The sequence below is a fragment of the Lewinella sp. genome (genome assembly GCF_050633125.1).
Lineage (GTDB): Bacteria > Bacteroidota > Bacteroidia > Chitinophagales > Saprospiraceae > Lewinella.
Genome location: NZ_JBOEFX010000082.1, coordinates 1 through 57,612 on the forward strand (window position 1 = coordinate 1; position 57,612 = coordinate 57,612).

40 protein-coding genes are annotated in these 57,612 nt (G+C 45.3%); 18 read left to right on the top strand and 22 right to left on the bottom strand.

What is annotated here, in order from left to right; translation table 11 throughout:
* The first annotated feature begins 654 nt into the window (after positions 1 to 654).
* Both ACRBG0_RS18115 and ACRBG0_RS18120 read left to right on the top strand, forming a co-directional pair.
* On the top strand, positions 655 to 1,749 hold the full coding sequence (locus tag ACRBG0_RS18115) for a DUF695 domain-containing protein (RefSeq protein WP_431488276.1): 1,095 nt from the start codon (positions 655 to 657) through the stop codon (positions 1,747 to 1,749).
* 15 nt (positions 1,750 to 1,764) lie between these two features.
* Positions 1,765 to 2,112: a hypothetical protein gene (locus ACRBG0_RS18120; RefSeq protein WP_431488277.1), complete on the top strand. Its 348-nt coding sequence runs from the start codon at positions 1,765 to 1,767 to the stop codon at positions 2,110 to 2,112.
* 65 nt (positions 2,113 to 2,177) lie between these two features.
* Here ACRBG0_RS18120 and ACRBG0_RS18125 read toward each other — a convergent pair whose 3' ends face one another.
* From ACRBG0_RS18125 to ACRBG0_RS18155, 7 genes are all read right to left on the bottom strand, one after another.
* Positions 2,178 to 3,230, bottom strand: a complete 1,053-nt coding sequence (locus ACRBG0_RS18125; RefSeq protein WP_431488278.1) for an SO2930 family diheme c-type cytochrome — start codon at positions 3,228 to 3,230, stop codon at positions 2,178 to 2,180.
* Between the two features lie 100 nt (positions 3,231 to 3,330).
* Positions 3,331 to 4,566 carry a parallel beta-helix domain-containing protein gene (locus ACRBG0_RS18130; RefSeq protein ID WP_431488279.1) on the bottom strand — a complete coding sequence of 412 codons (1,236 nt, stop codon included), beginning with the start codon at positions 4,564 to 4,566 and terminating at the stop codon, positions 3,331 to 3,333.
* Between the two features lie 218 nt (positions 4,567 to 4,784).
* Positions 4,785 to 5,651, bottom strand: coding sequence for a LytR/AlgR family response regulator transcription factor (locus ACRBG0_RS18135; protein ID WP_431488280.1), 867 nt, complete (start codon positions 5,649 to 5,651; stop codon positions 4,785 to 4,787).
* 338 nt (positions 5,652 to 5,989) lie between these two features.
* The gene (locus ACRBG0_RS18140) at positions 5,990 to 7,045 is read right to left on the bottom strand and encodes a sugar phosphate isomerase/epimerase family protein (RefSeq protein WP_431488281.1); all 1,056 of its coding nucleotides are present in this window, start codon (positions 7,043 to 7,045) and stop codon (positions 5,990 to 5,992) included.
* Positions 7,046 to 7,184: 139 nt separating this feature from the next.
* Positions 7,185 to 9,659, bottom strand: a complete 2,475-nt coding sequence (locus ACRBG0_RS18145; RefSeq protein WP_431488282.1) for a T9SS type A sorting domain-containing protein — start codon at positions 9,657 to 9,659, stop codon at positions 7,185 to 7,187.
* A 150-nt stretch (positions 9,660 to 9,809) separates the two neighbouring features.
* On the bottom strand, positions 9,810 to 10,967 hold the full coding sequence (locus tag ACRBG0_RS18150) for a Gfo/Idh/MocA family protein (protein ID WP_431488283.1): 1,158 nt from the start codon (positions 10,965 to 10,967) through the stop codon (positions 9,810 to 9,812).
* A gap of 63 nt (positions 10,968 to 11,030) precedes the next feature.
* Complete coding sequence (locus ACRBG0_RS18155; protein ID WP_431488284.1) at positions 11,031 to 12,419, bottom strand: Gfo/Idh/MocA family protein; 1,389 nt, start codon at positions 12,417 to 12,419, stop codon at positions 11,031 to 11,033.
* A gap of 164 nt (positions 12,420 to 12,583) precedes the next feature.
* On the opposite strand from ACRBG0_RS18155, the gene ACRBG0_RS18160 reads away from it, so the two are divergent.
* The 3 genes from ACRBG0_RS18160 to ACRBG0_RS18170 all read left to right on the top strand — a co-directional run bounded on the left by ACRBG0_RS18160 (position 12,584) and on the right by ACRBG0_RS18170 (position 17,016).
* Complete coding sequence (locus ACRBG0_RS18160; RefSeq protein ID WP_431488285.1) at positions 12,584 to 14,578, top strand: alpha-ketoacid dehydrogenase subunit alpha/beta; 1,995 nt, start codon at positions 12,584 to 12,586, stop codon at positions 14,576 to 14,578.
* A 221-nt stretch (positions 14,579 to 14,799) separates the two neighbouring features.
* A complete protein-coding gene (locus tag ACRBG0_RS18165; RefSeq protein ID WP_020535982.1) occupies positions 14,800 to 15,204 on the top strand; it encodes a DUF5606 family protein in 405 nt (134 codons plus the stop codon).
* A gap of 129 nt (positions 15,205 to 15,333) precedes the next feature.
* Complete coding sequence (locus tag ACRBG0_RS18170; protein ID WP_431488286.1) at positions 15,334 to 17,016, top strand: M3 family oligoendopeptidase; 1,683 nt, start codon at positions 15,334 to 15,336, stop codon at positions 17,014 to 17,016.
* A gap of 21 nt (positions 17,017 to 17,037) precedes the next feature.
* Here ACRBG0_RS18170 and ACRBG0_RS18175 read toward each other — a convergent pair whose 3' ends face one another.
* Both ACRBG0_RS18175 and ACRBG0_RS18180 read right to left on the bottom strand, forming a co-directional pair.
* Entirely contained in the window at positions 17,038 to 17,778 is a 741-nt protein-coding gene (locus ACRBG0_RS18175; RefSeq protein WP_431488287.1) for a hypothetical protein, read from the bottom strand.
* Positions 17,779 to 18,383: 605 nt separating this feature from the next.
* Positions 18,384 to 19,805 (bottom strand): hypothetical protein, encoded by a 1,422-nt coding sequence (locus tag ACRBG0_RS18180; RefSeq protein WP_431488288.1) that lies wholly within the window; start codon positions 19,803 to 19,805, stop codon positions 18,384 to 18,386.
* A gap of 176 nt (positions 19,806 to 19,981) precedes the next feature.
* Here ACRBG0_RS18180 and trmB point away from each other — a divergent pair, with 176 nt between their 5' ends.
* A complete protein-coding gene (gene trmB, locus ACRBG0_RS18185; RefSeq protein ID WP_431488289.1) occupies positions 19,982 to 20,674 on the top strand; it encodes a tRNA (guanosine(46)-N7)-methyltransferase TrmB in 693 nt (230 codons plus the stop codon).
* Positions 20,675 to 20,742: 68 nt separating this feature from the next.
* Here the strand turns inward: trmB and ACRBG0_RS18190 are convergent, their stop codons facing one another.
* The 9 genes from ACRBG0_RS18190 to ACRBG0_RS18230 all read right to left on the bottom strand — a co-directional run bounded on the left by ACRBG0_RS18190 (position 20,743) and on the right by ACRBG0_RS18230 (position 29,582).
* Complete coding sequence (locus ACRBG0_RS18190) at positions 20,743 to 21,417, bottom strand: T9SS type A sorting domain-containing protein (RefSeq protein ID WP_431488290.1); 675 nt, start codon at positions 21,415 to 21,417, stop codon at positions 20,743 to 20,745.
* Positions 21,418 to 21,555: 138 nt separating this feature from the next.
* Positions 21,556 to 23,577, bottom strand: a complete 2,022-nt coding sequence (locus ACRBG0_RS18195; RefSeq protein ID WP_431488291.1) for a T9SS type A sorting domain-containing protein — start codon at positions 23,575 to 23,577, stop codon at positions 21,556 to 21,558.
* 220 nt (positions 23,578 to 23,797) lie between these two features.
* Positions 23,798 to 24,274: a gliding motility lipoprotein GldH gene (locus ACRBG0_RS18200; RefSeq protein WP_431488292.1), complete on the bottom strand. Its 477-nt coding sequence runs from the start codon at positions 24,272 to 24,274 to the stop codon at positions 23,798 to 23,800.
* Positions 24,275 to 24,359: 85 nt separating this feature from the next.
* The gene (gene dnaJ, locus ACRBG0_RS18205) at positions 24,360 to 25,523 is read right to left on the bottom strand and encodes a molecular chaperone DnaJ (RefSeq protein ID WP_431488293.1); all 1,164 of its coding nucleotides are present in this window, start codon (positions 25,521 to 25,523) and stop codon (positions 24,360 to 24,362) included.
* Positions 25,524 to 25,531: 8 nt separating this feature from the next.
* Positions 25,532 to 26,098, bottom strand: a complete 567-nt coding sequence (locus ACRBG0_RS18210; RefSeq protein WP_431488294.1) for a nucleotide exchange factor GrpE — start codon at positions 26,096 to 26,098, stop codon at positions 25,532 to 25,534.
* A gap of 67 nt (positions 26,099 to 26,165) precedes the next feature.
* Complete coding sequence (locus ACRBG0_RS18215) at positions 26,166 to 26,705, bottom strand: TlpA family protein disulfide reductase (protein ID WP_431488295.1); 540 nt, start codon at positions 26,703 to 26,705, stop codon at positions 26,166 to 26,168.
* A 23-nt stretch (positions 26,706 to 26,728) separates the two neighbouring features.
* Positions 26,729 to 27,646: a site-specific tyrosine recombinase XerD gene (gene xerD / locus ACRBG0_RS18220; protein ID WP_431488296.1), complete on the bottom strand. Its 918-nt coding sequence runs from the start codon at positions 27,644 to 27,646 to the stop codon at positions 26,729 to 26,731.
* An 8-nt stretch (positions 27,647 to 27,654) separates the two neighbouring features.
* The gene (locus ACRBG0_RS18225) at positions 27,655 to 28,857 is read right to left on the bottom strand and encodes an ATP-grasp domain-containing protein (protein ID WP_431488297.1); all 1,203 of its coding nucleotides are present in this window, start codon (positions 28,855 to 28,857) and stop codon (positions 27,655 to 27,657) included.
* An 89-nt stretch (positions 28,858 to 28,946) separates the two neighbouring features.
* Positions 28,947 to 29,582 carry an O-methyltransferase gene (locus ACRBG0_RS18230; RefSeq protein WP_431488298.1) on the bottom strand — a complete coding sequence of 212 codons (636 nt, stop codon included), beginning with the start codon at positions 29,580 to 29,582 and terminating at the stop codon, positions 28,947 to 28,949.
* Between the two features lie 503 nt (positions 29,583 to 30,085).
* Between ACRBG0_RS18230 and ACRBG0_RS18235 the strand changes: the two genes are divergently transcribed.
* Both ACRBG0_RS18235 and odhB read left to right on the top strand, forming a co-directional pair.
* Positions 30,086 to 31,009, top strand: coding sequence for an SdiA-regulated domain-containing protein (locus tag ACRBG0_RS18235; RefSeq protein ID WP_431488299.1), 924 nt, complete (start codon positions 30,086 to 30,088; stop codon positions 31,007 to 31,009).
* Positions 31,010 to 31,116: 107 nt separating this feature from the next.
* Positions 31,117 to 32,343 (top strand): 2-oxoglutarate dehydrogenase complex dihydrolipoyllysine-residue succinyltransferase, encoded by a 1,227-nt coding sequence (gene odhB / locus ACRBG0_RS18240; RefSeq protein WP_431488300.1) that lies wholly within the window; start codon positions 31,117 to 31,119, stop codon positions 32,341 to 32,343.
* A 93-nt stretch (positions 32,344 to 32,436) separates the two neighbouring features.
* Here odhB and ACRBG0_RS18245 read toward each other — a convergent pair whose 3' ends face one another.
* Positions 32,437 to 32,862 carry a lysozyme inhibitor LprI family protein gene (locus tag ACRBG0_RS18245; RefSeq protein ID WP_431488301.1) on the bottom strand — a complete coding sequence of 142 codons (426 nt, stop codon included), beginning with the start codon at positions 32,860 to 32,862 and terminating at the stop codon, positions 32,437 to 32,439.
* A 136-nt stretch (positions 32,863 to 32,998) separates the two neighbouring features.
* The gene (locus ACRBG0_RS18250; protein ID WP_431488302.1) at positions 32,999 to 34,747 is read right to left on the bottom strand and encodes an alpha/beta hydrolase-fold protein; all 1,749 of its coding nucleotides are present in this window, start codon (positions 34,745 to 34,747) and stop codon (positions 32,999 to 33,001) included.
* A 475-nt stretch (positions 34,748 to 35,222) separates the two neighbouring features.
* On the opposite strand from ACRBG0_RS18250, the gene ACRBG0_RS18255 reads away from it, so the two are divergent.
* The 6 genes from ACRBG0_RS18255 (at position 35,223) to ACRBG0_RS18280 (ending at position 42,233) form a co-directional block, all read left to right on the top strand.
* Positions 35,223 to 35,870: a hypothetical protein gene (locus ACRBG0_RS18255; RefSeq protein ID WP_431488303.1), complete on the top strand. Its 648-nt coding sequence runs from the start codon at positions 35,223 to 35,225 to the stop codon at positions 35,868 to 35,870.
* Positions 35,871 to 36,011: 141 nt separating this feature from the next.
* Complete coding sequence (locus tag ACRBG0_RS18260) at positions 36,012 to 36,767, top strand: hypothetical protein (protein ID WP_431488304.1); 756 nt, start codon at positions 36,012 to 36,014, stop codon at positions 36,765 to 36,767.
* A 95-nt stretch (positions 36,768 to 36,862) separates the two neighbouring features.
* A complete protein-coding gene (locus ACRBG0_RS18265; protein ID WP_431488305.1) occupies positions 36,863 to 37,573 on the top strand; it encodes a hypothetical protein in 711 nt (236 codons plus the stop codon).
* Between the two features lie 321 nt (positions 37,574 to 37,894).
* Positions 37,895 to 40,561 carry a DNA gyrase/topoisomerase IV subunit A gene (locus ACRBG0_RS18270; RefSeq protein WP_431488306.1) on the top strand — a complete coding sequence of 889 codons (2,667 nt, stop codon included), beginning with the start codon at positions 37,895 to 37,897 and terminating at the stop codon, positions 40,559 to 40,561.
* Between the two features lies 1 nt (position 40,562).
* Positions 40,563 to 41,114, top strand: coding sequence for an N-acetyltransferase family protein (locus ACRBG0_RS18275; RefSeq protein ID WP_431488307.1), 552 nt, complete (start codon positions 40,563 to 40,565; stop codon positions 41,112 to 41,114).
* 117 nt (positions 41,115 to 41,231) lie between these two features.
* A complete protein-coding gene (locus tag ACRBG0_RS18280; RefSeq protein ID WP_431488308.1) occupies positions 41,232 to 42,233 on the top strand; it encodes a sugar phosphate nucleotidyltransferase in 1,002 nt (333 codons plus the stop codon).
* A gap of 201 nt (positions 42,234 to 42,434) precedes the next feature.
* Here ACRBG0_RS18280 and ACRBG0_RS18285 read toward each other — a convergent pair whose 3' ends face one another.
* On the bottom strand, positions 42,435 to 47,528 hold the full coding sequence (locus ACRBG0_RS18285) for a T9SS type A sorting domain-containing protein (RefSeq protein ID WP_431488309.1): 5,094 nt from the start codon (positions 47,526 to 47,528) through the stop codon (positions 42,435 to 42,437).
* 357 nt (positions 47,529 to 47,885) lie between these two features.
* Between ACRBG0_RS18285 and ACRBG0_RS18290 the strand changes: the two genes are divergently transcribed.
* Positions 47,886 to 48,131 carry a hypothetical protein gene (locus tag ACRBG0_RS18290; protein ID WP_431488310.1) on the top strand — a complete coding sequence of 82 codons (246 nt, stop codon included), beginning with the start codon at positions 47,886 to 47,888 and terminating at the stop codon, positions 48,129 to 48,131.
* A 63-nt stretch (positions 48,132 to 48,194) separates the two neighbouring features.
* On the opposite strand, the gene ACRBG0_RS18295 is transcribed toward ACRBG0_RS18290, so the two are convergent.
* Positions 48,195 to 49,718: a hypothetical protein gene (locus ACRBG0_RS18295; protein ID WP_431488311.1), complete on the bottom strand. Its 1,524-nt coding sequence runs from the start codon at positions 49,716 to 49,718 to the stop codon at positions 48,195 to 48,197.
* A gap of 175 nt (positions 49,719 to 49,893) precedes the next feature.
* Between ACRBG0_RS18295 and ACRBG0_RS18300 the strand changes: the two genes are divergently transcribed.
* The 3 genes from ACRBG0_RS18300 (at position 49,894) to ACRBG0_RS18310 (ending at position 57,597) form a co-directional block, all read left to right on the top strand.
* Positions 49,894 to 50,298 carry a LytR/AlgR family response regulator transcription factor gene (locus ACRBG0_RS18300; RefSeq protein WP_431488312.1) on the top strand — a complete coding sequence of 135 codons (405 nt, stop codon included), beginning with the start codon at positions 49,894 to 49,896 and terminating at the stop codon, positions 50,296 to 50,298.
* A 47-nt stretch (positions 50,299 to 50,345) separates the two neighbouring features.
* Complete coding sequence (locus tag ACRBG0_RS18305; RefSeq protein WP_431488313.1) at positions 50,346 to 51,461, top strand: glycosyltransferase family 4 protein; 1,116 nt, start codon at positions 50,346 to 50,348, stop codon at positions 51,459 to 51,461.
* Between the two features lie 259 nt (positions 51,462 to 51,720).
* The gene (locus ACRBG0_RS18310; RefSeq protein WP_431488314.1) at positions 51,721 to 57,597 is read left to right on the top strand and encodes a hypothetical protein; all 5,877 of its coding nucleotides are present in this window, start codon (positions 51,721 to 51,723) and stop codon (positions 57,595 to 57,597) included.
* Positions 57,598 to 57,612: the final 15 nt, after the last annotated feature.

The following is a 57,612-nucleotide window of genomic DNA, read 5'->3' on the forward strand; positions in this document are numbered from 1 at the left end:
AAGACTGGTCTTTATAACAAGTTTACCAATGCTTTGGGCAGCTGGCATCGCCTGCTGGCTCGCCATCGCGCTATCCGCTCTCATGCAGTGCTGCGCATTGCATACCGCTGCTATCGCTGCTGCTGCTCGTCCCTGCGCAGTGCTTCGCTATTCGCTACGCACCTTCAGAACGGGCCAATCGTACCAGTGCGATTATACGGTTGGGCATATCTTCAAAGAAAATCAATCGCGGGGCCGAAATAATGCTGTTTCTTCCCCAAAACACCTCGGACGAGGTCAAATATTGGGTGTGCCCCAACTGTAGGGCCAAAGCCCGAGCTCCGTTTTCAAGACGAATATCTAGTGCATAATCACCACGCGCTGGAGAAAAGAGTTTCGCCTTTTTATAGCCTTTTTAGTCAGAATTTGAGCATCTCCGAAGCCAGGGCTTACTTTCGTCTATGGTTTTTCTATCTCTATAAAACAACAAAGCCGAGGGATAGATAGGCGCTTATTACTTATCTTGAGCTTTGGCGAGGCACTGGCCTAGCGATGTGGAGCAGTGGCCCGGCCAAAGGCAAGGGCCAGACACCGCCTGAGCGGTGGCCGACTGAATAAGGAGCTGCGCAACGTAGCGCCCGTAGGGAGGCCCACAATACTAAAAAAGAGGAATAGATGAGTTTTTGGAAAAAGCTGTTTTCTGGAGGAGAACAAAAGATGAGTTCTTACGAAGATTTCTGGAACTGGTTTGTGCAACATGAGCCCACGTTTTATCAGCTGGTGAAGAGTAATGGTAATATCGCTGGCGAGTTTTTGGGCAAAGCACTGCCGCGCCTGCGAGATTTGCGGGAAGGGTTTCATCTGCTGACGGGCATGCCGGATGAAGAGGTCGTAGAACTGATTTTTTCGGCAAATGGCGATTTGAAAAATATGGTGTTTATAGACGAAATCATCGCTGCTGCTCCCGAATTGGACAGGTGGAAGTTTATAGCGCTGCGCCAAACCATGGATTTGGAGACCAAGGGGATCAGCCTGGGGGAGCATACGTTTACGAAGGAAAATATCTCTTTTTATGAAGCCGAAGACGCGGAATACCCGGATGAGGTGAACATTGTGTTGGTACACGAGGCACTGACGGAGGAAATCCGGGAGGTAATCACACATGGTACCTACCTATTTTTGGATCATCTGCTGGGCGAGTGGAATTTTGCTACCCAGATCGACCAAGTGGTGGTAAAAAGTACGGAGGATGCCGAAAAAGAATTGGTGCCGATCACAGAAATTGTAGCGTTTTTGGCTTGGCGGGAAAAGGAGTTTGTAGAGAAATACGATGCCGTAAAGAAGAATGTAGAGGAGGGTAAAGGTGCCATCTTAAAAGCGGAACTAGAGGATGGGAGTCCTCTGATTATAGCTGCCGATATGGACTTGATGGAATGGGATGGCCGTGCCTCGCACCCCTGGATGCTGGTGGTAGAGTTGCCCTATGATGGCTATGCAAACAATGGCTTGCCAGACGAGGAGACTGGGGACCTACTAGAGGAAATCGAAGACCGCCTCATGGCCGAGTTGAAAGACCAAGACGGCTACCTGAACCTGGGCCGACAGACGGGCGCCGATACCCGAGGCATTTATTTTGCCTGCAAAGAATTCAAAAAATCTTCGAAGATAGTGGACGCGATATGCCAGGAATATGCCGATAAGATAGACATGGAATACGATATCTATAAAGACAAGTATTGGCGCTCGTGGGGTCGGTTTTTGCCACAGTAATTTGAAGTGAAATTTATGAATGATATTCTCGACAATAATCTAAATAACCCGCCACCAGATACGGGAAAGAAAGACCGCAAGACTTTCATCTATTCCCTGATCATGCTGATTGGCGGTGTAGCCGTATTCAGGTACCTGATGCCAGGTATGATCGACAAAGATTTGTGGAACCTGGTGGTGGAGTCTTTTATTTTCCAGGTAATGTGTATTGGATTAGGTGTTGTGATCAAGCTGATCCGCCGCCTCTTTAAATCTACCGATGAAGTGTTGTTTTCCAAACATTTTTGGTTGGATGCTGTAGAAGAAGGCTTCTCGGTATGGGTGTTGCTGGTGTTGTTGTACGCGGTGCGGATGTTTATTTAGGGGTTCATCTTTGCTTAGGGCAAAGCTTGTTTTGTGCGACGCTTTTTGAGGTCGGTTAATTGGAATTAAAGACTATTGATCCACTCACGGATGAGGGCTATACCTTCTTCGTGGACCAATTCGCGACCAATTTCCGGCATTCTTTCGTCTACCTCATCCGAGATCATACGGTATAGCAAGATAGACTGATCGGCTTCGCCAGGATGAATAACATAGGTTAAACCTCCTGATCCGTTCCCTGCTGCAACGGGTGTCTTCCAAATGCCCCTACTCAGCTCTTCATCGTTCCAATACTCTAGGTACAAGCCGGAATTGGCAGCAGAGCCTTCGAGTCGGTGGCAAGAGGCACAGTTGACTGCCAGATAAGCCCGTGCCCTTTCGTCAAGACTAGCAGAACTTTGGTCGAGTGTTGGCCATTGTGGAATACTAGCCAGGCTGGTATTAGCCAGAATACTCCGATCTACCCAAGTGTCAATTTGATTGGCGGTGCCAAAATTGTACTCGTAGTCTTTATTGAGGTTCTGTACCTGTGGACCAATAGGGTGGAGTTTTCCTTCGTAAGCATGACAATTTTTACATTGATTTTGATTGGGAATCAGGTAATTGAAGTTTTGAATTGTACCATTGATAGACTGTGAAAGGTTTTTTGTGCCACCAACCAGGGTTCGTTGGGCATCCGTCTGGCTTTCATTCCAGGCATAGGTTTCTGCTTGCCAACCATCTGGCTGTCGAATCAGTAGTCGGGTTTCGATGTGATTGTCGGTGCCGTCGGCATTTTCGTAATAGAAATGTTTGATCAATGCTGAACCCAGGGGTAAATCTAAAACGCTGGCCGTATCAAAAGGAATGACACTGCCTTCTGGCACGTAAACGAAGCGTTTTTTTAAGGCATAGTCACTGAATAAAGCTGTGTTTAAATCATAAGGCAATACCCGAGCTTCCGTATTGGCATTCAATTCGGTAAGGTCACCCGTGAAGAAGTTGTACTGAGACAGGAGCTCAAAACCATTTTCCCCAGGGATATTCACAGCATTAAAATCGGGGTTTTCTGGTTTGTCACAGTGAGCAAACAGAAGTACCAGCAGACTCAAGCCCCCTAGTGTTTTTAGAAAATGCATAAGAATCATTTTGGGTGGAACGTATTTTAGGAGTCATCCCGAGTTTTAACGATTATTAAAACTCGGGATGACTATAAAAAGGCAGCATCAACCAAGATATTTAAAATGGATCAAAGGTGATGGCCGGTAAGGGATCTTTGCTACAAGCGTGCACCGTTGCGTCCGTTGAAATCGACGAAAAAGTTTGATCTGCAGCATTCATATTGATAAACGAAGCACTGCTTTCCTCAATACACACTGCACTTGGGGCTGCTATTAGACCATCCATAAGAATATTAGGCTGGTCGTGACCGTAGAGCGCCAATACATTGATGATGGACTGCATCAGTGGCGGTTGGTTAGCAACATCTACTGTACCAGTCATGGAGTGCTCGTTGTTGTAGATGTAAATACCAGCTGGGTAGGGGTCGTACAGCGGGTCATTGGGGGAGTCATTCACGATCAAATAGTTGGCAATAATGACTCCAGCAAACTGATTTTCACTAAAGGTATTGTCAAAAATTTCGACATTCTTCGTACTCAAAACCATACAACCAGTACCCGCAGGTACATTTGCAACAATATTGCCGGCAGGAGCAAAGTTGGTGCGATTGTTGTCGTGGCTGTTGTTGTTGTAAACCCTGGTATTGCTGCCTGACTTGGTCAACCCCGGCAGGTCGAAGACCAGGATTCCTCCGGTATTGTCAAAGGCCTCGTTATTGAATACATCCGCATTGGTTGTGTTTTCAATCTCGATACCGGCAACGTTACCCTCGGCTAAGCTGTTTTTTACAATCACCTGATCCGATTGCCCTACGTAAATGCCCGCATCAGAGGCACCGTAAGCGTAGCAGTTGTCGATGTAAACTTCGGAGCACAAAACAGGGTACAGACCGTAAGCACCATTGTTTTCATTAGGTTCTCCAGACCAGATGGTAGCGACATTTACAAAGCTGATTTTATCACAATCACGAGCTTTTAGGGCATCCCCCTTAGCATCGCGGATGGTAAGGTTTTCAAAACGAATGCTGTTGGAGTTGGTCACTAGAACACCATCGCCACCGGAGGTCTGCCCACTGAAATCAAGGATGGTTTCACCACGGCCAGCACCTCTGATGATGATTTCCATCTGACCATCCATTGATAAGGTGTTGGTGAAGTTAAATGTACCAGCTTCAAAAATGATAACATTGCCTGATTTTGCCTCGATAAATGCGAGTTGTGCATCGTCAGCAGCTGTAGGGCTGGGGCTAATTACAATTTCGTTGGAGGGAGTGTCATCATCTTCACAAGCACTAAAAAAGAGTGTTGTGCAAGCCAGACCAATCCAGAATAAGTGGAGGAGGGAGTTTTTCATAATTTAGATTCGGTTAGTTTAGACAAAAATAGCCACTGTCATTCGTAGCTTTTGGGACACAAGTGGTGGTGTCTCTTGAAACTGTTTGTGACAATGTCTGTGGTACATGTTTACTTTGTACGTTTCACCGAATCTACAGGTTATTGCAGTTTTGACTTGATTTTAGAGGTGAAAAGTGGTGAAAAGTGGCTATTTGGGGTTAATTCCCCCTGAAAGAGTTACCTGTTAAGATATTTTTCTTCAAATACCGAGCGGTAGGTTTCAGAAACTTTTAGTTTTTTGGCCGTTAAGCCGGCCAGGTGCAGTAGGTAGCCATCCTTCTTGCGCTGTGCGGAAACAATCTGATTCAAGTTCACGGTATAGGAGCGATGTACGCGTAGAAAATTAGTACCTGCCAAGGCATTGGTCACTTCCTTTAGATTATTTCGGATCAACGAGCACTTCAATTGCCCTTCTTGTACATGGTGAATGGCCACGTAATTATTTTCAGATTTTAAGAACAGGATTTGTTCTGTGCGCAAGCTTAGAACGCCTTTCCCATTTTTATCGCGAAACAACAACGGCATATTAGCCATTGCAGGCTGTTGCTTTTGTTGGGCTTCGGTTTTGCTGAGTTTAACGACCAGGATGAGTAAACAGGCAACAAGGTAGGGGAGAATAGATAGTGATAATGAATAATCAATGATAATGGAAAACTCAGTAAAAAAAGGCTTTTCCCAAACCCCGAAAAGCACATAGACCACGATACAAATGAGGAAAGCTTCCAAGCAAAACCAACCTAGAAATCGCCCAACATTCAGCCGGTCAAAACCCAATTTTTCACGTAAGTAAAACTGGGTAATACCTAAGGTGAGAGCACCTGAAAGGCTCACTAATTCTATAGGGATGAAGTGCAAGAGCGCCCCCTCGTAGTCGATACTCCTGATATTAAAAGGATTAAAAAAATAGATAAAAACGACCGAAAATCCGGAGCTGAAAAGTACGAGAAACAATCTGCTCTTCCATCCATCTAAATAAGGGAAAGGTTTCAGTAAAAACTGACGATATCTGTCAACAATGGTTAGGGGATGGGAATTCTTCGTCATTTCGAGCAACTGCTTAGGGATAAAACTATGCTGTGTCGAGGTTGTGATTTGAGACCGTTCATTAAAGTGTGTCTTATGAATAATTGCAAAAATGTATCTACTTGATATTCAGTAATAAAAAATCTCTGCGGTCCCTGACGGCGCTGCGCGAGATGGGACACTCCCGACCCGTTTTATTTTGCTCAAACCAACTACAAAGTATAGTCCTGATACAAAGTACCCAATACCCCGCACTCCAAGCCGCGCCTCGCACCAAAAGTCGGAAGTGGAAAGTCAGCCCCGAAGGGATTCCTACGGCAAAGTCGGAGCAGTTTCCGCACCAAGCACTTCGCACGACCTCACCCCAACCCTAATATCCTCCGATTCGCCGCTTTATCGGTTTCCGCACCGGCGAAATCATCGAATGCTTTTTCGGTTACTTCAATAATGTGTTGCTGGATGAAGGGTGCACCTTCGCGGGCACCTTGTTCGGGGCTTTTGATGCAGCATTCCCATTCCAGGACGGCCCAGCTGTCGTAGCCGTATTGGGATAGACGCGTGAAAATGCCTTTGAAATCCACTTGCCCGTCGCCGAGGGAGCGGAAGCGACCGGCACGCTCTTTCCAGCCTTGATAGCCGCCGTAGACGCCCTGCTTGCCGGTGGGGTTGAATTCGGCATCCTTGACGTGGAAAGCAAAGATGCGTTCGTGGTAGATATCAATGAAAGACAGATAGTCGAGGTGTTGCAAAACGAAGTGACTAGGGTCGTAATTGATCCCTGCACGAGGATGTTGGTCCACGGCGTCTAGGAACATCTCGAAGGAGATGCCATCGTGTAAGTCCTCGCCGGGATGCAACTCATAACCGAGGTCGACACCCGCGTCATCATAAGTATCGAGGATAGGTTTCCAACGCTTGCCTAATTCCGAAAACCCTTCTTCTACCAGTCCGGCTGGGCGCTGTGGCCAGGGATAAACGAAAGGCCATAAAAGCGCACCGCTAAAGCTGACATGCGTGCTCAAGCCAAGATTTTGACTGGCTTTGGCTGCCCATTTCATTTGCTGTACGGCCCATTCTGTACGGGCCTTGGGATTACCATGTACTTCCTTTGGCGCAAAATTGTCAAACATACTGTCGTAACCAGGATGCACCGCTACCAGCTGCCCCTGTAGGTGGCTGGCCAGCTCTGTAATCTCTAGCCCGTAGCTTGCAATTTTACCTTTTAGTTCATCAGCGTAGGTCTTGCTGGTTGCTGCTTTTTCCAGGTCTATCAGCCGGCTTTCCCAGGTAGGAATCTGAACACCTTTGTAACCAAGGTCGGCTGCCCATTGACAAATAGTATCGAGGCTGTTGAAAGGAGCTTCATCACCCATAAATTGAGCTAAAAATAGGGCAGGGCCTTTGATCGTTTTCATGTAGAAGTAGTATTTATTGATCCGGGCTTTAAGATAATGCTCTTCCTCAATAATAAAAAAACGAATCCCGATGAATGTCAATTCACCGGGATTCGAGTTCAAAACTGGAGTACTAAGTATCAAATACCTGTACCAGTCATTACTTAACCACCACCTTGCGGTTGGTCTGCAAGCTTCCGTTGGTAAGTGTTACCACGTAAGTACCAGCAGGGAATGCACTCAGGTCAATCTGTTCGTTGTACTGGATCAGGTTACCCAATTGGCGATCAATCAGGGTGTTGCCAAGGATACTGCTTACGCGTAAACGTAAGCCATCCACTGCTTCAGGTAGGTTGATGCGCACTTGTAGCTGACCATCGGTAGGATTAGGGAACAAGTCTATGCTTTGCGCAAACGTCAGTTCGTCAACATTATCTACCAGATCACAAGTAGTACAGTAACCAAAGCATACCACATCCACGGTTACATCCATATCGCCGGTATTGATAAAGCGATCAGAGAAGTCTCCTGTAGTACAATCGACCTCAGCAATGTTTTCCCAGCCGTCAGGGCCATTCTTGAATTTGTAGGTATACATGGTATTGTCTTCCAATGGCAAGGTAACGGTATAGATACCATCAGCGTCCGCATCGTCCATCGCTACATTCATAAAATCGCTGAAGCCACCGGCAATAAATACGCCACCTGGGTCAACGGTTTCAAGGTTCATGTCTACCTGGAAAGTAACGTCTGAAGTTACTACCGCTGAGTTGAAAATCAACTCCCAACCAAAGCCGTCGCCCGACCAACCGTCGTCCCATTCGATATAGTAGGTAGTGCCCGCTGTCACGGGGAAGTCACCAATGAAAGAAGTAAAAGTTCCTTCTTCACATCCATCATCGTTGGTTGCCACAACAGTCAAGCTGCTCAGTGTACCACACTCGCCAGTGTAAACCCAAACGCGGTTATCACTTGCGCTCAACTCACAAGAGCTGATGGTAATAGTGCCGTCTATGGTAGGGGTGTACTGGTACCATTCTGTCTGTGCGTAAGGAGTCGGAGATCGTCCCTGACTGGTATTGTCGATAATTGGGCCAGTGTATGCTGCGTTTCCGGTGAATTCCAGAATTTCAAACTCTCCAGGCTGAATAACAGCTGCCGATTCACAGAAGTCACCTTCTACCAATTCTGTATCATTGAAGGTCAGTTCGAAATCAAAACCAGCGTCGTCCCAAACATCTTCCCACATGATGTAATAGGTTTGGCCAGCCTGTACAACCGCTTCCCGGTAGGAAGCCCAAAAGTTATCAGACCCTGCTTCTACCGCACACTGGTCGTCATTGACACCAATGATCTCCAGGCTGTTACAGTCGCCGCGTAGAATCCAACCCCGCGTATCAGCGCCACCTTCACAGCTACTGATGCTGATCCAGCCATCGGCGGCCGGGGTATACTGGAACCACTGAGCGGCTAAACCATCACCATCATCATGGTGAATACCGCCACCAAAGCAACTAAGCTCATTCACGGTATGGGTGCCGGGCTCAATCACAGAAGCAGTATAGCAATACTGGTCTGGGCCAGCTGCAGGAATCTCTAACCAAGACATATTGTCGAGGAACCAAACATGGGTATCATCAATTGGGTAGAAGTTGATACCAGAGAATTGGAGTAGATCAAATTCTGCATTGGCATTGGTAACGCCTTCGCTGAACACCCATGAACCAATCGTGTATTCATCTATGATAAGGCGAGCCTGATCGTTGTCCAAATCAATGATTAAAGCAACATAGAAGAACTCGTCTTCAGGGTAATCAAAACCATAAGTGGTATCGTCTGTGCCAGAATTGTCGTTCAAATCTAAGACACCTGTACCATCACCATCAAAAAATACGTCAAAGGCCCAGTAGCCTGCGGTCGTTGTAGGATCTTGATGCTGTACATTGAAATAAGCGGAGTTTCCTTCTGGAATGTACATATTCCAAGAAAAGAAGTAATGACCACTGGTCAAGTCTCCTGTGTCAAAATAGGCATCCTGGGTGGTAGGGCTACCAATGATACTAAAGACATTGTCTCCGTCGATAGTGTCGATTTCAAAACCGGCTGCACCACCAGGCCACGCAGACCAAGGGCCTGTAGGCGCCAATGGTCCCAAATCATAGCTGCTGGCGTCATCGGTGAAAACAACGGCAGGGTTGTCACAATCAGTGACAGCACAAGCGCCACAACCCGAAAAACAAACGGGATCTAGAGTGATAGTGGCTGCGTCAACTACCAGTGATCGGGCATTGGCAGTAAGCCCAATAAGTTCGATAAGTGTCCCACATTCCTCAGGAACCATCTCGAAGTTCATCGGATTGTTTATCGCTCCGTTGACAAAGAAGTAATTGATGGCGGGATCCGATATGGAGTAGGTTTCGGTATAGATACCATCTCCATCCACATCGCTTAGGGCACCAACCGAAATATCGGCAATTGTGGAAGCATCAGTGGCAGCGAAAGCTACCGAGACGCCATCAGGGCTAACGTCAACGCCACTGAGATTGACCGAAAAGGTAACATTACCCTGGGCGTGCAGAGACAAGCCCCCCAAGAGTACCATTACAGACAGGCAAATTTTGTAAAATAATTGCATGAAAAATTGGATTAAGTAAGTGAAGGCACACGGGGACAGTACTAGGTAGGAAAGCGTTTTTCAATACTAGTATACTGAGCGTGTACGGTTAATTTCTTTTTTGGTCTTTTCTGGTCGTCCTTAATCCATTACTTCCTGTAAAAGAGTATACTATATTTTAGTCCATTTCTCTTTACTATTGCTTGAAGCTACTACTTTTTCAATAAATTTCATACCCCTCAAGCCATCTTTTACACTGGGAAAGTCCATTAATAAAGGGTCTGGTGTTTCACCGGCAAGCCTTGCCTGTACACAGTGAGCAAAATTGCGATAGATGTTTGCAAAAGCTTCGAGATAGCCTTCCGGATGGCCGGCAGGTATACGGGTATGGGCAGTGGCTGCAGGGTATAAATCCCCAACGCCAGTGCGGCGAACTTCAACGGGTTTGTCTAGCCATTTTACCACAAGGGTATTGGGTTCCATCTGCCGCCAATGGAAACCTCCTTTGGTACCATAGACGCGAATGTTGAGGTCATTCTCTTCTCCGGCACTGATTTGGCTAGCATGAAGAATACCCTTGGCGCCATTGTTGAAACGCAACAAAACGTTACCATCATCGTCGAGTTGGCGACCTGGCACAAAGGCCGTGAGGTCGGCGCAAAGCTCCGTAATTTCCAAGCCGGTAATGTATTCGGCAAGATTTTCAGCATGGGTGCCAATATCTCCCATCGCACCAGCAATACCTGAACGGCTGGGGTCGGTACGCCAATCTGCTTGTTTCTGCTCGGTGTCGTCCTCAAGCTTGGTACTTAGCCAGCCCTGAGGGTATTCAACCACTACTTTTCGGATGTCTCCAAACTCACCCGCCTCGATCATCGCACGTGCCTGCTTGACCATGGGGTAGCCGGTATAGTTGTGGGTAAGAGCAAAGATCAAACCTGTTTCTTCTACGAGCGCTACGAGTTCTTCGGCCTCTTCCATATTGAAGCACAAGGGCTTATCGCAAACTACATGGAAACCATTTTGCAGCGCCATTTTTGCAGGGCCGTAATGGACATGGTTAGGTGTGACAATAGATACAAAATCCATCCGCTCGCCTAAGGGCAATTGCTTTTCTTTTTCGATCATCTCGGTATAAGAACCATAGACCCGTTCCGTAGGTAAATAGAAATCTTCGCCAGAAAGGCGTGAGCGCTCAGGATTACTGCTAAAGGCACCGCAGACCAGTTCCACCTGGCCATCCAGCGCAGCAGCCATCCGGTGTACACCGCCAATAAATGCACCTCGGCCTCCACCGACCATCCCCATGCGTATCTTTCGTTTGTTCATCCTAGTCTTAAAATTATAAGTTTAGCCTTGTAGGCGTTATAGCACGTTCTTAATATGTAAAAATTATCCAATGCTTTCTATCGTACGGTTACGTCTGCTCTTTTCGGCTAAGAATCCCATTTGATGACTCTCCATAGAGGCGGTCAAGGTGGAAGTCAATAATGTGCCATCTTGTTGATCTACAGCTTGTAACCAATCACGAACGAGTCCCCAATCGCCGCCGCCATGCCCGGAATCAAGGGATGCGTTATCATGAACATTCCACTTCTCTTGTTTTCCTGTTTGGAAATCGGTGATTAGTAAATCGGTTTCGTCACCTACCATATCTCCCATACTACCCATCACGCGAGTCCGGCGACCATGATAATGGGTAAAGGCCTCCATGTTGAAATTAGCCGTGATTTGATCCGCAAACTGGAGCGAAACAACCTGGTGATCCGCAACGTCATTATCACAATGATATACACATCGCCCATAAGGGCCTTCTGTTATATTTTTCAAGATTGCCTCTCCTCGTGCAGGCTCTTCTTGTGGTAAATCAAAGTGATGGAGCCAAGTACGGTTATCGTAGTAAATCTTTTTAGCAGAATAAGGGCAGGTCGCCTCTACGGCGCAACCATCTGTACAGCGCTTGGTACTTCCTTCCGGGGCGTTCTCTTCACGGAACCATTTTAGTGACCCAAAGGAAGAAACATATTCACAAGGGCGATCAATCCACCAGCGCATAATGTCAAGATCATGGCAGGATTTGGCGAGTATGATAGGATTGGTGTCAGCCTCTCTACGCCAGTTGCCTCGTACATAAGAATGACTCATGTGTACATGCTGGATCGGCTCAAAGTGCTGCATGCTCACCAATTCTCCCAATACGCCACTGTCAATGACCGCTTTTATTTTTTGATAGTAAGGAGAATAACGTAAAACATGGCATACCGCTACGATGCGCCCTTTTTCTTCGGCCAAGTCTCTGATTTCCTTGCATTCTTGCCAGGATTGGGCAATGGGTTTTTCCAATAATAAATCATATCCCAGTGCTAGTGCAGCCATGGCTGGCCCGTGGTGCAGATCGTCTGGTGTGGTAATGATGATAGCGTCTGCAAATTTGGGCTGGTCAAAGACGTGTTCCCAGGTTACAAAGCGGCGGTCTTCTGCTATTTTGTGCTTGTCTACAAAGCGTTGTTGCCGGAGAGGAATGGGTTCTGCCACCCCTACAATATCTAATTGGCCAGGGTACTTTAAAGCGTAACCTCCATAAACGTTTCCTCGGTTGCCTGCACCCACGACAATGGCTTTTATCGTCTTTGTCAGGTTTGGGGTGGTCGGTTCCGCAGGGGCAATATGAAGGGTTTGGTCGACAGGTTTTCCAAATGCAACACCCCCTAAGGTGGTGCCCAGGGAAACTAAACCTAGTGCTTTGAGTGCCTCGCGGCGTGAATTGGTAGGTGGCTTCATTGATGCGGTTGGATATTATGCGAACTCTACGGTAATTTCAGCTCTAATTATACGAAAAAAACATGAATAGCGATAGAAATTTGAAAGAATCCTTAGTGCTGTAAGAAGGGTCTGTTACCTTTGCAAATCGTTTTATAGGATAGACAAATAAAAGCCACCAAATAATGGCCACCACCACACCGTCAATGGTTTTTCAGAAGAAAGGATTTTCTAAAAAACTACTTTTAAAGCTGCATGAAGACCTACTTCGTCCCCGTATGATCGAAGAGAAAATGCTCATCTTGCTACGGCAGGGGAAGATCAGTAAATGGTTTTCCGGCATTGGCCAGGAAGCCATCAGTGTTGGGGCTACCAATGCGCTTTTGGAAGATGAATATATCTTCACGATGCACCGCAATTTGGGCGTTTTTACCAGCCGGCGGCTACCACTAGAGCGTATGTTTGCACAGTGGCAAGGCAAAATGAGTGGCTATACTAAAGGTCGTGACCGTTCTTTCCACTTCGGAGCACCAGAGCAAAACATCGTAGGGATGATTAGCCACCTGGGGCCACAATTAGCGTTGGCTTCTGGGGTGGCACTTGCCAACAAATTGGGGCAAGAAGGGCGAGTATCCCTTGCCTTTACAGGCGAAGGAGGTACGAGTGAAGGCGATTTTCACGAAGCACTCAATACTGCAGCGGTTTGGCAACTACCGGTCATTTTTGTTATTGAAAATAATGGCTACGGCTTGTCTACACCTACCAGTGAGCAATATCGTTGTGAAAACCTCGCTGATCGAGCACTTGGTTATGGTATGCGTTCAGTGATTATTGATGGTAACAATATCCTCGAGGTTTATGATACTTTCAACAAGCTGGCTAAAGAATTGAGGAAAAATCCCGAGCCAGTACTTGTGGAATGCCGCACCTTCCGGATGCGTGGGCATGAAGAAGCTTCTGGTACAAAATACGTTCCTCAGGAGTATTTTGATGAATGGGGGCAGCGCGACCCGTTGGATAATTTTGAGCAATTTTTGTTGGACGAAAAAGTGCTAACAGCTAAGAAAGTAGAAAGCCTGCGGGCACTAATCAAAACAGAGATAGAAGAAGGGCTGGAGCTTGCTTTTGCAGAAGCGCCAGTTACGGCTAATATAGAGCAGGAACTAGAGGATGTTTATGCTCCTTGGAAGCCCACGCCGGCACCTGCCGGGGAAGAGCGCCGAGAAATCCGCTTTGTAGATGCCATTAGCGATGGCCTTCGGACAGGAATGCAGCGCCACGATCAGTTGATTCTGATGGGTCAGGATATCGCCGACTATGGTGGGGTATTTAAAATAACGGATGGTTTTGTAGCGGAGTTTGGCAAGGAACGGGTGCGTAACACACCACTGTGTGAAAGTGCCATTTTGGGCATTGGCCTGGGCTTGAGCATCAAAGGCTGGAAAGCCATGGTGGAAATGCAGTTTGCTGATTTTGTCAGTGTAGGGTTCAACCAAATTGTGAACAACCTCGCAAAAATCCATTATCGTTGGGGGCAAACCGCCGACGTCGTGGTACGAATGCCTACTGGTGGTGGGGTAGGAGCCGGACCATTTCATAGCCAAGCGAATGAAGCGTGGTTCTTCCATGTACCTGGGCTCAAGATGGTTTACCCATCTACCCCGGAAGATGCCAAAGGTTTGCTGCTGGCGGCTTTAGATGATCCTAATCCTGTTTTGTTTTTTGAACACAAGGGCCTCTATCGGAAAATTACGGCCCCGGTGCCAGAAGGTTACTATACGACAGAGATTGGCAAAGCAAATTTGGTGCAAGCAGGAGAGACACTCTCTATCATTACTTATGGGTTGGGGGTGCACTGGGCCCGCGAAGCAGCGGAAGAGCTAGGCATGGATGTAGACATTCTGGATTTACGGAGTTTGTTGCCGCTGGATTACGAGGCGATTGCAGCTACCGTGAAAAAGACAAACAAGGCCCTTATTTTGCATGAAGCAACCCTGTTAGGAGGAATAGGAGCAGAACTTTCCGCTTATATCAGCCAGCATTTATTTGAGTACCTGGATGCACCTGTAGTGCGGGTTGCTAGTTTGGATACGCCTGTTCCTTTCGCTGCAAATTTGGAAAAAGCCTTCTTGCCACAGGAACGACTCCGTGAGCAAATGGTGATTTTGCGCGATTATTAGGTGGTATTTTATTAGAAACCGGTCTTAATAGGATTTTCATATATCATTTTTTTCACCTTTTAGGAAAAAGGTGTACTTTTGGACAGAGCTTTGAAATATACTTGCCAGCAAAACCCCTTTTGGAGGTTTTGTTACTCTTCTGCATACCTACTTTTTTACTCCAGACATCTACATGAACGATTAGTTTGTACTTTTGTGCTTTAATACCAAATTACAATAGTATGAACCTTGATAATCTGATCGCAGTAAGTGGCTTGCCGGGCTTGTTCCGCATGGCAGCTAACCGCAGTAACGGATTGATCGTTGAAGATCTGGATTCGGGGAAGCGGCGCTTTGTAAGTGCCCGCAAACACCAGTTTACGCCTCTGGGATCTATAGCCATCTTCACGGATGACGGAGACTCCGTTGAGCTTGCGAATGTTTTTCGCAATATGCGTGACCAATTCGAGGATCGCCCACCGGTAGACCCAACAGTAAAGTCGGATGAGTTATTTGACTACTTTACTGATATTCTGCCCAACTACGATCCTGACCGTGTGTACCCTGGTGACGTTAAAAAAGTTATTAAGTGGTTTAATAGTTTAAAAGAAAACGGACTATTGACAGAAACGGACGAAGAGGAGTAACCTTCTCTCGCGGAGTGCCGTTGTTGTCAGTAGTTAAGTATTGTGAATAATTCATAATACGACGGACAACAAGTCATCTATATGAGAGCAACTGCACTACCGCGATCCAAAGCGAGAACCTATCTTCCGATGAGGTTCAAGTTGACCGTTTGGGAGCGGTTGCAGCCATTTTACGAAGAGTTGCTGCAAAGGAAGTTATTTACATTGAAAGACCTTGAGCAGTGGCTCCTGGATCGCAGTGAACTTGACGCTTTCGTTAGCGAGTCATTTGCATGGCGTTATATCAATATATCCAGTGATAGTACTGATGCCGCTGCTCAAGACAGTTACCACTATGCTATACAGCAACTCTCTCCACGTATTTCAGATTATTCTCATAAGCTCAATTCAAAGCTGGTCAATACGCCATTGATTAATCAGCTTGATCCTACTCGTTATGGAATTTATTTGCGAGCAGTAAAAAATTTGGTCGACCTTTTTCGGGAAAAAAACATCCAACTTGAAACTGAAGTCCAACTGGATAGTAAGGTCCATGGAAAGATTTTTTCCGAGATGACAGTAGGTATCAATGATGTACAGCTCACTCTTCAAAAAGCCGGTGCGCTCTTAGAGGAGCCTCGACGTGAATACCGCGAAGAAATTTATCATAAAATCAACCGTCGTATTCAGGAGGACACAGAAGACCTGGAAGAGCTTTATGATAAGTTGCTTCAAAAGCGTCATCAGATTGCGCTGAATGCTGGTTTTGATAATTTTCGGGATTATCGTTTCCGGAAACTGGGACGATTTGATTATACACCAGATGATTGTGCTGATTTTCATGATGCTATACGCGATGAAATTCTTCCATTGGTCGAACAACTTTACCTTCATCGTAAGAAAGCACTGGGGGTAGAAAAGTTACGTCCTTGGGACTTGCACGTAGATTCCAGCGGAAAAAAACCTTTGCGTCCTTTCCAAAATATGGATGATTTGGTACGTAAATCTACGAGCTGTCTACAAAGGGTGCATCCTCAGTTTGGGGAGGTTCTAACAACGATGCGAGAACTTGGGCACCTGGATTTGGATTCTCGTCCAGGGAAAAGGCCAGGGGGGTATAATATGCCGTTGCTCCTTACAGGGGTGCCGTTCATTTTTATGAATGCAAGCCGCTCATTGGGAGATATGCGTACCCTGCTCCACGAATGTGGCCACGCGGTACACTCTTACCTGACCCGTGATTTACCCCTTAGTTTCACCCGCCGTGTGCCTTCAGAGGTCGCTGAGTTAGCTGCTATGAGTATGGAGTTGCTCACGATGGATCACTGGGATGTTTTCTTCCCTAAAAAGGAGGATTTGCAACGTGCCCGTTTGCAGCAGTTGGAAACGGTGCTGAAGGTATTGCCCTGGATTGCCACCATTGATAAGTTTCAGCACTGGGTCTATACCCATCCTGGTCATAGTAGAGAAGAACGGCAAGAGGTTTGGTTGAAGTGCTTTAAGGAGTTTAATTCAGCCTATATCGATCATGATGGTTTAGAGGAATATGCTGCTCACCTTTGGCATAAGCAACTCCATCTGTTTGAAGTACCCTTTTATTATATTGAATACGGTATTGCCCAATTGGGGGCAATTGCCATTTGGCAACAGTACCGTACCCATCCGGCACAAACGGTAGAAAAATACCGTACCGCTCTACGGCTAGGATATACCCGCAATATTAGGGATATCTATAGTACGGCGGGCATTTCTTTTGATTTTTCAAAAGACTATGTGCATCAGCTGGGGCAATTTATCAAAAGTGAAATTGACTCGCTGCTGAAGGAAAATTAGTGGTAAACCTGACAGGGGGTACTATTTCCAAAGCGCCTTCAAAGGGCTGTTCTCATCGCTATAGCTAGGGTAGGTAAGGTCAATAATTGGGACATCTAATAATTTTCCGTCGTGCTGTTGAGCAATCTGTGGGTCATTGGCTCCACCGCTCCAATCTTCCCAGCTAAATTGCAAACCACCGATAGGGATAATATTCACCCACATCTGCCAGGCTTTGGGTTTTCCAGAGTCATCCAGTAGCCACAGATAGCTATCGCCGGGCGTGACACCACCAGAACTGTAGTGTACCAAAAGCCCCTCTTCACCTGCTTTATTCGTTGCGATCTCCCGGCGAGTGCCAGGATCGAAAGCCTTCATTGGTGCACATAGCCAGAAGCTATCATTTGCGAATTGTGACCAAGCTTTATCAATCAATTTTTGCTTGGCTTCGGGATCGGTTACCTGTTGCCCTTCAATGTAGACCAGGCCAGTACGGTCAGTTGTGTTAAGCAAAACTTTATTATCTCCCCATTCTACCAAAACGGCCTTCTTGTCTTTGTCCCAGAGGTAGTTGGTGCCCGATAGGAATTTCCAACTTACAAAACGGGTTTGGTCCCAAGCTGTTTTATTGACAGCACGTTCCATTTTTCGTGCAAGTTCATCTGCGGCAGCACCGCCTTCTCGCTGGGTTGGCATGGGCTCATTGGCAATGAAACCAGCGATAACCGCTGCTACGATCAATGCTGCAACCCCCAAGCCTGAAAACTTTAATATCTTTTTCATCAGGAAACCATTTTAAACCGAACCAGCTAGAGGGGAATTTGTTTGTCATTAAAGCAACTTTCTTAATGAACCGGAGAATTATATCAAATCAAAAACAGTAGATTCAGCGGTAGCACGAGCGTGTTTTTCTTTTGTATACGTAATACTTATGACATTTTATTGACGATTTCGCTGCATCTATTCTTTTTAAACCAACGTTTTCTTTACATTGAACTAATAATTAGCTGTAAAGCTTGGCTAGCCAAGAAAAAAGCTTTTTTATGAAAAAATGTTGGTACATATACTTTTATACCGTACATTTGCGAACGTGTTCAAATCTCTAACGAATGAATCACCGGGTTTTACCTTCCGGGAAAGAAATAAAAGCCAGTTTGGCTTATAAAGATGTTAATAGGGTTTTAGGTGTTTATTTTGGGATCGGTACTATTGTACCGATCTTTTTTTTGCCTAAAGTTAAATAGATTGCTTTTTTATCTATTTGAAGTTCAGTGAGTTGTGGTTTTTATGGCTCCGTTGTGCCGAAAGTCCAAGAGAGGGGGTAGTGAGATGATTGTGCGAAAGTATACCGTTTTGAGTACGCTCTAAATCAGGTTATCTCTATCAGTTTAGTAGGTCAATCGTACCAGTTTGAGGCGATTTCTCCTTTCGCTTGGAATGACTAATTCAGTGGGGCTTATTTGGGTAGCTGCTCGAAAACGCAGCCGAAGGTCTAATTTGGTCGTACTGAACAAGCTGTTTCGATCGTACTCTCCCAGACCATTAATAACATACTCGCTAACGGTATTTTCATACCTGATTTCATCGTTAAACAGGAAGCGTAACCTACCTGGTGTTTCAAAAAGAAAGTAACTGGAAAACATCCCGTTGTCGTCCTGGCTATACTGCTTTTTATGGAGAATAGTCTCCCAGTGGCGTTGACCATCAGGGTGAATTGAAAGGACAAATACTTCTTCGTAATAGAAATCCACGAGGTTGCGTTCCGTGGGGTCATAATAGACCCTGCTAGTAGTGCTGGTTCGGCGTTGCAGTTGTTTGTTTCGTTCGGCAATTAGCAGTGCTCCTCCGTCTCGTCGGAGAACAATTTCTTGTACGGAAGTCTCATTTACGCCCTTTCCTTCGCGATAATCTCTTCCTAGTAAATTCTGCAAGAATTCTTCTGTAAATGGAGTAAACTTGACCATGGGCTGAGTAGTTGCTCTAGGCTTAAACCGCAAGTAAAAAAAGCCCATTGCGCGTTCGGTATTATCATCGGAATATAAGCCAGCAGCAATGATTTGATTATTGAGGTTATCTGCTTCAAAAAACACATCATAAGAGAGATACTCTCCCATGGGAATATTGGTGAGTGTAGGCTCTCCGGAACCGTTGTAGGAATGTATTTGGTAAAAATGATCTTTACGTCTGGAGCGGAAATTATCTTTCTGAAAAATGAAATTGGCCTCGCCACGATTGTCGACGGTAGCTTGTACGAAATCCCTACTGAACAAGAAATCGTTTAGAGGGAATTTGTATTCCCATATTACGGACTGAGTAGGTAGGTCAAAAGAATAGGCGTGTACGATATCCTGATTTTCAACGTAAAACAGCAGAAGTTTGGATCGATCTTCAGAACGAACAAGTTCAAAACGAGGCGTGAAGAAAAGGTAGCCCAAATTGATAAGCAGGGAAGAGTCTACAAGGTTGGCAGCAGGATCGTAGCGGTGTGCTTTGATTAAGGTATTCCCTTTGTGCCGAAAGGAATAAAGCAGTGTAAAGTCCTCTTGGGTAGGAACAACACCCAGTACAGAAGGCAGACGCCGATCTAGTATCAATTCCTTAGACCAGCTTTTTCGCATTTGAGGATTAAAAGCCTGGATTTCAAATTCTGTCTTCCGGTCACGAAAAAGCAGGATATGATTACCCATTTCTCCGATGACTTCATAAGCTACATCTGAACTCAGCGGAATTTCTTCCGAAACAGTGAGCACCTGCCCCATGGTGAAAAAATAGCATACAAGAAAGGGGAGTAGTAAAAGAATCTTTTTCATAATCATTAATCTTTGAACCTGACAGACATCGATCAAAATACGCTTATCTGAAAATAAAACGTAGGCTTAGCGCGATAAGTTGTTATTTATATAGGCAAGTACAGGCGGAATACTACGCAATTTTGTAAATCACCTTACCTTTGCAGCTCTAATGGTCAGAGAATCTAAAAAATAAGATGAGTAGGAGAAATAAGCTTCAGCGGTTTGCAGATATTCAACGTTTCCCTAATGTCTATGAAAATTTTCATTACGACAATCCCCACCTACTGGGTGAAGGCGGAGCGCCAGTAGAACGTGCGGGAAAATGGGCAAGTGAACATTTTAAGAATGAAAACCCGATTACACTAGAGCTGGCATGCGGTCGGGGAGAATATACTTTGGCCTTGGCAGAGATGTATCCAGAACGCAATATTATCGGGGTAGATATAAAAGGAGCACGTATTTGGAAAGGTGCTCGGTATGCGCTCCAAAATGAATTAAATAATGCTGCTTTTGTGCGTACGCGCATTGAGCAACTGCACCATTTTTTCCATCCCGAGGAAGTGAGTGAAATCTGGATTACTTTCCCTGACCCCTTCTTGGAAAATGGTAAAATTAATCGACGACTAACGAGTCCACGTTTTTTGGATAGCTATCGCAAAATGCTCCCTTCCGGAGGGTTGATTCACCTTAAAACGGATTCTCCTGAATTGTACGAACACACCCTCCTCGTGATGAAAACGTATGAGTATGCGACATTGGAACTGCACCAGGATGATATCTACAGTAAGGAACTCGTTATGCCAGAGCTAGCATTCAAGACCTATTATGAAAACCGCCATTTACGAAAGGGATTGACCATCAAGTATGTCCGAATACGATTAAAGTAAGGCAAAAACAAAAATGCTCCTTTTGACATAGTCAATAAGGAGCATTTTTGTTAAGACATTAAAAGTCTTTAGAGCTTGTTTATCAGCTTGGTTACGAGCTGCTGTGCATCACGATCAATCAAACGAACCAGGTAAGTACCAGTAGGTAAGTTAGAAATATCATACCACTGTCCATCATTGTAATTAAACGATTTTACCCGACGGCCAGTGAGGCTGAACACCTCTACGCTGGCAATCTGCTTACCACCTTTAACGGAAAAGAGTCCGTTAGAAGGGTTAGGATAAACCTTGATGGTTTGGCGGCTGGCTTCCGTAGTGCTGGAAGGGCCAGTGTTAAAGTAGTACAGGTTTGACATTGTCAGTGAGCTATCATCTCTGTCTGTTACTACAATTTCTACGACGGCACTGCCATCAACACCATTGGGGTAAGCATGGATATCCATAGTGCCAGCAGTATTTGCACCAAGTACAAAATCTTCTGTTCCTACGACAGGAGAATAACACTGCACATTGTCACAAACGGCGATAGTCCACCCATCGGTTATTTCCATGGTGTTACGTACCCAGGTGAAACTACGCTGTGCATCAGCGGTATTGGACACTGTTGAATGGGCTACCCCTTCGAAATCGCTAGCTGCGATATTAGAAACGATAACCGGGCTTTCGCTGAACTCGATGTTTTGCGCTACCACAATAGAGCTTGTTAAACAGAGTGCGAGTAATAAGAGTATATTTTGCTTCATAAAATAGATGTTTTTCTATGTTATGCAAAAGTAACGTAAATACTTAGACTGTCAAAAACAAAAATCCGTCGCGTCAGCTAGCTGACGCGACGGATACCTTAGTGTATTAAACACCGTCGTTCGGAAGACTAATATTTATTAGTGCTGAACGATGAAACGGCGGTTCAATTCACGGTCAGCATTGAACATGCGCAAGAAGTACATGCCATTGCTCAATTGAGCAGCATCAATGTTGAGTTGGTTGCGACCAGCACCGTAGTTAGCAACACCTAGTTGCTGTACGCGCTGTCCGGTAGCATTGAATACTTCTACCTGCAATTGAGTAGATTCTGCCAAGGTAAAGTCAACCTTCATCATTTCCTTAACCGGGTTAGGGAAAAGGCTGATTTCAGTTACTTCAGTCAATTCTTCGGTAGCAACAAAGTTACTAACGTTGATATTGTCAAGGAACAGGTTGTTACCCCAAGCAGAGAAAGCCTTGAACTGTACATTGATCTCCTGACCAGCGTAAGCGCTTAGGTCAATTGTTTCTGTAGCCCAGTCACCAGCAGAAGGAATATAGAATGGATCAGAAGCAGGAGCTGTATTCAAGTCAGCACCAGCAGCATCCCAAACAATATCAAAGGTAGCAGCACAATCAGTAGATACCAATACTTGTAGACGGTCACCTGATACACCATCACCAGCATAGCTTGCACTAGCACGATCAAACATCAATGCAGGCGTAGTAGCGCCGGTCAAGTCAATCTTCTGGTAAGTCAAAGATGCATCATCAGCCGTAGCGCCAGCAGGGTTCCACTGATAAAAGTTGATGAAGATAGAACGATCAGACGTTCCGTAGCCACCAATAGGGCCACCGTCACCACCTGCAGGAAGATCAGCAGCAGCGTAAACAACGAAAGAGTTGCCGCCGAATTCACCTAAAGGAATACCAGGAGTTACCAAGCCCGTTTCTGGGTAGATAGCGTTGTAAGACTCATTGTCTTCTGCCAGTTCCGTACCGATTGGTGTGTCAGACAAAGAACCGTAAGAAACAGCTGCAGTAGAGTTGTTTAGACCGTTGATGTCAACACCTACACCGTCGTTTACTTCAGAAATATTGAAAGTAAGCTCGTTGTTAGATTCTGCCAAGATGATCTCGTCAAAAGTAAGTGTAGTCGTTTCACCAGGTGCCAATGTTTCAGCGTATTCAACAGTACCTACAACAGAACCATTGATCAAAGCATTTACAGTAGCCTGGGTAATGTCTACAGTACCTCCGTTTACGAATTCAACGATAGGTGTAATGGTTGCACCACACAGTCCTTGAGGATCAGCAGTAAGGTTGCCACCAAAACCAGCGTCAATTGCATTAGCAATTGCTTGAGGAGTTGTGATAGCAGACTGCCATACTTCCGTAGAGGTGTGATCCTGTACAAAAGCAACAACACTCAATTGGTTCAAGCCATAGATATAATCAGGAACTGCACCAGTGAGGGTGAAATCCATAGACATGCCTGCAGGGATAGTTGTTACCGTAGTACCATTTTCGTCTGGGTACATTTTACGCATAACATTGGTGAACTCTAGTTCGTCCGTAGATCCCGGAGGAGTAGGGAAGATTACTTCTTCTTCCAACAATGCTACGTGCAAACGGCCATCGTCCATGGTGAAATCTTCAAGGCTCTCATTGGTAATAGTAACGTTTACTGTTACTTCTGTAGCATCTTCATTGAGTTCGTGGGTCAATGTCAGACTGATAGGAGACATCAATGCAGCTTCAAAATCCAGGACTGCCTGGTTATAACCGTAAGGGCCACCTTCGTAGCCACCACCTGCGATATCCCAAGCACCGACACCGCCAGCGTAGGCATCACCAGGAGCCGTACCATTAATCCATGCGGTAGGTACACCAGTCACACCGTAGTATTCACCACGGTTGTTAATTTCTGTTGGGTTCTGCTCCTGGAAAGGATCATAACCTGGGAAGTACCACTGGTATTTGATAGATACAACATTTTCTTCGTTGGCATCTAGCAGTGCGTTGAAAGCAGGATTCTGTGCAGCACAAGGTGCACAAGAGGCATTGGTCCATTCTTCGATAAGAACGGTACGAGCGACCTGTGCTGTTAAAAAGATAGGCGCACACGCAAGTGCGATAAGTAGAAATTTACGCATCATACATTTAGATTGATAAAGTGAATATTTTCAAATTACGCGACAAAGTTAATATTTAGTCGCTACTCGGACCTTTTTACCAACACTAATTTTACTTTAGCGCAAGATAGCGGACAGAAAAAAAAGGCTCGTTTCGGAACACTTTTTGCTAAATGTTATGATCTGTATAATTATCTCATGTCTAACCAGCATCAAATCAGTAATTTAACAGGGAAGATACTGCTTAGCGAGCCCCGTCGGTTTTCTCTAAAGCAAATCGTATCGATTTGATCTCAGGGAGAGGATCGCGGCGAGAATATTGGTGAACACTCAATTGATAGGTGCCAGCTTGATTAAAATAGGCTCCCTGCTGAATAGGAATGTCTAAAGTACAGGTCTCTCCACTGCAATCTCCCAACCAGATTCCTCCTTTAGCTGATAGTTCCAACGAAACCTGTTCCGTAAGTCGTTCTCCATTAGGGAACTGAGTGATAACCTGTACGTAGAAATTTTGGTAAGGAAAAAAGGTCGTATGCTCTACCAATAAGTGGAGGTTATAAATGGTATTCGTGTCAGGGATTTCGAAAGTTGCCAGCAAGCTGTCTTCATAGGACCAACCGTTTTCTGGAATTTCCAGTGTTTGCTCATAAGCATAGTTAGGCCCACAAGCAAAAAGTCCAAGGAATCCAGCGAAAGAGAAAAGGTAGAATAGACGGTTCATACAAAGAAGATTAGTTGTTGCCGGGGAATAGAACGTAAAACTAGGAGCGCCAAGTACTTGATTCAGGTACTTGGCGCTCAAAAAATTATCCCTTAAAATAATCTCGCATCCTGTCAAAAAAGCCGCGATCACTTTTGCCAGGCTGTGGGTGGAAATTCTCTTTGGTACGGAGACTTTCCATCATTCGCTTTTCTTCGTCGGTAAGTTTTTTAGGCGTCCAGACATTTACGTGGATGAGTTGATCACCCTGGCCGTAGTCTTGAACATTACTCAATCCTTTGCCTTTGAGACGGAAAATTTTCCCGGACTGAGTGCCTGGCGGAATCTTGATCTTCACCCGCCCGTCGATAGTAGGAACTTCAACGGACGTTCCCAATGCTGCATCGGCAAAATTGAGGTAGAGATCATGAATGAGGTTCATGCCGTCTCTTTGGAGGTCGTCATGTGCTTTTTCCTCAATGTTGATGAGTAGGTCACCAGCGGGGCCGCCCATGCGACCTGCGTTGCCTTTGCCACGCATACTGAGCTGCATGCCGGCTTCCACACCCGCTGGGATAGGAATCTCAATGGTCTCCTCAGCGTACATCCGGCCGTCACCTTTACATTTGGTACAGCGATCCTTGATGGTTTGGCCGCTACCATTACATGTCGGACAGGTCGTAGTGGTCTGCATTTGTCCCAAGATGGTAGAGCGTACCTGGCGTACCATACCTGATCCGCGGCAAGTATTACAAGTGGATACCGAAGAACTGTCTTTGGCACCACTACCACCACATTGGTCACAACCAACCTGCTTCTTGACTTTTATTTTTTTGGTAACTCCTTTAGCAATCTCCTCAAGGGTTAAGGAAACTTTGATACGAAGATTACTACCCCGTTCTCCACGGCTGCGGGTAGAGGTACGTCCACCACCAAAGAAAGAACCAAAGCCTCCTCCGGTTTCACCGAAAATATCGCCAAACTGAGAGAAAATATCATCCATGGTCATGCCGCCGCCAGCAAAACCACCGCCGCCAGCACCTTGGCCCACACCAGCGTGTCCAAAGCGATCATAACGAGCACGTTTGTCCTCATCACTAAGGATCTCGTAAGCTTCGGCTGCTTCTTTGAACTTTTCTTCCGCCTCTTTATTATCAGGATTCTTGTCGGGGTGGAACTGGATCGCCAATTTGCGGTATGCCTTCTTAATGGCCGCCGCATCAGCTGACTTATCTAACCCCAGAATCTCATAGAAATCTCTCTTTGCCATCTTGCTTGTTATTTGCCAGTAACTACCTTCGCGTGACGAATAATCTTCCCTTTCAAAGTGTAACCACGTTCGATAGTGTCGACAATTTTTCCTTTCAATTCCTCTGTCGGAGCAGGGATTTCAGTGATTGCAGCGTGTAGCTCCGGGTCAAAAGGAAGGCCGGTGCTTTCCATTGGCTCGAGGCCTCGCTGCTTGAGAATAGAAAATAGTTTGTGATAAACCAGTTCGATTCCTTCCTGAAAGGCCGGAGAGTTTTTCTGATCTTCTGAAAGATGTTGTGCCCTGTCAAAATCGTCCAATACAGGCAGCAATGCTGTCATGGTGTCGCGGGCAGCGGTATTCATCAGCTCCATTCGTTCGCGAATATTGCGCTTCTTGAAGTTGTCGAACTCTGCCATCAGACGGAGATACTTGTCGCGCAATTCGTCTCGTTCTTGCATCAGCTTTGCTTCGCTGTTGTCGTTATCGCTTTGGTTATCAGTTGGTTCTGTGCTTTCTTGGTCGGTGTTTTCGGCCACGTCTTGCGCATCGTTCAACTGTTCGTCAAGCGTTTCTTTATCTTGTTTCTTACTCATTGAGTGTCGAAGTTTTTTAAACATCATACTATCAATAGCAATTACTTTGCCAAGCACGGAAGGTGCGTCATTTTGACAGCCGTTGGTCCAGTAAGCGTGCCATTTGTTCTGCCGTCATGTTTACACCAATGATTTGTCCCTGTGGGTCAATAAGATAAGAAGTAGGTACTTCGGCAATGCCATAAAGGTTAGAAATGTCTCCATTGAAAAACTTCAAACTGGTAGAGTGGTCCATAATATGATAGGGCCAGTTTAATTGATCTCTAAGGATGGCTTGCTCCCATCGACTGCTGTCTTTTTCTACGCCTATGTTGAGAACGACGAAGCCTTCTCCGTCGCTGAATTGTTGTTCGCGATAAGCATTATACAACGCTACGATACCAGGGTTTTGAGCACGACAAGGCCCACACCAGCTACCCCAAAAATCAAGCAAAACATATTTTCCTTCCAGGTCGCTGAGTGCAAAAGGACTGCCGTCACGGAGTTGGGCGGTAAAGGCCGGTGCTGGCTTGCCATTCGTGTATTTGGGTTGGAAATAAAAGTAGCGGCCGATGTAAAAAGCAGCGACCAATAACAAGGTGATGAGCCATCCATATTTCTTAATCATGAAGTCGATTTTTGATTCTCTAATTATTCCTCAATAGGACGATTGCGGGGGTGAAACTGTAAGATAGTTTCCCGCAGGAAGTCTGAATCCAGGTGCGTATAAATTTCAGTAGTCAGAATTGATTCGTGCCCCAGCATATCCTGAACAGCTCGGAGGTCTGCACCGCCTTCAATAAGGTGTGTCGCAAACGAATGACGAAAAGTATGAGGACTTACATTTTTTTCAATACCCGCTTCTTTGGCGCACTTTTTTACGATGTTGTAAACCATTATTCTGCTAAGGCTTCCGCCTCTGCGATTGAGGAAAATCAGGTGCCGGGCTTCTGGTTTGATATTGTTGAGATGTCGCCGAACCCCCTCCAGGTAAAAGCGAAGATGTTTGATGGCGTCTTCCCCGATAGGAACGAGGCGTTCTTTGTCTCCTTTGCCAATGATTTTCAGGAATCCCATTTCCCAGTAGACGTGCCGAAGGGGGAGCTGCGTCAATTCACTCACCCTTAATCCGCTAGCGTATAGCATTTCCAGCATAGCTCGGTTTCGGAGTCCGTGGTCAGTACTCAAATCAATCGTTGCCAACATCGCTTGAATTTCCTCGTAGGTAAGCACTTCGGGAATGTAGCGCCCTAGCTTTGGGCCTTCGAGCAACTCGGTGGGGTCTTTTTCTAGAATTTCTTCTGTTTGTAAATAAGTATAGAAGGTTTTAATCCCTGAGAGTATCCGTGCCTGAGATCGGATGCCAAGCTCAAGACCGTTGAGCCATTCCAGGAAGTTTTCTAATTGCTGCCGGGTTATTTTGCGAGGAGGTGTTTCGTCACTGTGTAACTCCAAGAATGTTACCAGCTTGCGAACGTCTCTTTCGTAAGCTACAATGCTGTGAGATGATAATGCTTTTTCTAAACGAAGAAAAGCTTTAAACCCGCGAATAGTGATTTCCCAGATCATGAAGGGAATTAATCGGTGGGTTTATCCGGTGCCGGTGCACTGGCATGGAATTCATTGAAAACCCGCTCGGCATAGCTGTCCAAAAGTTCAGTCACTCGCTCGCGGCTGGTAGATTGAACAATGAAACCAACGTGGTGAGGCTTGTTGATGCGCCAAACAATCTCGGGGTCTTGAAAACCACTGGTATCTGGATGCTCATACCGGGCAAGAGAAATGAGGATGCCGGCATGGTGTTTTCGTACCGTAGGTAATTCGTAGGTCTCGTCTTTAGCGACAGCCGTTTCCAGCTTGGCCCATTCTGCCCAGAGGTTAATGCCCGACGCGTATTCCACCATTTCAGCGAGGTGAGCACCACCCACGCGCGAAGAAGTCTCCAGGAAGTAGAAATGACCATCCGCGTGCGAGCGGATAAACTCGGTATGGCTGGCGCTGAATTTCATGCCAAAAGCTTTCATCACATCGCCGGTAAGTTTGCGCAACCCTTCGTCTTCAACACCTTTGTAAGGAACTGTTTGAGACCGGAAAATACCACCGCCATGAGCTACTTCAAAAGGCGTGTTGAGGTATTTGGATACCTGACAAAAGGTGATTTCGCCTTCACTAGAGATAACATCTACGTGGTAAACGTCACCGGGGAGGAATTGCTCAACGAGATAGTTGTTGCGTTTTTCGCCCAATTCATTGACAACCTTCCAGAGGTCCTCGGCAGAATGAACTTTTTTGATTCCTAAGGCACTGGCTTCTGCCCTGGGCTTTACAACCCATGGGGGGGCTACAGTAGCAGCGTATTCATTAATTTCTTCATTGTTGAACAGCGCAGAGAAAGGAGGTACAGGAATGCCTGCATCCCGAGCCTTGATGCGCATAGCCAATTTGTCTCGGAAATAGCGAGCAGTGGTTTGCCCCATTCCCGGAATTCGGAATTCTTCACGAAGATATGCCGCCTTTTCGACATCAAAATCATCTAAGGCTACGATGCGATCAACTTTGTTTTCTTGCAAAAGCCAAGCGATACCTTTGCGCATTTCCTCGTAATTCTTTGGCGTATTGGCATCGTCTTCTAAATAGAAAACATCCTTGAGGGATGCTCTGGGCCAAGGACTGTCTTCCAATGATTTTTTGGTCAACAAATACACTGTATTACCAGCGGCGGCACATGCTTCTAGAAAGCGGGTACCTTTAAAATAAAAAGAAATACAAAGAAAGGTCATAGCAAAAGGAGTTTGACAAGAAAGGAAAGATAGGTCATATTCCCGGGAATTGCCAAACTTCAAAGGAAGGAAAAAGCCATTTTTTTAATCTATTTGCGTTGCGCCATCATTAAGCCATCGCGAAGGGGAAGGATCAGGTTGTGGAAACGTTCATCTGCGAGTACTTTCTTGTTGAAAGCATCTAGCGTTTGGGTATCCTGGTCGGTTGCTCCGCTGACTACTTTACCACTCCAAAGAACGTTGTCTGCCAGAATAATTCCGCCGGGGTTGATACGATCAGCAAGGGCGTCGAAGTATTGGTCGTATTCACGTTTGTTGGCATCAAGAAATACCAAGTCGAAGTTGCCAGAGATAGTAGGAATAATGAGTTTGGCATCGCCTTGATGAACGGTTACTTTTTCATCCAGTGCAGCAGCAGTAAGGTGCTTCTTGATGAGGTAGACGATCTCGGGGTTGCCTTCAATGGTGTGTAAATGCCCGGCGGGGAGTAGACCTTCGGCCAGGCAATGTGCGCCGTAGCCTGTAAAAGTACCTACTTCAAGGATCTGTTGAGGGCGCATTATTCGACTTAGCATGGCTAAAAAACGCCCTTGCAAAGCACCCGATAACATCTGAGGAGCCAGCGTCTTGAGGTGGGTCTCCCGCTCAAGTGCAACCAAAGTAGCCGGTGGTGGTGAAGAATGCCGCTGACAATATTGGTGAATTTCTCTTATCCATTGATTCATGACTCAAAGATAACAGGCTCAGCTTATTTTCTGCGCAATGATTAGGAACAGCACGGAAATAAATTGAGTTGTCGTTTTTCAAAAAGTTGGCTAAGCGGTTCAATTTAAGCGTGTCAACTATTTGGAAGACCACAAAGACGGCTCAGCTTATTTTCTGCGCAATGATTATTGCGTATTGCGGAAAAAACGGGTAATTACCCATCTGTAAATAAGTGTGACAATAATTATGGTAAGCATGATTTTTTATAGCTAGAGCGAAAAAATGTTCTTGGGAAAGTTCAAAACAATGGTTTGACGACTTTAGAACGCATAAAGTCACTCAAATGTTAGTGTACTCAAACGTTAAAGTTGCTATATTGGTATAGTTGTTAATGTTTATTCTTTAAACGGCCTTGTTTTCGTGCTGTTTCTCATTTTGAATTCGTACTAATTGGCCGTTTTTTTCGTTTTATGCGAGGCGAATTGAAATCATAGCTTGTTGCTTAACCAAATACCAAAAGTGCATGACCCCGAAGCATTTGTTTATCCTTTTTATATGCTGTTTTTTTGTCACCGTATCCTTCAGTCAGGAGCATCATAATCATGCAGATCCTTATGATTGGGATAATCCTGCACAAAGTTTTTCACTGGACGAAAGGCTAGTGGAAATCTCGGGGCTATCCGTTGAACCGACGGAAACTTATCTATTGGCTGTACAGGATGAGTTGGGAGAGTTGTTTGTATTGGATAAAATGACTGGGCGAATTGTTCAGCAAATTCCCTTCTGGAAAGAAGGTGATTATGAAGGGGTAGAACAGGTCGGGTCTACGGTTTATGTTGTAAAAAGCACGGGAACTATTTATGAAATAGCTCACGCTGGTACGAGTGAGCAGACGGTAGTAAAATACAACGGCTTTTTAACGGGAGATAATGATATCGAAGGCTTGAGTTATTGGCCGGCGCGTAATCAGTTATTGTTGGCGTGTAAAGCACAACCAGGAGGAGAACTAGACCCCAACCGTTATAAAGCCATCTATGCTTTTGATTTAGAAACGAAAAGCTTTCTTACGGAACCTTTGTTGTTATTAGATCGCGAAGCTGTGAGCGCCTACCTCAAGGATTGTAAGCCTGGGCCAGACCACCATAAGTTATGTGATATTTTTGATCCAGAGAAAGCAGATTTTGACCTGAGTCCGGCAGCACTGGCAGTTCATCCTTTAACGGATAATTTTTACCTTACTTCATCGAAAGGAAACCTCTTAATCGTTATCAATAGCGCTGGCGAAATTCTTCATATTGATAAGTTGCCCAAAGCATTACACCGCCAACCTGAAGGCTTGTGTTTTGACCTTGCTGGCAACCTTTATATTTCTAATGAACAAAAAAAAGACACACCTCCGGTAATTCATTATTACCTTTATGATCCAAATCGCACTACGGAGCGTTAATTAAGAGACCGTACAAAAATCTGGTACTACAAATTTATCAGGGTTAGATTTTGTATTCTCAATCAAAGGCCGCAAGTTTGCGCATTAATTAGACTGATTTCCACCTCATGAGTATCGTAGAAATGAAAGTCCCCGTTATTGGGGAATCCATCACAGAAGTAACCCTTTCTCAATGGCTCAAAGCCGACGGAGCATACGTTGCACTTGACGAACCCATCTGTGAGTTCGAATCTGATAAAGCTACCCTCGAGTTTCCTGCAGAAGCTGCGGGTAAGCTCATTCATGTAGCTGCCGAAGAGGAGGATCTCGAGATTGGAGCACTGGTTGCCAAAATTGATACCAGTGTTGCTGCTCCAGAAGGTGGAAGTGGAGGCACTGCTCCTGCTAAGGAAGAAGCCCCCGCTAAGAAAGAAGAAGCACCGGCACCGGCTGCAGCCTCTAATTCTTACGCCAAAGGGCATCCAAGCCCTGCTGCGAATAAGATCCTGGCGGAAAAAAATATCGCTGCCGAAAACGTTCAAGGTACTGGCCGTGACGGAAGAATAACGAAAGCCGACGCTGATAAAGCTACCGCTCCTGCACCCAAGGCTCCAGCGGCGGCGGCTCCCGCACCCGCTCCGCGTGCTGATTTCAGCAGAGAAGAGTCTCGCAAGAAAATGAGCCGTATGCGGCGCACTATCGCCACTCGCCTCACCAAAGCGAAGAACGAAACGGCGATGCTTACCACCTTCAATGAAGTAGACCTCACCAATGTGATGGCTCTTCGCAAGCAGGTTCAGGAGAAATTTGTCGAAAAGTATGGCGTTAAGCTAGGCTTCATGTCTTTATTCTCTAAAGCTTGTGCTAAAGCACTGATGGAAAAGCCTGACGTGAACGCCTTTATCGACGATAACGAGCTGGTATACCACGATTACGCAGATATCTCCATCGCAATTTCTACTCCTACCGGATTGGTTGTACCTCCCGTTAAAAATGTAGAATCGCTGAACTTTGCTGAAATCGAATTAGAAATTAAGCGCCTGGCTGGCCGCGCCCGTAACGGCGAACTGACCCTGGACGAAATGCAGGGAGGAACCTTCGCGATTACCAATGGTGGTGTCTTTGGTTCTTTACTGAGCACGCCTATTGTAAATGCGCCACAATCGGCTATTTTAGGGATGCACGGCATCTTCAATCGCCCAATGGCCATCAACGGAGAAGTAAAGATTCGTCCGATGATGTACCTGGCACTGTCTTACGATCATCGCGTAATCGATGGTAGTACTTCGGTAACCTTCCTCGTACGCGTGAAGGAACTCTTGGAGAATCCTAATTTGTTATTGCTGGATGTATAAACAGTAAAAGGAATTAGATAATAGATAAGCGAAGGGCCAAGCGTAGAGAATACGTTTGGCCCTTTTCTTTTGGATATGCTTACTTGGTGCTTTTTATTCCTCTCTCAATAAAAAGTCCAATTCGTCTTTCCGTATACGGGTTATTTGCAGCATGTGGTTGAGATAAATGATGCCCAACAAGTGGCCGCGATAACCATCCGCAGCGGAATGGCTATGCCGGCGGCGGTGCATTACCCACGCTTGTTGGTAGATGATAATTTCCTGCCGCAAGGAGTCGCCCTCCTGCTGCTCAAGCAGCTTCGTAAATTGAGCATTCATTGCGGCATCAGCCTCCTGAAAAGCTAAGTTTAAACAAATACGATGACTAAGGTTGTCGCCCGGAGTGCTGTCACAGTTTATCCTCTGTGCATAAGGCAGCTCCATGTAACTCATCTTACTGAGGCGGTACACATCCGTAGTATCCTGCCCAGCAACCACGCTAGTATATAAAAGCACCAGTAAGAAAGGCCAATAACGCATAGTATCTCTTTTGATAAAAATAACCTCTTATTATAAAGTCGGAAGTGGGAAGTCTGAATTGGGAATTGATAGGTCAAACGTAATTGAGATTGTTCAACAAACTATCGAACCAACAACCATCTAACCAGCAACCACATCAATACCTCCAAGACCTAACATCCGCCCCTTGTGGCGCAATCTTTGGCATGTCTTCTTTTACCCATTTGGGGATAAACATCTGATGGTAACGCAAGCGGCTGATGGCATTTGGCTGGGTAGGGTCACCATTCCAGCAATGCTCGGCACGGTCGCCGTAATCTACCTCGCCGTCGTAGTAGGGAGCGGTAGTTTCTTCGAGAATTTCTTCTGCCAGATAGACGGCATTGTTGAGGTAGTAATTATCCATGTCGCCACAGTAGATGTGTACTTTACCAGTTAGTTTCGGCCCCAGCGTTGCCCAATCGCGTTTCATAATATAGGCAAGGTCGTAGTTTTCTTTCCAGAATTCAGCGACTTCGGGGTTAATTTCGCCGGTGATTTTGTCCCAGATGCGTTGGGGGTAACCATCGTCGCCTACCGGACTGTAAACAGCTTCCCAGATATCCCACTGCTGGCCGGAACGGCTATGAGTGCCGAGTACAAGCTCACGTTGATTCATTTCCCGTAAGGTACTATGCACATTTCCGAGGTAATCGCGGTGGCCAGGGACTTCCGTCGTTTTGTAATCACTTTGTAGGAAATAAGCATTTTTGTCTTCATAGATATTGGTCAAACAAAAAGCCCTAAAGTCAATGGGGTCCGGACAAGCAGCGTAGCAGGTACCATAATCGTCAGGATAGAGGACCTGCGCAGCTAGCGCTTCCCAGCCACCGGTAGATCCTCCGTAGAGGAAGCGTGCCCAACCTTCGCCAATACCACGAAACTGCTCTTCAATATAGGGGATCAACTCCCTGGTAATCGCATCCCCATAAGGACCAAGGTTTTCTGAATTGACGGCATAGCTGTCATCATAATAAGGATTGGCGTGCTGAATTTCGATGGCGATAACCCGAGGGAAATCATCACCTGTCCAGGATTCATAAAAAGCGTATTGTTCTTGCTCTACGATGTGGTTGTAACAATCGAGCTGAAAACGTTCGCTGTATTCGCAGGGCGTAGAAGTATCAGGAGGAGTTGTGCGCCAGCCTCCAAAATCGGATGGGAAATGCCCGTGCATAATGGCCAGTGGGTACTTTACATCTGGATGTTCGGCCCAGCCTTTTGGCAGCAACACATGAGCACCGAGATACATGTCACGCCCCCAGAATTCACTCAGAAGCTCAGAGCGTATTTTGATGTGCTTGATCCATTCGGTGTCCTCTGGCGGCGTTATTTCGGCAATCGCTTGGTCGAAGGTCAGTTGGTGGGTCTTGCCTGCTGTGATGCTCATTTTTGTGGGCGTACTGAGGAGGTTTCCAGGGGCTCGGTTCCATTGCTGGCCTTCGCCGCGATCCATGGGGAGCTTTACGGTGTGGCCATCGCTGCGGGTGAAGGTCTCGTACTTGTGGAGCAATACCTGTACGCGGTAATCACCTTCTTGTATATCTGCCAGGTTGGCCAAGGGATAGCCAGGCGTGTCGGGCGTGAAAGTGAGGGTGCTGCCAGGCTCCCAGCCTTCCACATCCATCCCGAAAGCCAGCTGGGTTTCAGGGCCATCAGAAATCTGAAAGCGAGGCTCACCTTCCTCCTCTGTGGAGAGCATGACCAACAAACGCCCATCCAGTGCTTGGTCGGCCAACTCAGCCGGGAGGGTCACCTCAAAGGAGGGTAGGGTAGCGGTGCTTTCCTCTGCAGGGGGAGTTGAGGTACAACTCCAATGGCCGAAGGCCAGGGCGGTCAGTAACGTAAACAAGTATGGCTTTTGCATGGCATTGTTTTTATTCTCTGATGAGTTTTGTATTCCCAAGATAGGGCAAGAACTGCGTATTCGCGGGATTTTATCACATAGAGGTGCATAGAATGTTTGTGAAAGAAAAGGATATGTTTATGTGATGAAGTTAATCCAGATGCCTTTTTTATCACATAGTCACAATAGGTTTTCACATAGACACATAGGTTTTTGTTTGTGGGAGAGGTAATAAGAGCTTGACAACACACACATATATTTAAGCCCCCTCTTCTATGTGGCTATGTGATAAAATGTACTCGCTATATGTCTATGTGATAAAAAAGATTCCCCTCTGAAAAGTGACAGTTGATTTGTTTCTACCTATTTGTAATCAAAAAAATTACATTGTGTTATTTTAACATTTTTTGGTTGACAAAGTCGAAGAAATAGCGTATTTTGAAAAAGATTTGAGAAAACACACCAGCGGCCAGACGCGACCAAAAACCTGTCTTCTATGATTACTTTTCTGAAAAAACTCTTTGAAAACGGTGCTTCGCCAGAAGAAGAAAACGAAACGGGTAGCTTTCACTTTTCAGGAATCAAAACCTGTGACACCTTTGGGCGGGCACTATCCAGTTATTTGGAACAGTTTCCTTCTGCCGAATTAAACAAGGTACTTCCTGCGCTCTTTGAGTTGGGCCGTAGTTCTCATCCGGTGGATGATTGGCACCAGTTTAAGAAATTCGCACACTGGCCCCAGCACGATCATAATCTGCGCAATATCCTCGATGATTGGTGGCATGTATTGCAGACGGTCATCACGCAGGCGCGGCATACCTCTCGCAATGGGCATCCTGTGTCGGCAGATTGTTGTCCGCTACTTCGTTACCACTTGCCATTAGCGCGGGCCATCGTTTGGCTCCAGATTCATCATCAGGGCAAGCGGATGATGCCAGATATGCTGCCTTTTATGGTTGATTGCCTCGCGCAGTACCCTTACTGTCCAGAGATTACGCAACAGTTGGCCCAAAGCACGGCCAATATGTTGGTAAAAGAAGACTATTTTCCACGGTGGCAGCAAAGAATTACGTACCAGTATCCAGAACTTATGCGCGGTAGGATTGGCCAAAGGATGAAGCAGGGGATGCGGCAGGCGTCGTAGGGTGGGAAGGTATTAGAAAGTAAAGTGAGCGATTGTATGAAATCGCTTGATTGAAAATTATAGACTGAATTCTTACTTTTGGGTAAACGATTTTGCTTAGCGCTTAAAAATGAATGTTTTTCGAAAAGAAATAAGTAATTGATGAATAAACTCTTAGTTGCACTTCCCCTGCTTTTTAGTTTGTGTAATATTGGAAACGCTCAAGAATTTCACCTTTTACAATTTGATAACCCTTGCGATTACATAGAGGATTTGTTAGAAGAGGGTTTTTATACTGCTGATTTGATGACGGGGTCATTGGGCAAAGAAAGACAGGGTGAGTTGCTTCAAAAGATGTTTTCTCATGTTCAGGATAATTATGATTGGTATGTGGATTTTGTGAAAGAATCGAAGAATGGATTTCCAGATAAATATGATAGTAAACTCGGTTTAACGCCTGAAGAATTTTTGGAGTTAAAAGGGCTTATTGATAACTATAAAATGTCATCAGAAGGTACATTTACCTTTGAAGTATCAAAAAGTAATAGGAAAATAAAGTTCTATACAACAGGAGGGCCGGGAGGATTTGCAGATATTCAAATTGATCTGGATAAGGAAGTAGTTAGGTTCGCACAATATGAAATGCAGTTAAGTGATACTGTTTTCGTGGAAAATGCAGAAAACAGAATTGGGAGTAAATGGGAAGGTGTTCAATTTAGTTATGTTTATCCTGAAGGTATTAGTATGGACAATTTGGCCAAAATGCTTGAAGAAGAGGAGATAATCAAAGTATACAGATTGACTATTGGTGAATTGATCCCCTCCTCACAAGTTTACTTGTCAATAAAAGGCATTGAACTTGAAAATGGATTAAAAAAAGGAGAGTTTACGTTTCCTATATTCTTAACAAAGAGATAGTTAAGAGTGCATGATTAGACGCTACATTTTTAGCCTTGTTTTATTATTGCTAACTATCGTGNNTTGGATTGGACCTTTATGTAAAATAAAGACAGATGACATTTTCCTTATTGATTTTCCTACAAACAGTATTAATAGGTCAGTTTAGTGCCGTTGAAGAAATGGTTGATAAATGCGATGATTTTCCGAGTTTAATCATTTCAATTCAAGATGAACTAGAAGGCACGTTTATTGAATATGGAAATGTTAATAGAGAAATAGGTTTTGGATGTTCAGAAAAGAACATCTCTTTTCAGTTAGATGAGAATGATTATTACTATAATCTAAAAGCGTTAGTTGAGAATGACAGAATTTTAGCGATTAAAATGATTTATCGTAATCATGAAAACTTGCTAATTAAGGATAGGGCTGCTATACGGAATTACTTGAAAGCGCATAATACTTTATTCAAAACATCAAAAAGAATAAAGGATATAGAAAAAGAGTTTTTTGATACGCATATGTTTAGCAGCGGATGTGGGTTTTCTGGAGAGCCTACTAAAGAATGGATTGAAATGGAAGATATGTGCTCTGGAAATAAATATGAGAGCCTATGGAATTTCATGTCGTCAACGAATATGGATATCCAAGCATATGGCCTAATAGGTATTTTGAGGCTCAATAAAGACGGATTCAAAATACCTGAATATGATCTAGAAATAATTGAAAGAATAGTTAATAGAAACTCGGATGTCCTTACTTGTATGGGGTGTTCGCCTGGGGAAGTGTTTCGGCTTAGTGATTTAATATCCTTCTATGTGAGATAGCGATATTACACGACTAACCTGTAACCTGCTCCTGTTAGTTTCCTAACTAACAGACTGTATCCCGCTCGTCTCCCGACGAGCAGCAGCAAGACGACCTTATTTCAAACCACCATATTCAATAACCTCTTTTACTCGTCTTCCAATAAAAAACACAATGGTTTATTTGAAATAAATTTTTTGTTTTAAAAACAAGATTTTCGTACTTTTGCTGAGAATATTTATCTTCGAGCTTTTTAAGCATTTTGTCAGTTCTAGGCAGCGCCTTTAGGCTATCTGTTGAGAGTTGAAGAATGAGATTGAAGTCAGGACTAAAATAATAGGATGAGCCAAGCGCAGGACCCCAATAAAGACGATCGCAGACCACCGGGTGATGAGGACAATATTGTTACCCTGAAAGGAATGTATCAGGATTATTTTCTGGATTATGCCAGTTATGTAATTCTTGAACGTGCGGTACCTGCAGTATTGGACGGTCTAAAGCCGGTACAACGCCGTATTCTGCACGCGATGAAGCAGATGGACGATGGCCGTTATCACAAGGTTGCCAACATCATTGGCCAAACCATGCAGTACCACCCTCACGGTGATGCCGCCATTGGTGATGCACTTGTGAACCTTGGGCAAAAAGACCTGCTTATTGACCCGCAGGGGAACTGGGGCGATTCCCGCACTGGTGACCGGGCAGCAGCTTCTCGTTATATCGAGGCACGTCTGACCAAGTTTGCGCTCGAAGTGGTCTTTAATCCGCAAACGACGGATTGGCAGTTCTCTTATGATGGCCGTAAAAAAGAACCTATCCACTTGCCGGTGAAATTTCCGTTGGTGCTGAGCCAGGGTGCAGAAGGTATTGCGGTAGGTTTGAGTACGAAAATCTTGCCCCACAACTTTAACGAGCTGATCAAAGCCTCTATTAAAATACTGGAAGGCAAGCGCGTTAAGATTTATCCTGATTTTGAGACCGGCGGTATGATCGATGTTACCGATTATCAAGGCGGTAAACGAGGCGGCAAAGTGAAGGTGCGTTGCCGGATTGAAAAGGTGGATAACAAGAACCTGGTTATCCGTGAATTGCCCTTTGGTATCACCACTACTTCTCTGATTGACAGCATCATTAAAGCCAACGATAAGGGCAAAATAAAAATCAAGAAGGTCGTTGATAATACGGCTGCTGAAGTTGAAATAGCTATTGAGTTGGCTACGGGCGTATCACCGGACCTTACGATTGATGCCCTTTATGCCTTTAGCTATTGCGAGATGTCGATTTCTCCCAATGCTTGTGTTATTATCGACGATAAGCCGCACTTCCTTACGGTGGAAGAAATGCTTTATATCTCTACCGAAAACACCAAGGGCTTACTACGCAAAGAGTTGGAAATTCGGCAAAAAGAGCTGGAGGAAAAACTCCACTTTGCTAGTCTGGAAAAAATCTTCATCGAGCAGCGTGTTTACCGCGATATCGAAGAAGCCGAAACCTGGGAGGCAGTACTAGAGCTTATTGATAAAGGATTGCGAAAATACATTCGGGTGCCCGGCGAAAAAGTGGGCCCTAAGGATGATCGCCTGCTGTTGATTCGCGACATCACCGAAGACGATATTGTTCGCCTGACGGAAATAAAGATCAAGCGAATTTCTAAGTTCAATACTTTCAAGGCTGATGAACTTATTGCTAAGCTTGAAGAAGAACTCAAGCAAGTAAAGCATGATTTGGCTCACCTTACGGAGTATGCAATTGCCTTTTTTGAGCACTTGTTAGCCAAGTATGGCAAAGACCAAAACCGGAAGACGGAAATTACCACCTTTGATAAGGTGCAGCCAGCACAGGTAGTGGTAAACAATGCCAAGCTTTATGCCGATTTGAAGGAAGGTTTCGTGGGTATGGGATTGAAGAAAGATACTTTCATTACCGACTGTTCGGACATTGATGACGTCATTGTTTTCCGTCGTGACGGCAAATTCATGGTAACCAGGATTGATGATAAAACCTTCGTAGGTAAAGACCTTCTTCATGTTGATGTTTGGAAGAAAGGTGATGATCGAACTACGTACAATTTAGTTTACGTAGATGCGAAAACGGGCCGTTCGATGATCAAGCGCTTTAATGTAACCGCTATTACCCGAGATCGGGAATATGATCTGACGACGGGGCATAAGCTCAACAAAGTACTTTACTTCAGTGCTAATCCGAATGGCGAAGCAGAGGTGATCAACGTACAGCTTACGCAAAATGCCAAGGCAAGAATCAAGAATTTTGACGTTGATTTTGGAGAAATAGATATCAAAGGACGTGGCTCAAAGGGCAATATCATGACCCGCTACGGGGTGCGTAAGATTACGCTCAAAGAAGTAGGGAAATCTACGCTGGGTGCTATGAAAATGTGGATGGATAATGTGAGTGGCCGACTCAATACCGACGAACGCGGCCTTTACCTAGGAGCTTTCGATACCGGTGATCAGTTGATGGCACTTTATACCGATGGTTCGTACGAATTGATGGACCTGGATATCAACAAGCGTTTTGAACCCAAGGAGCTGTTTTTCTTAGGGAAATACCATGAGGATATGGTGATTAGCGCCGTTTACTACGAAGGAGAGCGTAAGTGGACCGTAGTCAAACGCTTTAAAGTAGAGACATCGAGTACTGGGCAGCGTTTCCCTTATATTACGGAGCATAATCAGTCGAAGCTCTTTTATGCGAGCGCCGCTGAACAGCCTGTTCTTCCATACAGCATTCGAACCAAAGAAGGCAAGGAAGATAAATCGATAAATTTGGCCGAGTTTATTGACGTAAAAGGATGGAAATCTGTTGGCAATAAGTTGGAAGATGTGAAGATCAGTCTCTCTAAAAAATTACTGGAGACACAAGGGCCTCCTTTGGCGAAAGCAAAGGAATCTAAAGTAAAAGAAGAAAGTAAGGGGAGCAAAAAGTTATCTGCTGGAGATAGTATCGAATTTGATCTAGACGAAAATGGGCAGGCCAAAATGTTCTAGTATGGTCGAATATACATCTGCTCGGAATGATCACGATTTGGAGGGCATACTCGCGCTTCAATCCATAAACCTCCCAGGGAGTATCAGTCCAGAGGAAGCACTGGAACAGGGCTTCTTGACTGTGGTTCATGAAATGGATTTATTGCGGGATATGAACCATCCTTTTGCGCATACCGTGGCAAAAGCAGGTGATGATGTAGTTGGTTATGCGCTCTCGATGACAGAAGATTTTAAAGAACGTGTCCCTGTTCTAGTTCCTTTTATAGAAAGAATTCATGAAATGGAATGGCAAAGCCAGCCAGTGGCATCGTTTCGTTATATTTTGATGGGGCAAGTTTGTGTGGCTAGAAAATACCGTGGGCAAGGTGTTTTTAAAGGTCTTTACCAGAAAATGCAGGAGCGGATGGCACCTCATTTTGATCTAATTCTAACCGAAATATCTGAACGCAATACCCGTTCAATACGTGCCCATGAGAAGGTAGGTTTTGTGGAGATGACCCGCTATCAGGCGCCTGATGGAGAGCATTGGGTTGTCGTAGGTTTGGAGTGCTAAACAGTTGCAGTGGATTGAGGCCATGTCTAACACGAGGTGGTTTTTAAATGCAAATTTCGATTCTAATTCAATTAATGCTTACCTTGTCAACTTACTAAATTTTTAATCTGTTCCCTTATGAAAGCTGTCATTCCCGTTGCGGGAGCAGGAAAACGCCTGAGACCTCTCACTTATACCCAACCCAAGCCACTGATTCCAGTAGCAGGGAAGCCTATTATTTCTTTTATTGTAGACCAATTGTTGGGAGCAGGGGTTGAAGAATTTATCTTCATCGTTGGTTACCTAGGTGAGAAAATTGAAAGTTATATTCAGGACAAATACCCTGATTTAGAAGCCACATTTGTTACACAGACGGATCGCCTGGGCTCTGGCCATGCCCTCTGGATTGCACGTGAGCATTTCGCTGATGCAGAAGAAATCATTATCTTTTTTGGAGATGTGATTATTGATGCCAAGATTGAAGAAATCGTTCATAATAAGCATTCCTGCCTGGCAGTAAAGAAGGTCGCTGATCCACGCCAGTTTGGTGTTGTTGAACTGAGAGGTAGCCAAAAAGTACATCGTTTGGTAGAAAAACCCCGTATACCGAGGTCAGACTTGGCTATGGTTGGCATTTACAAAATCAAGGAAGTACCACTATTGATCGATGCGCTGTCTTTCAATATCAGTAGAGAAATAAAAACCAATGAGCAGTTTCCGCTGACGGATGCTCTGATGCGGATGTTGGAAAAAGACGTTCATTTCGATATCTATCCTGTAGATAATTGGTTTGACTGTGGGCAGCGTCAAGTACTATTAGAAACAAATGCCATCTTCTTGGATAGAGAAGGCTTCGCCTCGGAGGATATCCCAAATCTTGAGAATTCGATCATCATCCATCCCGTAAGTATCGGTAAAGATTGCCGTATCTCTAACAGCATCATAGGCCCTCACGTGACGGTAGGCTCCAATGTGATGATCAATAATGCTATCCTCAAAGAATCGATTATTGGTAATTACACCAGTATAAAAGAGGTTATTCTTCAACGTTCAGTGGTAGGTAATGATACGTCGATCACTGGTTTACGCCAGAGTTTGAACATTGGTGATAATACGGAGATTGATTTTAGTAACGGGTAGGAGGTAAGGCTTCGCCTCACTGTAATAGATACTTAGTATAGGGTAAAGGGGCTTTGGTGGCCTCTGAATTTACCACATACCCTGTACAATGACTTGTGCTGTCAAAAAGAGATATTTACATTCAAGTCTCACGTTTAAAAAACAACCCGGATTTTGCGTTTTGGCAAAATCCGGGTTGATGTTTTTAAGAACTGAAAAGCACTACTGCTTTATCAAGCGTTCGACGTACCGTCTCCCGTTAATCTCGACGTTCAAGAGGTAGAGACCACTTGAGAGAGAGCTGATATCCAATCTTTCCTGTTGATTACCTACCGTAAGATTCAAGGTCGTTTTACTTACCAATTTACCGGTTAAATCAAAAATGCTTATAGCAACTGGCCCTGCTTGTGTCAAAAAGAAGCTTACTTGAACTTCATCTTGAGCAGGAACGGGGAATACCGCCAAGCCGGCGTCCTTAGCCTCTCGCTGTAGTTGAATGATAGGACTATAGGCAAAGCTATTGTCTTGATCAACCATCCGTAAACGGTAGTAGGCATTGGCTAGCGGCTTATCGTCCATATAGCTATACTGCTGGATGGACTGAGAATTTCCCGTTGCGGCTACACTGCCCAAATCTTGCCAGCGAGAATGACCATCTATTGAACGTTCAATGATAAAGTGAGCTGCATTCTGTTCTGTGGCAGTTTCCCAAGAAAGTTTGTTGCCAGCTTCCATGGTTTTTCCTCGGAATGCCATCAACTCTACAGGTAGAAAACCTGCACCGGCACCAGTAGCTCCTGTACCACCTGAGAAAGAAGATATACCATCAAACTGGACATAAGTAACCCCATTCTCTGTACCTGATCCATCTTCGGTTAAGAGTACGACGCTGGATTGGAAATCGGAAGAGGTAATATCTCCTGGAGTAAATGCGGTGCCTTCAGTCTTGAACCAAGAGAAGCCATTGTTAGGGACACTGTTGGCACTGGCGAAGTCTGAAGCTGCTGTTTCTACTGCTGTTTTCTCTGCCGGATCGTAGAAGAATTTAACATTTACCAAGCCGTTCATTGATGAGCCATTCAGGTCAACGTTCCAGTATCGGCCCATGCCATAGGAGGCGGAGGTTGTTCCGTTTTCCGCAGTAATCATACTCTGTATGTTTACGCTAACATCGGCATTGGCTTTAGCAGTGGCATTAGCACCCGTGCTATTGGGATCCCATTCAATGGCAAACATATAATTGCCCAGTGATCCAGGGGCACTGTAGTAAGTCCAACCGTTACTATCGTCGCAAGGATCGTCGAGGTCGTAAGTACCATTGGCGGTTTCTAGGTAAACGGAATTTTCGCCGCATTCAGGGGTAGAATAAGCACAAATGTTAAAAGTACCTGTTTCATTATTGCTGTATTCAAAAACCCTAACTAATAATTCTTCTCCAGGCGTGCGACTTGTTAAAGTTACTAAGGGGAAAAGCCCTGATCCGTCATCATCATCGCATTCAAGGCGAACTAAACTACCACAGCCTCCTGTGTAAACCTGCATTCCCCAGTCCGTTGGTCCGCCTGCGGATTGCATTTCAATCGTTACGTCGCCTGATCCAGGAACCGTAACAATATACCAGTTGTCGATTCCGCTTCCGAAGCTACTACAACTAGGTGTTGGTGTTTCTCCTGATGCCGTAGCACCCACGTTTGTACCTAAAATCTGGTTAGAGCAAGTACCGTCCAAGGTAACGGGGATAACAGTAGCATTGGCACAATCGTTGTTTGCTGGCGGACAGGCTACTGGTGCAGTAAACAGTGCATTGGCACTAGCTGTGCAAGCACCGTTGGCACTAAAACTTGCGGTGACGTTAACATTATTGCCGTCTGCCGTTAGGCCAGTAATTAAAACGGTTTGCGGGCTACTGCCAATAGCCACACTGGCAGAACCGGTTCCTGCCGTTAAGTCCAATGTACCTGAGCCTGGGGCATTATTAAAGGTGACAATAACTTCGTAGTCGTAAGTTGTACCCGTACAGTTCATGACGCCAGTACCTGCATCGGTAATACTGTTAATTAGACAACCACAGGCCGCCGGAGCAGTAAAAACGCCGTTGGTCGTTAACGAGCAGCCTCCGTCGGCACTAAAGACTGCAGTTACGTTTTTGCTCGCACCGTCGGCAGTGAGGCCGGATACGGTTACCGTTTGCGGGCTGCTTGTTATTGCTGCATTAACAGTGATACCGTCAATTGTTACATCCAATGTGCCACTGGCTGGAGCTCCAGAATAGGTAACGATAACGTCTTGTGAGTATTCATTTGTACCACTGTTGCAAGCCGTACTTGTTCCACCATCAGTAATCGCTGAAATACTACACGGTTCATTGATCTCAATACAGAAATCTCCATCAGCATTGCTATAACCACTTACTTGTACGTAGTAGGTAGCTCCATCGGTCAGGCCGGTAGCATTAATGACGGACATCCAGCCGGATCCTATACTTCCGCCATCCTGGTCGCAAGCGACTTGGGCAGTGAGGGTAGATAAATCAGTACAGTCAAAACTACCGCCTTCTCCATATAAAGCAATCTCAGAGTCGTTCAGGTCACCAGGAGCTATATCTGTCGTTATTTCCACATTACCTGACGCAGGTGCAGTGAAAGAAAACCACACGGTTTTTTGTGCACCACCAGAGAAGCAACTACCTGCAGGCTCGTTGGTTTGAGTGGTGGCTGCAACATTGGTGTAAGCATCTCCAGTACAGCCACTATTAATTGTTAATGCAATAGCATTACAAAGGTCATCGTTTGCCGGAGGGCAAGCCGTAGGAGCAGTGAATAGGGAGTTAGCAGTAGTGGTACAAGCACCATCATCACTGAAGGCGGCAGTTACGTTAACACTATTGCCATCTGTTGATAGCCCCGTGATTAAAACGGTTTGCGGACTGCTGCCAATAGCGACGCTGGCAGAGCCAGTACCAGCTGTTAAATCCAGTGTGCCAGTTCCTGGAGGATTAATAAAAGTGACAATCACTTCATAATCGTAGGTTGCTCCAGAACAATTCATGATACCAGTTCCTGCATCAGTGATAGAAAGAACACCACACCCACAGGCAGCAGGGGCGGTAAAAACGCCATTCGTTGTTAAAGAGCATCCACCGTCATCACTGAAAGCAGCAGTTACGTTTTTACTAGCGCCATCAGCAGTAAGACCGGCAACTGTTACCGTTTGTGGGCTACTAGTTATTGCTGTATTAACGGTAACACCGTCAATTGTTACGTCAAGTGTACCCGTGGATGGAGCTGCGGTGTAGGTAACGATCACGTCCTGTGCATATTCGTTGGTGCCACTATTACAAGCCGTACTTGTTCCACCATCGGCAATTAAACTGATAGAACAAGGCTCATAAACACAGAAGTTAAAATCACCAGGGCCATCGTCATTGCTTGAGTCCCATGCTCTGATCCATAGTGTTTCACCAGGTGTACGTCCGCTGACGGTTTGTTCAAAGGATGAGGGGTTGTTACCAGTTGTGCTAGAACAACTTACTTTGGTCAGGTTGGCACAATCAGAACCTTCGTATAGTTCATACCAGAGGTAGGAACAGCAATCAGAAGATGCTCCTGAAATAATGGCATTGCCACTAGCTGGTACTGTGAATTTGAACCAGATATCACCACCGCTAAAACCCGTACAAGTTGCTGCTGGAGGTGCTGGTGAATCACTATTACTATTCGATGCCCCCGTGTTGTTGCCTGTTGTCATACTTCCACAGGAGCTGCTCGCAACAGGAATGTCAATAGCTCCGGTACAAACATCTTCTGCCGGAGGGCAGGCTGTTAATGTAATCGGCCCTAGCGTAATGGCACAGGTAGGGTCATCATCAGGAGTAAGTGTAATCGTTACGGTACTACCATCACTAGGAAGCCCCGTGATGGTGAAGCCAGTGCCCGTACTCGTAATGTCGGACGGATTTGTGCCGCCAGCATTGTTCGTGACCGTGAGGGAACTTGCACTACCCATATCTGTCACATCAAAGGTGACGGAGTTGTCGGTTGGGCAGTTGGGGCTGAGGGCTGCATTGCCAGCAGTAGCAGGGGTGCAGGATAGGCACGTGACAGTGTAGTTGATAGTTGTCTGCCCAGTTGATACACAGGAGTTTGAAATATCGGCTTGTACTCCGAAAGAGATGCTTGAGCCACTAGCTGTAAAGGTTAGTCCAGCAATATTGCCACTACTGCCATAACCATTGTATAGCTCGGTTGTACCGTCAGAATCATATACAATTAGCTCATCGTAGGTGTTTTCAACCGTGCCGGAATTAAATGTGATTTTTAGGGGGCTGGTTCCGTCGCTTGAAGTAAACTCAATGACTTCGAAGTCGGAGTTTGTGTAGCAATAAGTGTCAGTCACACCTCCGCCACCACAATCTACACTAGTCGGACAAGTAGTGGCATTGACCAACCCGTTCTCGGTAATATCACAATCTGAATCGCTATCGTGAATAAGCGTAATGTCGACAGGGATACCATTGGTAAATGGCCCGACATTGGTTGTTCCTGTTCCTGAAATGGTACCCACAGAGCTACCGCCTACCTGTACATCGTAACTGTCAGCGTCGCCCATAGAGGTGACATTGATATCTACCGTAAAGCCAGTAGCACAGTTTTCTACTTCTGTAAATGTAGCGGTAGGGCCAGTACAGGTTGGAGGAACACCATCTATGTAGTTAAAACGAATGTTCGGCTTGTGGTTGTTAGTGGTGTTTGTATTTACACCACAACTAGTTGCTCCATCAACACGGTATCTCCTGGATGCGTTAGTAACTGTTGCCCCTCTAACACTTCCGTATGGACTACTAAAAGGATTCTGCCCATCTGAACAAATTTCAACGACAATGTTATCTGTTCCATTCCAAACAAAATTGTTGTCAAACGAAATCATGTCAAAAGAGCCAGCACTTGTAACTGTTGGATTATAGTCAAAGGCATTTTTTACCGTCGTCATCGTTACGCTGATGTGATTGCTGGCATTTGAAGCAGAAGTATGGCCGATTTTGATTGTATAATCAAGTAAATCACCTCCCCCGTAATCACCATCAATGTCAAACCCTAATCCTGTAATCTCATCATTTATAGTCATAGGAGTACCCCCCGATTCTAGTTCTGCTTTCGTATATACAACTTGATATCGAAATGAATTATAATAACCATCAATTGGGTCGCTGCCAGTAGAGCCAGATGCTGTTGTGCCACTTCCTATTGTTACGGTCTGGCCATTACCAGCGATAAATAGTATCAACAGGAAGTTTAATAAGAGTAAAATTCGCTTCATAAAATTGGTTTTTTCAATAATAGGTGAATAGTTAATTTCCTTACTGGTGTTACGGTAAGGAGTAGCTCTAGCCCGGTAATACAAGGTTGTCGTTAGGAAAGTTACGGATGCTCGGCTCTAGTAAGGAGCACTAGTGTCAGTACAGCAAATTGTTTTTGAGATAAATAAACATAACATAAATATTGAAATTGACAAAATTATATTAGTTATAATTCTGGTGTATTTTGAATTGTAGCAGTTTTCTTTTCAGCAACCTGACTTTTTGCAAAATTAGGTTTGCCAGAATCCGTAAATGGTGGTACTTTCATAAAAGTGAAAAAGACCTATTTTTTATCTCTACAGTAAAACACACTTCTTATGAACCAAAAGAAACTAAACATCAATAAAAAATTGCCAACAGCACTAAACACGGAAGCACTAAAGCAAGTAAAAGGTGGCTACCGCGAAATGCCGGGTACTGTCAGAGGTTCGCTTACTGTGCGTTGGGATGAGATTACCATCCGGATTCGGGATGTTAAGGGCTCTAAAGGGCTGATTGGCAGCGGGCCAAGTGCCACACAACCATCGACCATGGGGAGTGGGCAGCAGGAAATTATGCCTTAGAAAGAAATTGTACTTTAGTTTGTACGTATTATTTTTAGCTTGATTTTATCCGAATTGGATAGATCAAGCTAAACTGTTTTTAGCCCTGATGACTTCAGAAAAAGACGTGCGAGTAGCCTTGCTTTTTAGCCAGCTTTCAAAATCAAAGAAGCGGAGGGTTGCTCGGTCCCGAGCAGTGAGTTGCTGGGCTTCTAGTTTTTTCAGATACTCCTTGAATACTTTTTGCTGTTCCCGGTAAGCAGGGAGTTGATTTGCTTGTTTTAAGCATTGAATAAACAGTTGTTCAAAAGTATTATAGCGCCCTTTCTTTTGGAGGTTACGTTGTGTAGATCGTAATAAAGAGGTGAGCAGAATGGTATTCCCTACTTCAAAATGTACCACCAGATTTAACAGGCGAGCAAGGTGCTGGAGGTCTTGCTGGTCCACACTTCGAGGCAGATTCAACCACTCATTAAGGTAATTCAAAGCCTGGTCATAATCTTCGACACCAAAGTAAATATAGAAGTACTGAAAGTAGAAACTACGGTGTTCAAAGAGAGAGTTGTCTATCTTCTTTACATCCTGTAAATGGCGTTTTAATACTTTGAGGCCTTCCTCAAAACTGCCGGTGTTGATACACAAACCAAAGTAGTTGTTGTAATACTGGCGGTGTATTTTAAGCTGATCATCAATGGTTTGTGGCTTTACTTTGCGAAGTTTTTCCAAAACATCCCTCATTTCTTGGTAAGCCCCCTCGTAGCCGCAACTGGCAGCAAAGTTGCTAAGCGCTGCAATGTACTGTGTGCTGTCTTCTTTTAGTATTGAAGGCTCGCTTTCCATGAACTCAATGAGGGCTTTGCAGGAGGTGTAAAATACTTCCATCTTCCGGAATTGATAATGGAGGATAGAGTGGATACGATAGAAGAGAATTTTAGCCCGAAAGGATAGGCATTGGTCTTCGGAAATCAATAGTGGATGCTTGGCTAATGTTTCTACTTCCTGTTTGCCCTCCTGCGAACGAACCGTATTTTTTTGTACCATTAAATAAAGACGGTAGAACAGTCCTTGATAGATTTTAATATTGGCCATTTTGGCCAGGCAAGCCTGTTCTTCTTCTTGGAGTAGGGCGAGGTTGTTGTCTAAGTAGTCGACATCGACACTGGCGTAAGCCAGCTGTTTTTCCCAATCTAAAACTTCTAATATCACGCTAAATCGCTCGTATTTTAGCGCGATTTTTTTAGTGCGTTTTAACATGTATTTACAATCATCAAAGAGCCAGCGGCGATGCAGAGAACGTATGCCCATCAGCAGGTGCTTGAGCTGGTAATCAACCGATGTTTGTTCATCGTACTGCTGTAGACTTTTCAAGAGCAGGTCGTAGAGGTAGGATTTAAGTTCGGAGTATTTGCGACTTTGTACCGGTGTTTTTCCATAAACCTCTTGCTGTAGTAGCGCCTCGTTAAAGGTTTCTTGGGATTCAATGGCATTGAACAATAACCAATATTTACTACCACTATCAGAGCGATTGACTACTTTGAAGTAGCGCTTTTCGGGGCCTGATAACGATTTGATCAACGCAAATAAGCGCTTGGAGGGTGTTTTGGACATTTTTAGAAAGTCGGTTGAAAGCGGATAACATTGCCTTCAATTTAAGGAATATTGAAGTAAGAACCCAGACAAAGGTGTATTTGTTTAAAAAATAGAAACCTGACTTTTGGTTTGTTTTCGGTTTGTATTGCCCTTGTAATTGGCCTAATATGCAGCAGAATTAATTACTACTATTATGACTGCTATCTCCGGACAACAACCAACACTGACAAAAGCATCACGGGCGTTACCACTAACAATTCGTAACCCCAAAATTGCACTCCCTATTACAGATGGGCTTCGCTTTGAGCCCATCAAAAATATCTGCTATCTTGAAGCTGCAGGTAATTATACCTTCCTTCATTTCAAGGATGGAGAGCGTCTCCTCGTCTGTCGAACCTTACAGGATATGCAAAACAGGCTCGCCGCTCCCTATCAGTTTATAAGGATACACCGTTCCTATCTTATCAATATTGATTATCTAGATCGTTACGTGCGTGGTAAAGGTGGCTATGTAATCCTGGAAGGTGGTGCAAGCCTTGCGGTGTCTTCCACTCGGAGACAGGATTTTCTTACTAGGCTAGAGCGGTATTTTAGGTAAGCTGAAATCAGGCATGGAAAATACCCCCAAACCCCTATCTTCGCGGTATGCGTATTGCCGTAAATACCCGCTTGCTGTTAACTGGTCGCCTGGAAGGCATTGGGCGCTTCACGCATGAAGTAGCCCGTCGCCTTGTTGAGCGACATCCACAACACGATTTTCTATTTTTATTTGATAGACCGTTTGATGACGAATTCGTCTATGCAGATAATGTAAAACCACTAGCATTGCCTCCGCCTGCTCGGCGAGGATGGCTGTGGTATTTATGGTTTGAATGGGCCATTCCTGTGGCATTAAAATGGTATAAAGCCGATGTTTTTCTTAGTATGGACGGCTATTGTTCACTACGTAGCAAGGTGCCTACTGTAATGGTAAGCCATGATATTGCTCATGTCCATTATCCGGAACAGATTCCGGCTTGGGCCCTTCGTTATTATCACAAATACGTGCCGCGTTATCTAAAGCGTGCCGAAAAAGTAGTGACGGTATCTGAGTTTTGCCGACAAGATATCCATCAGCAATACCAGGTTCCGCTAGATAAAATTACCGTTGCTTGTAATGCACCTTCTCCGGCTTTCCAGCCACTTCCTGCTCTGGAAAAGGAAAAAATAAAGCAAGCTTACGCTGAAGGGGAGGATTACTTTTTCTACCTGGGGGCACTTCACCCGCGCAAGAATATTGTACGACTCCTGGAGGCTTTTGCTTTGTTTAAACAAGAAACATCTTCATCATTAAAACTCTTGATTGCAGGGCGATTTGCTTGGCAGACCAGTGGCATTAAAGAAGCCTATGAAAACTCTCCGGTAAAAGAAGACATCCAGTTTTTGGGTTATGTCAGCGACGAAGAGTTGCCGCGCTTGGTGGCCAGTGCCCTTGCGCTGGCGTATGTTTCTCTTTTCGAGGGCTTCGGTGTGCCGCTCTTGGAAGCCATGCAGGCAGAGGTGCCAGTGCTCACCTCCTCTGTGTCATCCCTGCCAGAAGTCGCAGGAGATGCTGCCCTGTTGGTTGACCCCACCGATGTATCGGCCATCGCAGCTGGTATGAAACGTTTGTACGAAAGCGAAGACCTGCGCAATACTTTGATTGAAAAAGGTACGCAAAGAGTACAATCTTACAGCTGGGAAAAGGCCGTCGCGGTGATAGAGTCTGCGCTGCGCTTGTAGTAGTGTTCGCTTCGCTCACGTTTTGTTTTCCTTGTATGAAGGAGATCGCCTTTTTAGCCATCAAAAACCGCGAACGCAGTGAGCACCCCCCGATTCCGATTTATCGGAATCGCACAACCGTGAGTTCCGACACTTCGGAACGAACACCCCTCCCATTTTTACACTTTTTTACACTTTTTGCATTTTCGATAAACCTTTACCGACCCCAGGGCGGGCAAATTTGTAGTGCTTTTCATCCTGAACAAAAATACAAAGCACCATGCCCTTACGCAGTTATTCCCTTTTTCTTGGGCTATTTCTCTTTTTGGCGATCCGTGGTTTTGGCCAGTCGGTCAACGTGAGCCTCACCATTAGTCCTCCGTACCCTGTTTATTTGGAGGATTTGTTGGAGTTTCGTAGCCAAACGTTGGTTACGCTTACCAACACCTCGGCGACTACTGTGCAGGTTAAGCTATTAACAAGTATTGAAGAAGCTGGTGGAGAAATCAGCTTAGAAGTCAAAAACAGCTACCTTCCAGCTAGCCCGATTACACTGATGCCTTTTCAGACTTTAAGTCTAAACGGGGCACAACTTCGTAACCTCAATCAGGGCATCAATGAAAATGATGTCCAATACCAAGGTTTTGATCGCGAGCAGCTCATCCAAAGTGGCGCACTCCCCGAAGGCGTTTATACCATTTGCCTGCGCGCTATGACTTATGAAGTCAATGGCACGGCTTTATCCAATGAATTCCAAGGGTGTACCAACCTTTTTATTACCCATTATGATCCCCCGATACTCCTTCAGCCCCAAAACGAAGCAGCGGTCAACCCACAGCAACCCCAGTTTTTGATCTTCAACTGGACACCTAGCGGGCTGCCACTGTATACCCGCTATCGTCTGGAATTGATAGACATGACGATGAACAATATTCCCAATCCTAATGATGCGTTTGAGTATCCGGGTATTGGCGTTTATTTTCAAAGAGACAATATTCTCTCCCCGAACTTGGTCTATGATGCGGGTTTACCACCACTCATTGATGGACGAACTTACGCCGTGAGGGTTACAGCTTACGATCCTTCTCAGACGATTCAGTATCGCAATCAGGGCCATAGCCCTGTCTCTGTTTTTCATTACGAAGCAGAAGATGGCGGACTTGATAACAATGTGCCCGACGATGATGAAGAAATAGTAATCGTTAATCCACAACCCGATCCCAATCAAAATTATCAGGCACCGTGCTCGCCGGTAAATTGTAGCCCAGGGCTTCCTAATGGCCCAGCGGTCAGTGGTGGTTTTGGCGTTGGTTCTACCCTCAGCCTTGGTTATTTTAATATGGAGCTAACGGAAGTAGCCTGGGGTGGAAACAATATTACCGGTAAAGGGAAGATAGAAGTTCCGATGTTCAATACCTGGGTCAATGTTGACTTTGATAACCTTCAGGTCAATGCACAAGGGCAGGTTATCAATGGCCAGGCATTTGCCATCACCGATCCAGGAGCTACGATTACCGAAGCCATGCGCAATACCAGCGGCCAGCTGGCAGGAATCACCGCATCACAAGTAGAGCAAGTAAAGAATTACGTAGAACAAGGTCAGCGTTATACCGAGCTACTCAACCCTGACGGTGCAGCGAATCTCCCCTTCGCGCTCAAAACCGATGTGCAAGACTTGACCCAGTTGCTCAATATCACGGGCATGAGTTTTGGTCCTGATGGCGCCTTGCTCAACGCCTTCCTACCCATAGAAATCCCCGAAGCGATCAACGAAATCTTAGCTTTTGGAAGCAAGGGCATTTGTTTTCACCCAACGGGACTTTCCGCAGAAGGCTTGCAGGAATTGACCATGTTGGGCACAGAAGTCGCGCTTCCATTTGGGCCAAATATTGATTTGGTTGTAAAACCAGGGCAAGGCGAACAAACCACCCGCGTCAAGTGGGACTGCCAAGGTTATGAATCCCTTCAAGTCGCCGGAGCGTTTGTCTTTAATGGCAATATGCTCACTCCGGTGGAAGGCAATGACCCTGTAGCTGCCGATTTCTTCTTTCTGGCAAGTGTTTGGGGCGATTTTATTGGAGAACTGAGCATGCCCGCTTTTTATGTAAAAGGCCTCAAGGGTTTGGAAGTCAGCGAAGGCCAAGTGATGGTGGATTACTCGGATATTCGTGCAATCGACGGCATCCAGTACCCGACAGGTTATCAGGGCAACCAAAGCGAAATATGGAAAGGCTTTTACTTTCCGCAGTTAGCGCTTCAGCTTCCGACTTACTTGCGTAAAAAGAACAATGATCGAATAACGATCAATGCCGAGGATCTGCTTATTGATAAATTAGGCGTAAGTGGTGAGATATCCGCTGCACCTTTGCTAGCACTCAATCAGGGAAACCTTGGCGGGTGGCAATTTTCGATTGATCAATTTCAATTAACCCTCGTCAATAACAGCTTGCAGGAGAGTATCTTCGATGGTGAAGTACGCTTGCCTATTAGCGATGCGGGAATTGGTTACAGCTGCTCACTCAGCCAGACAGACCAGGATGTAGGGATGGAATTTACGATCAATCCCCTCGATGATATTTCTGTAGATATGTGGGCGGCTAACCTGACATTGCTGCCTGGCTCCACGCTGTCGGTCACTGTGGAAGGCCAAGAGGTGCTGACAGCTGCGGATATGAGTGGTTCGCTAACTTTGGCAGGGGGCTTACCTGATCAGGAGGGCATGACGCTCGATTTTCCAGACATGGCCTTTGAGCATCTCGTTGTCCGAAACAAAGCACCTTACCTGAGTTGTGAGCTGTTCAGTCTGGCCAGCCCGCAAAAGTCCTTGAATGGTTTTGAAGTAAGCATAAATCCCGAAAATGAAGGAGAAGGCGTGGCGCTGGTCATCGGTGATAGTAAAGCCAGCTTGCAGTTGGGTTTTAGTGTAAAACTCCATAATGCGACCAAATCCATTGAAGGCCTCACGCAGCTGAGCATTTCTGGCTCACTGGTAGAAGAAGGCAACGTCCAAAGCTGGCAGTACGACGGCAGTCAACTGGAAAAAATCGTTGTTGATGCGGACCTCGGGTTCATGGATATGTACGGAGAAGTCAACTTTTACAATGGTAGTGACCCTACTTTTGGTAGAGGCTTTCGTGGCGATTTTTCAGCGACTGTTCAGCCTAGTGTGAGCATTGAAACCTTCACAGTACAGTTTGGCAAAGTAGATGGTTACCGCTACTGGTTTGTGGATGCCAAAGCCATTATTCAACCAGGGATAGTAGTGGCACCAGGTTTTGCCATCTATGGTTTTGGAGGCGGAGCTTATTACCACATGAAAGCGACTGGATTTCCATCCGCTGAGAACATGAAAGGCAAGCCGGGAACTGCCACTGCTGCAGGTCTCAATGAAGTAGGCGCAACCTCTTCCGGCGTCACCTACCTACCTGATGAAAATACGCTCTTTGGGTTGAAAGCTTCTGTGGTCATCGGTATTTCACCAGACCCCACGCCTTTCAATGCTGATATAGAGTTTAGTATGCAAATCAATAGCAATGGTGGTCTCGATTTTATCCGCTTGACGGGCGATGGCTATTTCATGACCGACATTATGGAGCGCGACGACCCCAAAGTCTTAGCGACCGTAGACATGATGTACACCCACCCGGATAAGACATTTGAAGGCACTTTTGGGGTTGACTTTATGTACGGATCGGAAGAAAACCCTGTGCTTGTAGGAGAGGGAAGTATTTATACGAAATTCGCCCCCGGGGTTTGGAAAATTCTGGCAGGTACGCCTAGTGATCGTATGAACATGAAGATTTTCTCTGCTTACGAAGTAGGCACCTACATTATGATGGGAAACCAGATTCCTCCTCCACCTGATTTGCCACCTGGTTTCCAAAACAAAGAAGGACTAGAAAATTTCTCCTTGGTGCGTAACCTTAGCGGAGATAAAGTATACGAAGGGCTGGCTTTTGGCCAACAAATCAACTTTGCTGCTAATGATCTGAAGTTCTTGATCTTCTATGCGGATATGGATTTGACAGTGGGCTACGATGTGGCTTTACTTAAAAATGCGATCAGCTGTGAAGGTATGAATGAGGTAGGTTTCAATGATTACTATGCCATTGGCAAAGCCTATGCAGGTTTTGATTTTACTTGCGGCATTGATATTGATACCTGGTTTTTGGAAACAAAAATAGAAGTGTTCTCCGCTTATCTCTATGCTGCAGTTGAAGTTGGCTTGCCCAACCCTACCTGGGTGAAAGGTGCTGCAACGGGTGCCTACAGTGTACTAAACGGCAAACTGGAAGGTAATTTCAACTTCAAGTTTGAGGCTGGGCAAATTTGTACACCTTCTTCGGGAGGCGCTTTCGAGGGATTGGAAATTATTGCGGATATGGCCCCTAAAGGCAGCGGCGAAGATGTGTTTGTTACCCCTCAGGTAGCTTTCAATTTACCTATTGGTAAAAACATATTGCTGCAGGAAGATCCTGAAGACCCCAACAGTACACACCATGAGTTTCGGTTTTCCCTTGATAATGTGAAGTTGGAGCGAGTTGCCAAATGGCAAAATGACCAATGGGTAAACCTGAATCAAGCGGAAACGGTAGCAGGGAATTTCTTCCTGAAGCAAACCCAACTCGCCCAGTTTCGCCCAGATGAGGCGCTGAAAGGTTATAGTAAATACCGCCTTACGGCAAAAGTATGGGGCGAGCACCGCAAGTTTAGCATAGCAGAAACGCCTTGGAAAACCATTACGGTAGCTGAAAATGATCCTGCTACGGCTTACGAAATCAAAACCCAGGAATTTACGACTGGCGCCCGCCCTCAGGTATTGACGAACAGTAATATTCTTGATACTTACCCTCGTCGCCACCAGCGGTATTTCTACAAAGACGATGGAGCCAATGGAGTGATCCGCTTTAAGAGTTGGCCGAGTTATCTTTTCGCGACCCAGCCGAGTGACCCCGAGAACTACCAGTACCGCTTCGTCGTTCGCTTCCACCAGATTAAGAATGGCGCAACCGTGATAGGAGAGGTTCCTTTGCAGCTTGACCCTTCCAAGAAGCAGGTCACTTTTGAGATGCCAAGCCTTGAGCACGAGACCATTTACATGGTGCAATTGCTAGCATTGTTGGAAAAGAAACCTGGTGCATGGTTGGCCAACAACGAGTCTGCTTTGACTACCGAAACTCAGACCACCGACTTTGGGCAAGGCAATACTGCAAACGTACAATACACTCGAATCAATAGTTCGTCAATTGGTGAAAACGAACACGAACTGTATGCCCTTTACTTCCGGACTAGTAAATACTCGCATATCCTTACCAAATGGAACAATTATACCAACCAGGCTACTCAGGTCACTGCGGGTAATGGAAGCTTGAAACGAAGAATAACAGCTACCTATACCGGCGATGAAGCCTGGGATTTTTATGACCTAAATCCAAGTGCTAATGCCTACGGCGCTGTACCACCATTACTTGGTATTTGTCTTACCGCGATAAATATGGGTAATGAGATCAATAATAATGGGCACGGGGTTCGCTGGCCGATTCACCACTATTACAAAACGCCACTGCAAGAGCTGATGGCCACGAATTTAGGGAGTTCGATTACAGCCTCTCCTTACACTCGTAATGTGCCTGGTGCCGGAGAGTATCCGCTAAATAGTAGCTGGCTGCACGGCAAGCCTATCTCAAATGGCATGGACTTGTACGCTATCGGCATCCGCTACACCGGCAATGGCCAAGACAATAAATTGACCAATAACGAAATCGTAAGCGCCTATAACCAAGGCGGCGGTGGCGTGAATATTCAAAACCTCCAAGTCAATAATGGCGGAGGCGGTGGAAATCTTTTGAATATGAATACGCTACAACTGGCAATACCGGTAGTGCACAAAATGAACATCCTCTACGATCACGCTCACCACAGCTTTTATGCCAAAGAGCAATTGAAACAGATGATAACCCAAGGCGGCCTTACGCCCAACTGGGGCGATGCTGGACAGTATACTCCTTGGAAGTTTTTTGTAGACCATGGCTTCAATCAGCAGTTTATCCCCAAGGTCGGGCAAGAGAAATTGTATTACCGGATCATTCGCAGTTTGCCAGCAGGTGTGCAGCACAAGAGTGGCTTACAGAGCAAAGAAACCTACATCACTTACTGATCGGTGTTAAGCTAG

Excerpts from the sequence above, each read along its gene's own strand:
- ACRBG0_RS18115 (WP_431488276.1), top strand. The coding sequence starts at position 655 with ATGAGTTTTTGGAAAAAGCTGTTTTCTGGAGGAGAACAAAAGATGAGT.
- ACRBG0_RS18120 (WP_431488277.1), top strand. The coding sequence starts at position 1,765 with ATGAATGATATTCTCGACAATAATCTAAATAACCCGCCACCAGATACG.
- ACRBG0_RS18125 (WP_431488278.1), bottom strand. The coding sequence starts at position 3,230 with ATGCATTTTCTAAAAACACTAGGGGGCTTGAGTCTGCTGGTACTTCTG.
- ACRBG0_RS18130 (WP_431488279.1), bottom strand. The coding sequence starts at position 4,566 with ATGAAAAACTCCCTCCTCCACTTATTCTGGATTGGTCTGGCTTGCACA.
- ACRBG0_RS18135 (WP_431488280.1), bottom strand. The coding sequence starts at position 5,651 with ATGACGAAGAATTCCCATCCCCTAACCATTGTTGACAGATATCGTCAG.
- ACRBG0_RS18140 (WP_431488281.1), bottom strand. The coding sequence starts at position 7,045 with ATGAAAACGATCAAAGGCCCTGCCCTATTTTTAGCTCAATTTATGGGT.
- ACRBG0_RS18145 (WP_431488282.1), bottom strand. The coding sequence starts at position 9,659 with ATGCAATTATTTTACAAAATTTGCCTGTCTGTAATGGTACTCTTGGGG.
- ACRBG0_RS18150 (WP_431488283.1), bottom strand. The coding sequence starts at position 10,967 with ATGAACAAACGAAAGATACGCATGGGGATGGTCGGTGGAGGCCGAGGT.
- ACRBG0_RS18155 (WP_431488284.1), bottom strand. The coding sequence starts at position 12,419 with ATGAAGCCACCTACCAATTCACGCCGCGAGGCACTCAAAGCACTAGGT.
- ACRBG0_RS18160 (WP_431488285.1), top strand. The coding sequence starts at position 12,584 with ATGGCCACCACCACACCGTCAATGGTTTTTCAGAAGAAAGGATTTTCT.
- ACRBG0_RS18165 (WP_020535982.1), top strand. The coding sequence starts at position 14,800 with ATGAACCTTGATAATCTGATCGCAGTAAGTGGCTTGCCGGGCTTGTTC.
- ACRBG0_RS18170 (WP_431488286.1), top strand. The coding sequence starts at position 15,334 with ATGAGGTTCAAGTTGACCGTTTGGGAGCGGTTGCAGCCATTTTACGAA.
- ACRBG0_RS18175 (WP_431488287.1), bottom strand. The coding sequence starts at position 17,778 with ATGAAAAAGATATTAAAGTTTTCAGGCTTGGGGGTTGCAGCATTGATC.
- ACRBG0_RS18180 (WP_431488288.1), bottom strand. The coding sequence starts at position 19,805 with ATGAAAAAGATTCTTTTACTACTCCCCTTTCTTGTATGCTATTTTTTC.
- trmB (WP_431488289.1), top strand. The coding sequence starts at position 19,982 with ATGAGTAGGAGAAATAAGCTTCAGCGGTTTGCAGATATTCAACGTTTC.
- ACRBG0_RS18190 (WP_431488290.1), bottom strand. The coding sequence starts at position 21,417 with ATGAAGCAAAATATACTCTTATTACTCGCACTCTGTTTAACAAGCTCT.
- ACRBG0_RS18195 (WP_431488291.1), bottom strand. The coding sequence starts at position 23,577 with ATGATGCGTAAATTTCTACTTATCGCACTTGCGTGTGCGCCTATCTTT.
- ACRBG0_RS18200 (WP_431488292.1), bottom strand. The coding sequence starts at position 24,274 with ATGAACCGTCTATTCTACCTTTTCTCTTTCGCTGGATTCCTTGGACTT.
- dnaJ (WP_431488293.1), bottom strand. The coding sequence starts at position 25,523 with ATGGCAAAGAGAGATTTCTATGAGATTCTGGGGTTAGATAAGTCAGCT.
- ACRBG0_RS18210 (WP_431488294.1), bottom strand. The coding sequence starts at position 26,098 with ATGAGTAAGAAACAAGATAAAGAAACGCTTGACGAACAGTTGAACGAT.
- ACRBG0_RS18215 (WP_431488295.1), bottom strand. The coding sequence starts at position 26,705 with ATGATTAAGAAATATGGATGGCTCATCACCTTGTTATTGGTCGCTGCT.
- xerD (WP_431488296.1), bottom strand. The coding sequence starts at position 27,646 with ATGATCTGGGAAATCACTATTCGCGGGTTTAAAGCTTTTCTTCGTTTA.
- ACRBG0_RS18225 (WP_431488297.1), bottom strand. The coding sequence starts at position 28,857 with ATGACCTTTCTTTGTATTTCTTTTTATTTTAAAGGTACCCGCTTTCTA.
- ACRBG0_RS18230 (WP_431488298.1), bottom strand. The coding sequence starts at position 29,582 with ATGAATCAATGGATAAGAGAAATTCACCAATATTGTCAGCGGCATTCT.
- ACRBG0_RS18235 (WP_431488299.1), top strand. The coding sequence starts at position 30,086 with ATGACCCCGAAGCATTTGTTTATCCTTTTTATATGCTGTTTTTTTGTC.
- odhB (WP_431488300.1), top strand. The coding sequence starts at position 31,117 with ATGAGTATCGTAGAAATGAAAGTCCCCGTTATTGGGGAATCCATCACA.
- ACRBG0_RS18245 (WP_431488301.1), bottom strand. The coding sequence starts at position 32,862 with ATGCGTTATTGGCCTTTCTTACTGGTGCTTTTATATACTAGCGTGGTT.
- ACRBG0_RS18250 (WP_431488302.1), bottom strand. The coding sequence starts at position 34,747 with ATGCAAAAGCCATACTTGTTTACGTTACTGACCGCCCTGGCCTTCGGC.
- ACRBG0_RS18255 (WP_431488303.1), top strand. The coding sequence starts at position 35,223 with ATGATTACTTTTCTGAAAAAACTCTTTGAAAACGGTGCTTCGCCAGAA.
- ACRBG0_RS18260 (WP_431488304.1), top strand. The coding sequence starts at position 36,012 with ATGAATAAACTCTTAGTTGCACTTCCCCTGCTTTTTAGTTTGTGTAAT.
- ACRBG0_RS18265 (WP_431488305.1), top strand. The coding sequence starts at position 36,863 with ATGACATTTTCCTTATTGATTTTCCTACAAACAGTATTAATAGGTCAG.
- ACRBG0_RS18270 (WP_431488306.1), top strand. The coding sequence starts at position 37,895 with ATGAGCCAAGCGCAGGACCCCAATAAAGACGATCGCAGACCACCGGGT.
- ACRBG0_RS18275 (WP_431488307.1), top strand. The coding sequence starts at position 40,563 with ATGGTCGAATATACATCTGCTCGGAATGATCACGATTTGGAGGGCATA.
- ACRBG0_RS18280 (WP_431488308.1), top strand. The coding sequence starts at position 41,232 with ATGAAAGCTGTCATTCCCGTTGCGGGAGCAGGAAAACGCCTGAGACCT.
- ACRBG0_RS18285 (WP_431488309.1), bottom strand. The coding sequence starts at position 47,528 with ATGAAGCGAATTTTACTCTTATTAAACTTCCTGTTGATACTATTTATC.
- ACRBG0_RS18290 (WP_431488310.1), top strand. The coding sequence starts at position 47,886 with ATGAACCAAAAGAAACTAAACATCAATAAAAAATTGCCAACAGCACTA.
- ACRBG0_RS18295 (WP_431488311.1), bottom strand. The coding sequence starts at position 49,718 with ATGTCCAAAACACCCTCCAAGCGCTTATTTGCGTTGATCAAATCGTTA.
- ACRBG0_RS18300 (WP_431488312.1), top strand. The coding sequence starts at position 49,894 with ATGACTGCTATCTCCGGACAACAACCAACACTGACAAAAGCATCACGG.
- ACRBG0_RS18305 (WP_431488313.1), top strand. The coding sequence starts at position 50,346 with ATGCGTATTGCCGTAAATACCCGCTTGCTGTTAACTGGTCGCCTGGAA.
- ACRBG0_RS18310 (WP_431488314.1), top strand. The coding sequence starts at position 51,721 with ATGCCCTTACGCAGTTATTCCCTTTTTCTTGGGCTATTTCTCTTTTTG.